34 protein-coding genes are annotated in these 48,284 nt (G+C 42.1%); 21 read left to right on the forward strand and 13 right to left on the reverse strand.

The genetic code is table 11. The features are described 5' to 3' along the window. Nucleotides 1-296: 296 nt before the first annotated feature. From ACYVBM_RS15230 to ACYVBM_RS15240, 3 genes are all read right to left on the reverse strand, one after another. Complete coding sequence (locus tag ACYVBM_RS15230) at nucleotides 297-3,947, reverse strand: DUF4450 domain-containing protein (RefSeq protein ID WP_460686543.1); 3,651 nt, start codon at nucleotides 3,945-3,947, stop codon at nucleotides 297-299. 175 nt (nucleotides 3,948-4,122) lie between these two features. Next, nucleotides 4,123-5,352, reverse strand: a complete 1,230-nt coding sequence (locus ACYVBM_RS15235; RefSeq protein ID WP_460686544.1) for an oligogalacturonate lyase family protein — start codon at nucleotides 5,350-5,352, stop codon at nucleotides 4,123-4,125. Nucleotides 5,353-5,738: 386 nt separating this feature from the next. Beyond that, nucleotides 5,739-7,880, reverse strand: a complete 2,142-nt coding sequence (locus ACYVBM_RS15240; protein WP_460686545.1) for a hypothetical protein — start codon at nucleotides 7,878-7,880, stop codon at nucleotides 5,739-5,741. 330 nt (nucleotides 7,881-8,210) lie between these two features. Here ACYVBM_RS15240 and ACYVBM_RS15245 point away from each other — a divergent pair, with 330 nt between their 5' ends. Together ACYVBM_RS15245 and ACYVBM_RS15250 are read left to right on the forward strand one after the other, a co-directional pair. Further along, on the forward strand, nucleotides 8,211-8,339 hold the full coding sequence (locus tag ACYVBM_RS15245; protein ID WP_460686546.1) for a hypothetical protein: 129 nt from the start codon (nucleotides 8,211-8,213) through the stop codon (nucleotides 8,337-8,339). A 123-nt stretch (nucleotides 8,340-8,462) separates the two neighbouring features. Then, the gene (locus tag ACYVBM_RS15250) at nucleotides 8,463-9,590 is read left to right on the forward strand and encodes a glycoside hydrolase family 88/105 protein (protein ID WP_460686547.1); all 1,128 of its coding nucleotides are present in this window, start codon (nucleotides 8,463-8,465) and stop codon (nucleotides 9,588-9,590) included. 242 nt (nucleotides 9,591-9,832) lie between these two features. Here the strand turns inward: ACYVBM_RS15250 and ACYVBM_RS15255 are convergent, their stop codons facing one another. After that, the gene (locus ACYVBM_RS15255) at nucleotides 9,833-10,288 is read right to left on the reverse strand and encodes a hemerythrin domain-containing protein (protein WP_460686548.1); all 456 of its coding nucleotides are present in this window, start codon (nucleotides 10,286-10,288) and stop codon (nucleotides 9,833-9,835) included. 152 nt (nucleotides 10,289-10,440) lie between these two features. Between ACYVBM_RS15255 and ACYVBM_RS15260 the strand changes: the two genes are divergently transcribed. The 5 genes from ACYVBM_RS15260 to ACYVBM_RS15280 all read left to right on the forward strand — a co-directional run bounded on the left by ACYVBM_RS15260 (nucleotide 10,441) and on the right by ACYVBM_RS15280 (nucleotide 18,675). Then, nucleotides 10,441-10,929 carry a c-type cytochrome gene (locus ACYVBM_RS15260; RefSeq protein ID WP_460686549.1) on the forward strand — a complete coding sequence of 163 codons (489 nt, stop codon included), beginning with the start codon at nucleotides 10,441-10,443 and terminating at the stop codon, nucleotides 10,927-10,929. Nucleotides 10,930-11,011: 82 nt separating this feature from the next. Then, nucleotides 11,012-12,997: a Sec-dependent nitrous-oxide reductase gene (gene nosZ, locus ACYVBM_RS15265; RefSeq protein WP_460686550.1), complete on the forward strand. Its 1,986-nt coding sequence runs from the start codon at nucleotides 11,012-11,014 to the stop codon at nucleotides 12,995-12,997. Nucleotides 12,998-13,186: 189 nt separating this feature from the next. Beyond that, nucleotides 13,187-14,002, forward strand: coding sequence for an alpha/beta hydrolase (locus tag ACYVBM_RS15270; protein ID WP_460686551.1), 816 nt, complete (start codon nucleotides 13,187-13,189; stop codon nucleotides 14,000-14,002). A 149-nt stretch (nucleotides 14,003-14,151) separates the two neighbouring features. Then, nucleotides 14,152-14,934, forward strand: coding sequence for a nucleoside triphosphate pyrophosphohydrolase (mazG, locus tag ACYVBM_RS15275; protein ID WP_460686552.1), 783 nt, complete (start codon nucleotides 14,152-14,154; stop codon nucleotides 14,932-14,934). Between the two features lie 3 nt (nucleotides 14,935-14,937). Next, on the forward strand, nucleotides 14,938-18,675 hold the full coding sequence (locus ACYVBM_RS15280; RefSeq protein WP_460686553.1) for a sensor histidine kinase: 3,738 nt from the start codon (nucleotides 14,938-14,940) through the stop codon (nucleotides 18,673-18,675). Nucleotides 18,676-18,733: 58 nt separating this feature from the next. Here the strand turns inward: ACYVBM_RS15280 and ACYVBM_RS15285 are convergent, their stop codons facing one another. Both ACYVBM_RS15285 and ACYVBM_RS15290 read right to left on the reverse strand, forming a co-directional pair. Continuing rightward, nucleotides 18,734-19,408, reverse strand: coding sequence for a dioxygenase family protein (locus ACYVBM_RS15285; RefSeq protein WP_460686554.1), 675 nt, complete (start codon nucleotides 19,406-19,408; stop codon nucleotides 18,734-18,736). A 67-nt stretch (nucleotides 19,409-19,475) separates the two neighbouring features. Next, the gene (locus tag ACYVBM_RS15290; RefSeq protein ID WP_460686555.1) at nucleotides 19,476-20,321 is read right to left on the reverse strand and encodes a LytTR family DNA-binding domain-containing protein; all 846 of its coding nucleotides are present in this window, start codon (nucleotides 20,319-20,321) and stop codon (nucleotides 19,476-19,478) included. 1,538 nt (nucleotides 20,322-21,859) lie between these two features. Between ACYVBM_RS15290 and ACYVBM_RS15295 the strand changes: the two genes are divergently transcribed. Genes ACYVBM_RS15295 through ACYVBM_RS15305 form a run of 3 tightly spaced genes read left to right on the forward strand, consistent with a single transcriptional unit; the run spans nucleotide 21,860 to nucleotide 27,037 of the window. Further along, nucleotides 21,860-22,405, forward strand: coding sequence for a TlpA family protein disulfide reductase (locus ACYVBM_RS15295; RefSeq protein WP_460686556.1), 546 nt, complete (start codon nucleotides 21,860-21,862; stop codon nucleotides 22,403-22,405). A gap of 23 nt (nucleotides 22,406-22,428) precedes the next feature. Continuing rightward, entirely contained in the window at nucleotides 22,429-25,635 is a 3,207-nt protein-coding gene (locus ACYVBM_RS15300) for a SusC/RagA family TonB-linked outer membrane protein (RefSeq protein WP_460686557.1), read from the forward strand. A gap of 10 nt (nucleotides 25,636-25,645) precedes the next feature. After that, on the forward strand, nucleotides 25,646-27,037 hold the full coding sequence (locus ACYVBM_RS15305) for a RagB/SusD family nutrient uptake outer membrane protein (protein ID WP_460686558.1): 1,392 nt from the start codon (nucleotides 25,646-25,648) through the stop codon (nucleotides 27,035-27,037). Between the two features lie 124 nt (nucleotides 27,038-27,161). On the opposite strand, the gene ACYVBM_RS15310 is transcribed toward ACYVBM_RS15305, so the two are convergent. Then, complete coding sequence (locus ACYVBM_RS15310; RefSeq protein ID WP_460686559.1) at nucleotides 27,162-27,581, reverse strand: hypothetical protein; 420 nt, start codon at nucleotides 27,579-27,581, stop codon at nucleotides 27,162-27,164. A gap of 424 nt (nucleotides 27,582-28,005) precedes the next feature. Here ACYVBM_RS15310 and ACYVBM_RS15315 point away from each other — a divergent pair, with 424 nt between their 5' ends. Continuing rightward, complete coding sequence (locus ACYVBM_RS15315; protein WP_460686560.1) at nucleotides 28,006-28,530, forward strand: RNA polymerase sigma factor; 525 nt, start codon at nucleotides 28,006-28,008, stop codon at nucleotides 28,528-28,530. A gap of 39 nt (nucleotides 28,531-28,569) precedes the next feature. Then, nucleotides 28,570-29,829 (forward strand): FecR family protein, encoded by a 1,260-nt coding sequence (locus ACYVBM_RS15320; RefSeq protein ID WP_460686561.1) that lies wholly within the window; start codon nucleotides 28,570-28,572, stop codon nucleotides 29,827-29,829. Between the two features lie 65 nt (nucleotides 29,830-29,894). Here ACYVBM_RS15320 and panB read toward each other — a convergent pair whose 3' ends face one another. The 3 genes from panB to ppk1 all read right to left on the reverse strand — a co-directional run bounded on the left by panB (nucleotide 29,895) and on the right by ppk1 (nucleotide 33,849). After that, on the reverse strand, nucleotides 29,895-30,710 hold the full coding sequence (panB, locus tag ACYVBM_RS15325) for a 3-methyl-2-oxobutanoate hydroxymethyltransferase (protein WP_460686562.1): 816 nt from the start codon (nucleotides 30,708-30,710) through the stop codon (nucleotides 29,895-29,897). A gap of 42 nt (nucleotides 30,711-30,752) precedes the next feature. Next, nucleotides 30,753-31,640, reverse strand: coding sequence for a Ppx/GppA phosphatase family protein (locus tag ACYVBM_RS15330; RefSeq protein ID WP_460686563.1), 888 nt, complete (start codon nucleotides 31,638-31,640; stop codon nucleotides 30,753-30,755). A 148-nt stretch (nucleotides 31,641-31,788) separates the two neighbouring features. Beyond that, nucleotides 31,789-33,849, reverse strand: a complete 2,061-nt coding sequence (gene ppk1, locus ACYVBM_RS15335) for a polyphosphate kinase 1 (protein WP_460686564.1) — start codon at nucleotides 33,847-33,849, stop codon at nucleotides 31,789-31,791. Between the two features lie 332 nt (nucleotides 33,850-34,181). Between ppk1 and pdhA the strand changes: the two genes are divergently transcribed. The 4 genes from pdhA (at nucleotide 34,182) to ACYVBM_RS15355 (ending at nucleotide 37,176) form a co-directional block, all read left to right on the forward strand. Next, nucleotides 34,182-35,177 (forward strand): pyruvate dehydrogenase (acetyl-transferring) E1 component subunit alpha, encoded by a 996-nt coding sequence (gene pdhA, locus ACYVBM_RS15340; RefSeq protein ID WP_460686565.1) that lies wholly within the window; start codon nucleotides 34,182-34,184, stop codon nucleotides 35,175-35,177. Nucleotides 35,178-35,205: 28 nt separating this feature from the next. Continuing rightward, the gene (locus ACYVBM_RS15345; protein ID WP_460686566.1) at nucleotides 35,206-35,904 is read left to right on the forward strand and encodes a tetratricopeptide repeat protein; all 699 of its coding nucleotides are present in this window, start codon (nucleotides 35,206-35,208) and stop codon (nucleotides 35,902-35,904) included. Between the two features lie 2 nt (nucleotides 35,905-35,906). Beyond that, nucleotides 35,907-36,383 carry a 6,7-dimethyl-8-ribityllumazine synthase gene (ribH, locus tag ACYVBM_RS15350; RefSeq protein WP_460686567.1) on the forward strand — a complete coding sequence of 159 codons (477 nt, stop codon included), beginning with the start codon at nucleotides 35,907-35,909 and terminating at the stop codon, nucleotides 36,381-36,383. Nucleotides 36,384-36,453: 70 nt separating this feature from the next. Further along, nucleotides 36,454-37,176 (forward strand): (Fe-S)-binding protein, encoded by a 723-nt coding sequence (locus ACYVBM_RS15355; RefSeq protein ID WP_460686568.1) that lies wholly within the window; start codon nucleotides 36,454-36,456, stop codon nucleotides 37,174-37,176. 21 nt (nucleotides 37,177-37,197) lie between these two features. Here ACYVBM_RS15355 and ACYVBM_RS15360 read toward each other — a convergent pair whose 3' ends face one another. From ACYVBM_RS15360 to panC, 3 genes are all read right to left on the reverse strand, one after another. Then, the gene (locus tag ACYVBM_RS15360) at nucleotides 37,198-38,382 is read right to left on the reverse strand and encodes a trans-sulfuration enzyme family protein (protein WP_460686569.1); all 1,185 of its coding nucleotides are present in this window, start codon (nucleotides 38,380-38,382) and stop codon (nucleotides 37,198-37,200) included. A gap of 127 nt (nucleotides 38,383-38,509) precedes the next feature. Continuing rightward, on the reverse strand, nucleotides 38,510-38,938 hold the full coding sequence (locus tag ACYVBM_RS15365; RefSeq protein WP_460686570.1) for an OsmC family protein: 429 nt from the start codon (nucleotides 38,936-38,938) through the stop codon (nucleotides 38,510-38,512). Between the two features lie 189 nt (nucleotides 38,939-39,127). Next, entirely contained in the window at nucleotides 39,128-39,976 is an 849-nt protein-coding gene (gene panC / locus ACYVBM_RS15370) for a pantoate--beta-alanine ligase (RefSeq protein ID WP_460686571.1), read from the reverse strand. 84 nt (nucleotides 39,977-40,060) lie between these two features. On the opposite strand from panC, the gene ACYVBM_RS15375 reads away from it, so the two are divergent. From ACYVBM_RS15375 to ACYVBM_RS15395, 5 genes are all read left to right on the forward strand, one after another. Then, the gene (locus tag ACYVBM_RS15375) at nucleotides 40,061-40,873 is read left to right on the forward strand and encodes a glycogen/starch synthase (protein WP_460686572.1); all 813 of its coding nucleotides are present in this window, start codon (nucleotides 40,061-40,063) and stop codon (nucleotides 40,871-40,873) included. Between the two features lie 36 nt (nucleotides 40,874-40,909). After that, a complete protein-coding gene (locus tag ACYVBM_RS15380) occupies nucleotides 40,910-42,430 on the forward strand; it encodes a DUF4270 family protein (protein WP_460686573.1) in 1,521 nt (506 codons plus the stop codon). 87 nt (nucleotides 42,431-42,517) lie between these two features. Further along, nucleotides 42,518-43,771, forward strand: coding sequence for a methionine adenosyltransferase (gene metK / locus ACYVBM_RS15385; protein ID WP_460686574.1), 1,254 nt, complete (start codon nucleotides 42,518-42,520; stop codon nucleotides 43,769-43,771). 327 nt (nucleotides 43,772-44,098) lie between these two features. Next, the gene (gene gyrA / locus ACYVBM_RS15390; RefSeq protein ID WP_460686575.1) at nucleotides 44,099-46,687 is read left to right on the forward strand and encodes a DNA gyrase subunit A; all 2,589 of its coding nucleotides are present in this window, start codon (nucleotides 44,099-44,101) and stop codon (nucleotides 46,685-46,687) included. 41 nt (nucleotides 46,688-46,728) lie between these two features. Then, on the forward strand, nucleotides 46,729-48,054 hold the full coding sequence (locus tag ACYVBM_RS15395; RefSeq protein WP_460686576.1) for a hypothetical protein: 1,326 nt from the start codon (nucleotides 46,729-46,731) through the stop codon (nucleotides 48,052-48,054). Nucleotides 48,055-48,284: the final 230 nt, after the last annotated feature.

Here is a 48,284-nt window from a genome sequence, read left to right on the forward strand (position 1 = left end):
ACAACTTAAAGCGAAAGAACTATCCTTACTTCAAAGACTTGCTAAAAAGCATGAATTGCAAGTCATTGGTATTTAGACAGTTGCTTCACTTGTCATTAACAGCCTGACGAAAGATGATTTTTCAATCGAATTATGGTTCGACAAGCTCACCATGATATCCGTTTTTTGTCATATCAGTGAACTTAAATGCAATACTTTTATGATCGCTCAATATGACAATCAAGGAGCCTTTTTGGTCAGCCCCGGACAATTTACAAACTTTAGCAATTTACTTTTTACCTCATGTACCGTATAGCTTACGGCCTTTCCAGCGTAAGGCTCATAATACCTGTTACTACTTCGTTGGCTAATGTTTTAAGCGTTAAAGATCTTAGTTCTTTATCAGCATCTAAGGGAATGTCTAACACCGTTCCTGCGCCGCCTTCTATAGCCATATTAGTAAATCCTTTGATGGTACTGTAATCGTTGAAATTTCTTGTAAAAGTACCTGTTTTAAAAATAAGGCGGTAAGGCTTAGGACTGCTTTTAAAAGCAAATCCGTCATTCATATAATCCTGCTCAATGGGCCACCAGTTTTCAGGATTGATCAATGGCAAAGAATCTTTGGTGTCGTCCCTGTATTCGATATAAATGATCCCGTTGGCCATCTGGCTTTGCTGGTGATTGGTAGTGCCGGCCATTAAAAGCCAGGCGTGGCGCGATCTGCCCGATAAAGGAATGCGGATGCTTTCAGGGAAGTTGTCCCATTGTGATGTATAGGCGATGTTCTTTACAGCACCTATTTTGAAAGGTATTTTATCCAGGTAGATAGCTTCTTTGCCTTTGATACCTTCATCACTGATCTCCGGTTGAATTAAAGGATAACACCAGTTGCCAATGCCCTGCCAGGGAATTTGTAAGGTAGTAGTTGCGGGTCTTGGTGAAAGGTATTGGTGCCGGAACGTATGGGTTACCTGGTCGTTCAATGCCTGCGAAATATCGATAGCCTCATAATTCCCTGTGGCTGCAGCCTCCCAGTTAGTGATGGCGCTGTAAGAGCTGGTTCCATCCTGCCATTGAATGGTTACTTTATTAGTGCCTTTTACCAGCTGTGCCGCAGGTATATCAATGGTTTGGGAGCTGGCGGGCGCTATGCTTACTGCTTTTTTAAAGCTGTTTACGATTATAGTTCCTTTTTTTACCGTGGAACTGTTATTGGTTACCGAAATCCCGGCTGCATTTTTAGTGCGCTCATCTGTTGTTTTTATTTCAACCGAAGGTTTAATATGAACCATAACAGGAGCTGTCCAGCTGGCATCACCCTGCCGGAGATTGATTAATAAAGGATGCCTGCCTTCTTTTGCTCCTGAAAATTTTATGGCGCCGGGCTGTACAGATACTTGTGTAAAAGCCTGCTGCGGATCCGTTACTGTTCCGGCTTTGGCTATAGGAAAGGATAGCTGTGCCGTTTCATGGATAACGGAGGTGATCAGGTCTCCTGTGCCTTCAATGGCATTGCCTGTCCAGGTGATCCGGATAGTATAGCTTTGCTGCGCCCCGGCATTGATCTCTATAACAGGTATGCGCAACGCCTCTTTCCAGTTACAGGCTGTTTTTTTGCCATTTACATGAACGGCTGCCACACGATCTTTAAGGGCATTGATACGTAATACCAGGTTCATTGGTTTATTGTACCGTGGTATGATCCTGTAGGTGGATGTGTTTTCCTCTTCTTTAAAATCAAAGGAAATATTGGGCGTGCCCAGCTTTGCAAACTTCCAGTGCTGAGGAAATCCCGGCTGAACCAATAATTGATTGTTCAAAGCATCCGGCTTGATACCGAATAAGCCTTCTGTTAATGTTCTTGCAGCTACGCCGATGGGATCCGCAAAATCGCGGTATAGTTCGCCTCTCACCGCATCATAAAAAGATAATTGCTGGAACCCCCCGGGGCAGGAACTGAGATACATGCTTTCCACGATCGCACTTTTCCAGAGATGAAAAGCTTTATTGCTTTCGCCGCTTTGCCAGTAAGCCAATGAAGTGTGCAGGTTTTCGGCCAGCGCTACATTGTTGATACTCCAGGTATAGGGCTGCCAGTTGGTAGTTGCCAGGAGGTACAGATCACGGAACGGTAAACCTTTTGCCGATACAGGTACGTGTGGAATATGATGATCTACATAACGTAACATTTGGTACTGCTGCTGCGGGGTGGCTGTTTCGCCGTCAATAGCATGATAAATGGTCCATAAGCCAGGTGAAGTATGCAGCAATTGAAGCCCGTCCAGGTCTTTGTATTCCGCAAATGTTCCAACCTCCCGGGACCACAGTTTTTGATTCATTGCCCTTAATATCTTATTGGCTTCTTTCTCATACCGGCTGCCATCTTCCCCGATTTGTTTTGCTATTTGCGCTGCCATTTTATTGGCGCGGTAATTATAGGCGGTGGAATGCGTAACCCCGCCACCGCTGTATTGCAGCGCATCGCTTGCCCAGATGCAGGCGTAGGCATCATACAGCCCGTCATCATCTGCATCGAAATTTCTTTTTTCCCATTGCAGGTGCAATTGAATAGAAGGCCATACTTTTTTGATGTATGCTATGTCCCCGGTGTATTTGAGATGTGTAAGCAGTTGATCTATAAATACCAGGTTCATATCGTAGTGATGGGGTTGCATCTTTCCATCGGGCTGGCGGCATATATAGCCATTGCTGAACATGGCATTTCCCATTCTTTCTTTTTGCCGCGCGAAATGTAGAGCGGTGTCCGGCTCTACCAATCCGGGTGTAATATGGTTTACCTGCGACTTTAAATAGCTGTCAAAGTGAAGACGCGCACGATCCTGCCAGCCCAGGGCATCGGCTGCATAAGCCCCGCGCCAGGCGGGCAGCCGCATGCGCCATGCTACGGCACCATGCAGGAACGAAGGTGTTTCCCATATAGCATCTGCTGCAATGGCCAGCGCACCACCTAAAGGGTTAATATATTCGTCCGGTGTTTCAAGTACAATTCTTTCAGCAATCACCTTCCTGGCTTTTTCAGCCTGGCTGAAAATAGTCGCAGCTTGGTTATAGAGCCTTATTTTGCTATTGCTTTCAACAAAAAAATAATGTTCACTGTTACCGTTTGTTGGTATCAGGGCTGTGATCACAGGTGTTTTGGATTTAGCAGAAGAAGCCCATAAACTTTTGGGCGTTGCCTGCTGCTCTGCATCTGCAAGCTTCACCGTAGCGGTAACAGGAAAGGTGCCTTTCAGCTCTTTGGGTTGCTCCTTTGCAGTAGTGTCCGGTTTTTTATGGCCGTACTGTATCTCATATCTTTCTTCTTCGCTTAATGGCCGGGTAAAACCATAGTTTAACCGGAACCGGTTTTTCGCCACCACGTAAATATTGTCTTTGCAATAGGCCGGCTGCATATAAAAGGATGATTCAGGGTCTGCACCAATATCTCCATCCCGGCTGAATTTTTTGCCGGTGGCTGCTCCGTAGGCTATTACTACCGATAGACCGGCAGGAACCTGCTTCGCTTCTATTTTAATGATCATGCCATCAGCATCGGCCATGGCTAAAGAGGTTAGCCTGATCACACCATTTTGAAGCAGTGGGTCTTTTATCTCGTACAGCATAGATCCCGGCCTGTACACGGTTTGAATGCTTCCTGCTTCAGTAAGCCATTTACTTTGATCTTTATACAGGATACCTATTTTACAGTTGCCGTCCATACCGGGCATATACAGGGCAAACTCGGGCAGATCGCCGGTCTCCACACGAAAAGCTGTATTGGTACCGTATAAAGCACGGTTAAATTTTTTTGTGCCTTTGTGTAAGAGGAAGTCATTGCCCGATGGTTGGTAGTGCAGGATCCTCTCTTTATTGTGCCAAAGCTGCGCCTGTACCGGACTGCATAGTATTCCTATCGAACTTAATGAAATCAGTGTATAAAAAATGAGATGGATTGAATACTTCATTAGCTGATTTTAAAAATAAAAGGAGAGGCCGTCATGTATCTGCCGCCCTGTGAGGTTCCAAACAAGTAAGCAGGCCTGCCGTTCTTTAGCAATAATTGTGGCGTTGCTGGCATTAACCTATTCATTATAACCATTTATCTGCCCTTTGATTCAATTTTTGCTATTTTGTATAATCTTATGATCGTTTTATTTCCACTGCATAAACGTTTTCCTTGCCCTCAAAGTTGGCGCGGAAAATAATCCATTTTTGGTCGGGAGAAAAATGAACATTGGGTTCCAGCCGGTATTGGTGGTGTTTCATGTTCACTAATTTTTCTGATTTTAATTTGTTGCCATCGGGTTGAAACAGGTATATCCACTGACCGTCCGGCGCTTTGGCTACTGATCCGGGGTGACCGCCGTCTCCGGCAAATACTTCATCGCTCTTAGAGCTCGTATAATGCACCGACCATTCGTTTCTTTGCAGCGCATATTTTTTTTCTTTCCCGGTAGCCAGCGCTACACCTGCAACAAAAAATGTTTCGCCCCGTGGCTGCTGCAGATCGAACCAAATGGTTTTGCCATCTTTGCTGATCCATTCATGGCCTGCAATTTCCATAGGCATGGTTCTTTTATGAACGAGCTTTATTGCTTTGCTGTTTACATCAATGGTCCATATCCTGTCTACTTTATGCCAGGGGCCTTCATGGCAGAACATTAATAATGCAGGATCAGCAGGAGAGAACTGTATATGGTTGAGCCAGGCGCTGTCTGTAAATATTTTATTCAGCTGTTTCGTATTAATATTGACCGTGAATAGTGTCCGGGGCAGTTTGGCTTCATAAATAATATTGAAATAACTGCTTTTGTTCGGGTTCTTCCTGAATAATTCTTTTTCTTCATCTGAAGATTTTGCACCGGCCAGCAATGTGCCGTCTGCATTAATAGTAGTGATGCTGGCTTTAAAATCGTCTGGGAATACGTATATAAGCCTTTTCTTTTTTGTAGAAAGGTTTACGGCAAATACACTATCCTTTACCTGGTAAAAAGCTTCATTAAGCTTTGCGGATACAATTTCCCCGGTCATAGGAGAAGCGCTATTGGTAAGTCGCTCTGTTTCTAATGTTTTCAGATCAAGCAGGTACAGTTGCCGGTCTGCAGCATTGCTGTTATAGGTTTCCTGCTTGGCTGCACGATCCTTGGTTTTTTGGGTGCTGTAGTAAACCATCTTATCTCCAACAAAAGGGCTGTTGTGAAAGTAGAAGCTAAGATTGCTCCTGTCATTGGATGTAAGCCGGACGATCTTATGCCTGGTGTCTTTGTCTATCCACTCTTTGGGCATATCAGGACCGGTTTCTAATACAGGCTGAGCGTTTAATGTTACCACTACAGTAAGGAAAACGAAAGGTATTAATATAATTTTCATGACAGCAATGTTATTTTAATGTGGTCAGGGAATAAACTTGGTATATAACATTTTTCAGGAATACCCTTCGACAAGCTTAGGGTGACATCGTTTATAGAATGTCAGGTTGAGCTTGCCGAAGCCTTTTTGGGGAAGATTAATAAAAAATGTTATACACCCATAAGATTTTGTAAGCTACAAAGCAAACTTTATATTACAATCCTGCTTCATCCTGCTATGGGACAACATTTTTGAATACCATATATCTCCCGCTGGCGGGAGTACCCGAAGGGGGAGAGTGGAAGATCCTCCCCCGGCCTACGGCCACCCCCTCTAAGAGGGGGATTAATATCCCTTGCATCGTTGTTATATATTTTAAACATTGAAATGTTATGCAATTCATCCTGCTATGGCATTTTCTGCAATCCCTCGAATTTTACTTTCCATTTACCATCTTTAGGGATACCGGGCAATACACCTTTAGCCTGATCGTAACCTGCGCACATCATGGCTATAGCTGAAAGCAATCCGCCGTTACCGGGCAAATAAATGGTAAGCCTGCCCTCCTGGTAGTTATGGCCGTTAGGAAGATAGGTGTTGGTTTGGATGGGCATTAGTAATGCATCAATCGCTTTATCCGGCATTCCCAAACGGGTGGCGGTCATTGCCGTCATGGGAAAATCCCAGCCCCAGGTATCGTGCCAGCTCCAGTTGTTCCATATCCAGTCAAATGTGTTTTGCATGATCTGTTTATCAAGCATGGGCGTTTGCGGCATCATCCCTAAAGCACCAAAAACAGACGGGTGGTCGGTTCTGTATTCCGGGTTCGTATAAGAATCGGTACCGCTTTCTGTAAATAAATACTTATTGCCCTGAACCGGTAAGGGTGACAGGTCTTTGATAACCGCATCCCATTTCTGATCTCTTGGCAATCCCAGGCGTTCACGCCATTGCTGTGCTACTTTTAAAGCCCAATGCCAGTACACCAGTTCATAAGTGGGATTGAAGGTTTCCTCTGCCTTAAAACGTTCCTGCGCGGGTATCAATCCTTTACCTAATACATATTTTTTTGTTGCCTCATCATAACGTGCAAAAGACGCTATGAAATCGGCGGTGCCAAAAACAAGATCTTTATACTTTTCAAGTATGGATCGATCCTGCCTGGCACGGTATAGTAATTCTGTAAAATAGATAAAGTGCGGCTGCTGCCATATTAAAAAGGCCCCGATGGAAGAAGGTACTTCACGCCCTTTATTATCAGTCATTTTTTGCCAGCGGATACCTTCGTATCCCTGCCTTTTGGCAATGCCTTTGGCTATATCCTGTACCTTGAAATACCAGTCCACACTTTTCTGTAAAAGTTCGGGCCTGCCCCATAATGCAAAGTGTATGCCGTGCCACCAGTGCATTTCAAGGTGCGGCTTGCCGTACCAGCTGTTGTAAGTTAGCCCTGTTTCCTGTGGCGGGAAATTACCGGAACACTGGATCTTGGTGAGATATTGGGAAAGAATGATCCTTCTTTCTAATTCATTTGCACGTGGGTCGGTGCTGCCCGCAAAGTCAATGGCCCCGCCACTTTTCCAGAAGGCTGCGAGGTATTGTTTGCTGTTTTGTCCGGTTGCTAAAAAGGAGGGTACAATAGCTTTGCTCTTTTCTTTATTGAACCTGACACTGAGCTCAAAACTGTTGCCGCTGGTTGGTTTTACTAAATAATAGTGCGGTTGCTTTTGAGTTACAGACGCTGTACCTTTCCATAATGTGGAAATATAATAACTGGTTGTATCCAGCGTGTGGTTGATGGTAGCCGCATTCGCGGTTTTGCTTATAATAGAAGAGCTGTGTTGGTTGTGGTTCTGCCAGTTATTGCCCCTGTCGCCCCAATCTCCGTTAGGGTACGGCAGCCTGATGCGGATCTGTAAACGTTTTTGGGCAATAAGGGGAGACGAGACTTTAGTAGCAATAGCATCCTGCTGCTGGTGCCCGTAAGTGGTTACCTGAACCGGAATGTTTTCAACAGTGAAAGACGATTTTATTTCGCCTGTCCACATATCCAGTTGCTGGCTGATATTTTTTATATCAGAAAGTTTTGCAATACTGCCATCTTTTTTAATAATCTCCAAACCGATGTTGGCCAGGTGCAGCCTGTGCTCGTTGATGCGGAAGTAATCGGCTGTTTTTTTTGACAGTTCGGGACCCTGGTTGTTTTGAACCATGTAGGTAACATCCCTGCCATTGAGATGATAGGTTTTTAATGCATCTTTAACCTTATAGTTATTTACATTAGGAAATGCGTGCCAGCCCCATTCACTTTGAGTTCCCAGCGGTACGCCTGATGCGTAGTCGTCCGGAAAAGATTGCAGCCCCGTAACATCAACGGTAAAAGCAAAAGAGCCGTTGCCTACTGAAAGAGAAGCCAGGGTGTCGGCTTTATGAAGTTGTACCGTATGACGCTGTACCACCTGCTGGCGATTTATTTTAGATGTAGTTTGTGCCAACAAAATATGGCTCAAAAAAAGGATAGTGATAAGGATCGTACTATTTAGTTTCATGTTCGTATGCATTTTGAAGCAGTCTTAACAGTAACCCCGTTTATGCTTTATAACGGAAGATAGCAATACTGCTACCAGTTTAAGCAAATCAGTACAATTTAATACTTATATATTTATATTGTTTTCAAGCCTGCAACCATTCTTTTATGTAAGCAACATTCAACTATTCTATCAATTGGTGCTGCGAATATATCTTTAACTCGTTCCTTCACTGTCCTGATCCGTCCTGCTTTTAGTAGGTTTTTTATGCAATCGTTTGCGAAATTGTATCGAAACTAAATTTCAATAAACAGATCTGATAGGCACCAAAGATTTAGTGATTATATAAAAATGAAACAAATCCATTTTATTGTAATTATTTTACCATACGTAAAACCTTTATTTATGAATTATAAAAAATACATGGAACCAGATGCTTTTGTAATGCTGGAAAAGCGTGTTATTAAAGGAACCAATTAACAGTGGAACTGATCCTTACAGAGATGGATGGGGCGGTATTCCGTAATTTCAGGATACTACAGGACGCCTGGAATGGATATTTGAAGTAATATTGATTTTTAAATAACGAAAAAATCTCTTGTCATGCGATGTAAGTTTTTTTTGCCGTTGGTCTTACTTTTTACCGTGCCTGTTATTCTAAGCGCCCAGAAACTTCCTTCTAAAAAAAATATTTTAAGCGTAATGCGGCTTACTAACCAGTATTTCATGAACAAATGGCCCGATACAGGGAAGCCTATTGTAACTAACAGGGAAAGGCCAAGTAATATATGGACACGGGGAGTGTACTATGAAGGGCTGATGGCTTTGTATAGTATTGACCCGCAAAAGAGATATTATGATTATGCAGTGGATTGGGGTGAAAAGCATAAGTGGGGCCTGCGCAACGGTATTACTACCAAGAATGCCGATGACCAGTGTTGTGGGCAAACTTATATAGATCTTTACCTGATAGATAAAAAGGAAGAGCGTATTAAAGATATTAAAGCCTGCATGGATAATGTAATTGCAAGTGACAAGGATGACGACTGGAGCTGGATCGATGCTATACAGATGGCTATGCCTGTATTTACAAAGCTGGGTAATTTATATAACGACACAAAGTATTTTGATAAGATGTATGCTATGTATGCTTATACTAAGAATAAGCATGGTAATAAGGGCTTATATAACCCCGAAGATCATTTATGGTGGCGGGATGCTGATTTTGATCCGCCTTATAAAGAGCCTAATGGTGAAGACTGCTACTGGAGCCGTGGGAATGGGTGGGTAATTGCTGCACTGGTGCGGGTATTGGATGAGCTGCCTGCGTCAGACCCTCATTATGCCGAGTATTTACAGGATTTTAAAGATATGTGCGCCGCGCTTGTTAAAATACAGCAACCGGATGGCTTGTGGACCGTAAGCCTGCACGACCCTAACCATTACGGCGGTAAAGAGATTACCGGAACCGCTTTGTTTACGTATGGTTTTGCATGGGGAGTAAGAAAGGGTATTCTTGACAAAAAAATTTATATGCCTGTACTTACAAAAGCGTGGAAGGCAATGGTAAAGGATGCAGTGCATAAAAATGGCTTTTTAGGATATGTACAGGGCACCGGTAAGGAGCCCAAAGACGGGCAGCCGGTTACCTATACCAGCATGCCTGACTTTGAGGATTATGGTTTAGGCTGCTTTCTGCTTGCCGGCACCGAAGTATATAAATTAAAATAGCGTAGCCGGAAAGTCTGTAAGTCCGAAAGCCAGGGACTGCGTCCAAAAGTGATTAGTAAATATTTAATCGTTTACATAAAGAGGTTGATGATAACGCCAACACAGGCGTTCACTGTTGCGCATGCCTGCCAGTCGCAGACAAGGTAGCCCCGCAATTACATTGGAAACATTAAGGAAACGATATTCGAGATGGAGTATCGAAGATTAATCACTTATTACTCATTAATACCTGCTGCTTATCGTTATACCCAAAACTCATCAGCAAAATCATCAGTAGCTGTGCCGCTATGTAGCTCCTCAAGCTGCTTCCCTATAGCCAACAGCTCGTTTGGAGGTATTACTGTCTCCAGGTAAGGGAATAAAATTCTTTCTTCAAAGCGGATATGCTTTTCCAGGAGATTGGCAAATACATTGAGGTTTTGAAAAGTGGCTGAGCCGGATATTTCATCAACCAAAAAGTGAAGCTGCCGATGTTCCATGATAGCCTGCTTATTAAGCGTTTCTTCTGCATTTTTGAATAAAAGCTTTTCTTCTTCGTCAAAATGGCCCGCAAGGTGTGTGTGCCAGAAATAGAGAATATAAGCTTTCATGCGCTCTGGCGGAATATTTTTTTTGATGCCCTGCCTGATCTTCCAGCAGCAAAGTAACCCAAGATGGTGGTCTCTTGAAAGAGGGATGATGCTTGTATGTCGTTTCACGATGTTTGATTATTAGAACAATTGTACCGGAATAGAGCCGGCTAAACAGTTTAAAATTAAAACAAAAACATTTTGATATGTATGATCCCAGTCATACAGCTGTACCATAGAGCGAAACTACTTTTGGCCTATTAAAAAAAAATATCAGACATATGAAGAAAAAAGCAATGGCCATATTAGGCTTACTGATTGTCATTTTTATCGGCGCCTGCGGTGGCGATGACAGCAAGGGCTCCACATCTCCGGCAGGAACGTCTGAAAGTGCTCAGCCGGTTCCTGAAACTTCAACTTACGACCCTAAAAGAGGGGAAGGGAAATTCGATGAAACCAATGTAACAGTTGGCGCTTTAGATGCTGCTATGGCAGCAAAGGGGAAAGCTATTGCAGAAACAAAATGTTTTTCCTGCCATAAGGTTACTGATGAAAAATTAGTGGGACCGGGCTGGAAAGGTGTAAGCACGAAACATACTCCTTACTGGATCATGAACTTTATTACCAATCCCGATCCTATGATCGATAAAGACCCGGAAGTACAGGCCCAGCTCGAATTGTGTTTGGTACGCATGCCCAATCAAAACCTGGCGGAGCAGGAAGCAAGAGAAATACTGGAATTTATGCGCCAGAATGATGGAACCAACTAAATCGTAAGAGCTATAGTTTTCTGTTAAAAAAGTTTCCTGTACCAGGAAAGAAAATAATTATTCAAACTCAATTAATAGTTTTATGTCGTACAAAAAAATATCAGTTACCTTGCTGGCAGTAGCTGCTTTATATATCAGTTCCTGTAAACCTAAAGGGTCGGGTAGTGCTGTAAGCGGAGATGCTGCTTCTAAAACTTACGTGGCTCCCGGAAAATACGATGAATTTTATAATTTCGTATCAGGTGGATTCAGCGGGCAACTGAGCGTATATGGTTTGCCCAGCGGACGTTTGCTGCGTGTAATACCAGTATTTTCTGTTGACCCGGAAAAAGGATGGGGTTATAGTGAAGAAACCAAACCCATGCTTAATACTTCTCACGGTTTTGTACCCTGGGACGATCTGCACCACGTAGAAATGTCGATGACAGATGGCGTTGCCGATGGTAAATGGGTTTTTGTGAATGGCAACAACACGCCCCGTTTGGCGCGCATAGATTTAAAAACTTTCCGTACTGCAGAAATTATTGAGCTGCCAAACAGTGCGGGAAACCATAGCTCTCCTTTTGGAACCGAAAATTCAGAATATATTGTGGCTGGCACACGGTTTAGCGTACCTGAAGATGGGGAAGCCGGTGATGTTCCTATTGATACATATAAAGACAACTTTAAAGGACATATCAGTTTTGTAAGTATTGATAAAACAAGCGGGGAAATGAACCTGGCGTTCCAGCTAAAAACACCGGGTGTGAACTTTGATCTGGCCCGTGCAGGCAAAGGTAAATCTCATGGTTGGTTTTTCTTTAGCTGCTATAACACCGAGCAGGCGAATACTTTACTGGAAGTGAACGCTTCACGGAACGATAAGGATTTTATTATGGCCGTTAACTGGAAAAAAGCGGAAGAATATGTAAAAGCCGGTAAAGGTAAAAAGCAGGCCCTAAAATACGCGCATAACAAGTATAATGAAGACACGCATACAGCAACTACTGAAATGAAAAACGAAGTTACAGTACTGGATGTGGCGGAGTTCCCCGATATCGTATATTTTATACCCTGTCCAAAATCTCCGCACGGTTGTGATGTTGATCCTACCGGAGAATATATTGTGGGCAGCGGTAAGTTAGCTGCTTTATTGCCTGTGTTCAGCTATGATAAGATTCAGAAAGCCATTGCAGATAAAAATTTTGAGCAGGAAAAATATTCCGGCTTACCCGTTATTAAATACGAAGCCGCTTTATATGGCGAAGTACAAAAGCCAGGCCTCGGGCCTTTGCATACGGAATTTGATGCGAATGGTAACGCCTATACTTCTTTCTTTGTTTCTTCAGAAGTGGTGAAATGGAATATTAAGGATCTGAAAGTACTGGATCGCCAGCCTACGTATTATTCTGTAGGACACTTAATGGTACCTGGTGGCAATACGAAAAAACCTTTCGGTAAATACCTGGTTGCGTATAATAAAATTACAAAGGACCGTTATTTGCCAACAGGTCCCGAACTGTCTCAAAGTGCACAGCTGTACGATATCAGCGGGGACAAGATGCAATTAATATTAGACTTTCCAACTATCGGCGAGCCTCACTATGCACAAGCTGTCCCTGCCGAATTGATAAAAGACAGGCAATTGAAGATTTTTGATATCAATGCGAATAAGCATCCTTATGTTGCTAAAGGTGAAAGTGAAACTAAAGTAGTTAGGCAAGGTAACCAGGTACACGTCTATATTACTGCTGTTCGTTCGCATTTTTCACCGGATAATATTGAGGGCGTGCAGATGGGAGATGAAGTTTATTTTCATGTAACCAATCTTGAGCAGGATTGGGATGTACCTCACGGCTTTGGTGTGAAAGGGGCTAATAATGCAGAACTGCTGGTTATGCCCGGGGAAACCGTTACATTGAAATGGTCTCCAGACCGTACCGGTATTTTCCCGATCTATTGCACAGACTTCTGCTCTGCATTACACCAGGAAATGTCGGGCTATGTGCGAGTATCCCCTAAAGGAAGTAATGTTCCCATCAGCTTTAGCCTGGGCGATAAAAATAAACCGGCGCCAGCAGCTAAATAGCGAAGATCGTATTTTAATACTTGCAGGCAGTACGTAAATTCGTACTGCCTGTTTTTTTTAGAGAAACTTCTGCCTAAGAAAAAAGCTCCTGTGATATGCTGCCATGCTTCCATCCCGCGGCATTTTTTGAATATAACAGCATGCATGAGTCTTCTAAAATGTTATATTCGTTTCTTAAATTTTTAAGCAATGAGATTTAAGTTCTTCTTTCTTGTTATTTGTATACTGTCAGCTATACATATTAATGCTTCCAGGGTAGATACAGTTGTCACTTACAGTGCAGTAATGAAAAAGGATATCAAAGCGGTAATTATAACACCCGATAATTATAGCAAGAGCAAGCAATACCCTGTAGTTTATCTTTTGCATGGCTACAGCGGGGATTATGCGGGCTGGTCTAAAGCGCTAGCTGTGAAGCAGGCTGCTGACCTGTATAACCAGATCCTGGTATGTGCAGATGGAGGTTTCGGGAGCTGGTACTGGGACAGTCCGGTAGATCCTTCTTATAAATACGAAACTTATATTTCAAAGGAGCTAACCTCCTGGGTAGATAAAAATTATTCAACCATTCAAAATGCCGGGGGCAGGGCAATAGCAGGTCTCAGCATGGGAGGGCACGGCGCTTTATACCTGGCTATAAAGCATCCTGATGTTTTTGGGGCCTGTGGCAGTATGAGCGGCGGTGTTGACTTCCGTCCTTTTCCTGATAACTGGGAGATTGCCAAACGGCTGGGCAAATATGCAGAAAACCCTGAGCTCTGGGAAAAAAACACGGTCATAAATATGCTGCATCTTATTCGTCCCAAGACTTTGAGCATTATTATTGATTGTGGTACCGAAGATTTTTTCTTTAAAGTAAATAACGAGCTGCATCAACAACTGTTGTACAGAAATATAGCACACGATTATATAACGCGGCCCGGCGGGCATACATGGCCTTACTGGGAAAATGCAGTGGCTTACCAGCTATTGTTTTTCCACAACTTTTTTACAAAAAAGGCCTGATTTTTTACTTTTTACTGAATATGAACAGCTTAATTACGGCCTGGTTATAAATTTCAGCATAATATTTGCTTATTTAATGCCTGATAACATCACGGCAGATCGTTTGTGTGTGCGTTTTTGAATACCATCTTATAAATTAATTTAGTGTAATGGCACAGAATGGGTTTGAGCGGCTCGTTGGAATAATGAATACCTTACGTGAAAAATGTCCCTGGGACAGGAAGCAAACCATACAATCGTTAAGGCAAATGACACTGGAAGAGAGCTATGAGCTCACAGATGCCATTTTAGACGAAGACTGGGATAACATAAAAGAGGAATTGGGCGATCTGCTCCTTCATATTGTTTTCTATGCAAAAATTGCTTCAGAAAAAAATAAATTTTCAATAGAAGATGTGGCTGATGATATTTGCGAAAAGCTGATCACAAGACACCCCCATGTATATCCACCTCCGCAACCGCAACAGGACTTATTAGAGGTTAAAAACGAGGAAGATGTTAAACAAAACTGGGAACGGTTAAAGCTGAAGGAAGGCAAAGAGTCGGTGCTGAGCGGTGTACCTGCTTCACTCCCCAGCATCATAAAAGCTATGCGGTTGCAGGAGAAAGCCAGGCAAGTAGGCTTTGAATGGGAAAATAAAGAGGATGTATGGACAAAAGTAGAGGAGGAGATCGGGGAGTTGCAGGAAGCCGTAAACCAACAATCGGCACACCGGCAGCAGGAAGAGCTGGGCGACCTTTTATTTTCCGTTATTAATTATGCACGGTTTTTGAACGTAGATGCTGATGCTGCCCTGGAAAGCACCAATAAAAAGTTCAAAAGAAGATTTACTGCAATGGAAGCCGTAGCTCGGAAAGAAGGGAAAAGACTGGATGATATGACACTTTCAGAGATGGATGCCATCTGGAACAGTATAAAAGCTGATAAATAAGAAATGAGCACAATCCGTCAAAATAAGAACTTCTGGGCTTATACCATATTCATTGCATCATTTATCTTATTTATCGGTTCATTTTTTTTTAAATCGTTTTCCTTTAACCAAACCAACCTGGATCAAAGGATAAAGGAGTTTGAACAAATCATTCATAAGCAGGAAGCGGATGCAGCAGCTGTGCTCAACGATACGGCCCTGGTAAAACGACTGGCGCAGGCAAGAGAAACAGTAAAAGACCTTGAATTTTTATATAATAAACCTTATTGTTTTTACGTATATAAAAAATCAAAAAGTGCAGAATATCTTACTTTCTGGAACACGGCTTTAATTATCATTCCCGACAGTACTTTAAAAGAAGTAAATAATGAAAAACTTCTAAAGCTGGATAATGGCTATTATTATGTAAAACGGATGCCTTATAAGTATGATACAGGCATTAACATATTCTGTGCTATCTTAATACAGTCGCACTTTTATAACGAAAATGCCTTTTTTCAGAATACTTTTCCCTTAAGCGCCCATCTTAACAGGCTTGCAGAGATCAGTAATACCCCAACAGATTACCAGGTAAAATCTTTGTCGGGACAAACCACTCTTTACCTTAAAGAGAAAGCAGGTGCCATAGTAAGCACTGACACACTGCCTGTAGTAGTAATAAGATTATTGAGCTGTTTTTTTATATTTCTTTCGATATATTTTATCCTGTTCAGGAACGTAGTAAGGCGCTATAAATCTGCAGATATTCCCCTGTTTGTGTTGATCATTCTTATATTCAGGATATTGCTCTATATTTTTCCGGGTACCTTTAATCTGGGCAGTCTCGACCTGTTTAAGCATGTTGCAGAGGCTAATCCTTTATTGCCCAGTCTTGGTGACTTGTTGATCAACAGCCTGCTTTTTTGCTGGATAGGAGTTTTTATCTGGAACAGGATGCGGCCTAACGGCATTGAAATACCTGTAAGGAAGCGAAAGATCCGGTGGTTGCCGGGCATATTTTATATCATGTTACTGTTGTTGCTTACTTTTTCCACGGTGAATGTAACAAGGAGTATCATTTCAGACTATAAAGTATCTTTTGATGTTACCAATTTCTTCAGCCTCAGTATATATACTGCTGTGGGCTTTATCATACTGGCATTTTTATCGCTTGGATTCCATTACTTTTCGCGCATTCTTTATCATTATATTTTCCCGGCTTTTAAAAACAACGGTTACTGGATTTATCTTTTAATTGCCACGGCGGGGCTGTCCTATACGGCTTTGATAACTTCTAAAGCCACGGAGATCTACCTGCTGTGTCTAGTATGGTTATTGTTGTATACTTTTTTATTCAACCATGAAGTAACGCTTAATAAACTTATAAGATTCAATATTTCAGGAACGGTGGTATGGATTTTTGTTTTCTCGGTCAGCATATCCATATTAATGCTTTCTGAAATCAACAGGGCCGAACTGGCCCAGCGGAAGACTTACCTGAAAAAGCTGGATACTACCAGTGACCCGGCTACCGAGCGATTGATGGGTATGGCAAATATTTACCTGGATAACGATTTTTTCCAGGATAATTTTAACCGGCTTTATAACCATGATGAAAATCAATACCTGCGCGACAGTATTTTATCTAATAATTACTTCAGGTATATTAAAGATTATAGAGGAACGTTATATTTTTACGATAGTACTAATGCGCCTTTATACAATGATGGAAATTTGTCTTATGAATCTTTAAACCACATCATCTCCCGTGATGCAGTAGCCACCAGCCTGCCCGATCTGTATGTATATGAGCCTTCTTACGATAATTTTGTTTATATCACGGTAAGAAGGGTTAAAAATGAAGAGGGCGCGTTAATAGGCTCTGTATTTATTTTGTCACAGCCAAAAAAATATACGCCGGTTACCATAACTCCCGAGCTTTTCCGGCAAAAAAAGGATTGGGAATTTTCCAATTCAGCGGTTTATAATTACGCAATTTATACCAATAAGCTTTTAACCTCTTCTTCTAAAAAATATCCCTTCACCTCAACCCTTGAAGGCGCTCAAATTCCCAAAACCGCATTCGAGCTAAGGGAAAATAACGGGTTTAGCGAGTTATGGTACCGGGCCAGCAATAAACGTATTATTGTAATGGTACGCAAAAATGAAAGGCTTCTTGAAACGATCACACTTTTCTCTTACCTGTTTTGTGCCTTTCTTTTTCTAGTAGCACTCATACAGATCATGTCGAACCTGATCAACCTGTTCCTTAACAGGGGACTGTTAAAAAAGCGGCTGCAATTTTCAACAAGCATCCGTGGGCAAATCCATAATACCTTTATCTTAATAACCCTCTTATCATTCGTAGTAATAGGTATAGCTACCATATCGTTTTTTACCCAACGTTTTGATGATGCCAATTCAGACAGGCTGGGCAGAACAATGAGTATTATGCTTAACGAAATGCAGTCGCATAAAGAACTTGGAACGCTCGTGTATGATAAAGATGATTCTATGCATACCCGGAAGCTGGATGAAATCATCAGGCGTGTGGCAGATATTCATGGTGTGGACGTGAATGTTTACAATATTAAGGGTATACTGATCGCAAGCAGCCAGCCCGATGTGTACCAGAGAGGTATTTTAAGTAAGCAGATAGATCCGCGTGCTTACTATTACCTGTTAAGGCTACGGCATATTGAGCATACACAGAAAGAAAAAGTAGCCGAACTGAAATATACCAGCATGTATGCGCCGTTGCGCAATGAGCAGGGCTCGCTTTATGGTTATTTAAGCATCCCCTATTTTATTTCAGAGCAGGTGCTTAACCAGGAAATATCAAGATTTTTAATCACACTGATTAATTTGAATGCCTTTATATTTTTAATTACCGGTCTGGTAGCATTGCTTATTACCAACCGTATTACTCATTCTTTTGCGCTTATAAGAGATAAATTGATGGAAGTAAACCTGTCCAGGAATAATGAAATGATCGTGTGGGAAAGAAATGATGAAATTGGCAGCCTGGTCTCAGAATACAACAAAATGGTAACCAAGCTCCAGGTGAGCGCCGATGCCTTGGCTAAATCTGAAAGACAGGAGGCCTGGCGGGAAATGGCAAGACAGGTGGCGCACGAAATTAAAAACCCGCTTACACCCATGAAGCTGAGCCTGCAGTATCTGCAAAAATCGATTGATAACAATAGCCCTAATGTACAGCAATTAACCGTGAGCGTATCTAAAACCATAGTGGAGCAAATCGACCACCTGTCAAAAATCGCTTCCGACTTTTCCCAGTTTGCCAATATCAACCAGGTAATAACAGAGATATTTGATCTGCATGAGGTCATTCAGCCATTAGTGGTTATTTACAGTAAGAATCCTGATGTTGAATTTATATGGAAGCCCCTCCCTCATCCTGTGAATATTTTTGCCGACAAAACACAGATGAATCGGGTATTTACCAATCTTTTGGGTAATGCTATAGAAGCAGCAAGGCCCGAAGGCAACTGCAGGATAGAAGTGTACGAGAGAATAGCCGACAAAAAGGTTTATGTAAGCATAAGTGATAACGGCGTAGGTATTGCTGATGCCATGAAAAACAAGATCTTTACGCCCAATTTTACTACCAAAAGCTCAGGCACAGGCCTTGGCCTGGCAATGTGCAAAACGATTGTTGAACAGGCGGGAGGAGATATCTCTTTTGAAACTTCTGTTGACAGCGGTACTACTTTTCATATAGAGCTTCCTTTAGTTGTTTGATAATGTGGCAGAAGAAAGTCATTCCAAACTGCTGAAGCTTTCTCATTACGGCACTAAGTTATATTATCACGGAAGCCATTTTCTTCGGATAATCAGGAATATTCAACCCCAAAATGATATCGTGCTCGGCAACCTGCAGGCCGTCTTTACGCCGCACGCTTACAACGCCGCTTCCACCACGCTTTTCCTGGGGGTATTTTTTAAAATGGGCGGTCAGTAACGGGTCATCGTCAAAATTGAGCTCATCGGTGTAATATTCGTTGGCAACATCCGGCTCTTTAACGGATAAATGAATGTGTGCGGGCAAAACAGCATCAGGGTAGGGGGCGGGGCGGATGGTGCGGATGGTATATTTCCCATCTTCACCGGTTTTAACCCAGCCACGGATATGCCCGTGGCGTTTTACCCGTGGATCCATTCCCGGTGCCGGTGCATAATACCCGTTGTTATTGGTTTGCCAGTAATAAATGATCACGTTTGCGGCGGGTGTTTTTCCGTCCAGCTGAAAAACCGTTCCGGTAACCACCAGCTTTTGTCCTTTTTCATTCCAGCCGGGACTGGTATCAACCGCATGCAAATTTTCCGGCATCCCGATGTACATCAGCTCACAACCGTCGCAGCCACCGCCAACGGTTGGATTATTTTCTTTACGTGAGTTTTCATTGACCTGCCCGTTGCAGCTTACAAATACCAGGGACAGCAGCATCAGTTTACCAATCATTCGTTTTTTCATTGTCCAGCTTTTTTACAAAATGACAATGAAAACTGCTGATTTGCAACTAAAGTAAGCCAGGGGGAGTTTATTTTGCTGTAAGCGGAGGGCGTTCTGAAAAAAGGAGCTTGAACTGCTTTGCATAATTACGGCTCACCCTCAAAACCGTATCGTCCCGGAGGGTGATATCGTAATCCCCGTTTTGCCGCGATTGCATGGAGACGATCTGATGGATATTCACGATATGGGATTTGTGAATGCGTACGAACCGGCGACCATCCAATTGGGCTTCCAAAGATTTCAACGTACCGGTATGCAGGTATTTCCTGGAACAATGAAAAATGTTTACATAAGGCGGATTGGCCGAAATATAAAGAATATCCTTTACGGCCAGTACGGACTTTGTATGGTTACCGTCAGCAATCAAAATGGAATCGATGCACTGGTTCGCTCCGGGTTTTTCTGCCACTGCCTCCGGTATTGATGCCGGTTGATTTTTTAGATCCCAAAGCCGGTAAGCCGCCAACAGGAATCCATAAATGAGCACCGTTTTTATAAAATAAGCCGATAAGCCGAAATGAAAGGTCTGCCCGTAATCAAACGTATGCGTAAAAAATGCTTTTGAAAGTACCCAGACCAGGGCCGGATATAGCAGCAAATGGAGGGCAATGGCCACACCGGCAAGCAGCAGCCGGGGAATTGCCTTCGCCGTTTTACCCGCCAGCTTTATCGCCACTGCCAGCAAAGGAGGGAACAACACCCAGTAAGAGCTGAAGAGCAGCGATTCTGAAAAATAGAAGGCACTGTTTTGAAAACGGGTAAATACATAATCCAGCACTACGTTGACCGCTATCAACAGCACCAGACAGGCTGTGAACATGTGCTTCAGCCTCGGCCTGCTTTGAAAAGGGGGATAGGATACCTGAAAAGTCAAATTCGTCTTTTTATCTAATACAAGATAGCTTAAAACGGGCAATTGGCAATTTTTTATAGGGTGTTTACCGCAGATCGGGGTCATATCCCGGTATGGGGTAGCGGGAGATACAGCTTTATACCCCTCCTGCAATCAAAAATTTTGTAATTAAATGGTTTGATTACAATCAAGTGGGATATGCTGAATAAGATGCTTATTGTTGCAAGAAAAGCATTCAAAGTAGGGCCACTTGTTATATTACCAGCAGATTGCTTCCGGGGGGTTCGAATCCCTCTCTCTCCGCAAACTGCATTGATTATCAATGCGGTTTTTTGTTTACAGCTCTCTATTATTGTGGTGTATATTTTCATTGTACTTTTTTGATTCCCATTTTACTCATTAAGGTACGCTTACACCGGCAATATTCTATTTTTTTTAAATTGACTATAATGTTACTGGTTTTCATCAAAATTTCTAGGAAAAAAAGAAAAAGTTAACATGAAACACTGCTGAAGCATATTGGTATTCCTGAGCCGGCAATAATTTCTTCCACAGGCTTTCCCCAATGCAGCCATGCGCGTTGCCAGCCAGGGGGCACCTTGCCATAATGTAACGGTAAAACTGCGCTGCCGGATCGCTTCATGAAATACTAAAAAAAATTAGTATTTTAAAGTTGATTGATAAAACTTATTATGAAGGGTAGGAATCTGGGAATTTGCGATGAAAAATTAAGCCCTAATCCCGCAAGGGCCTCAATCGATATCGTAAAAGATTCGTAATAGCAACAGGAGTGCAGATTTTTTTGAATTTCTGATTTTTCGAAGATTTTTACCAAAAGCCAGGTTTGGTTTCTTAATTTCTTCATTTATTATTTTGCCTTGTAATTTTCTAAAGACATGAGGATCCTAATTTAGAAAATTTCCACGGTCGTAAATAACCGTATTAAGATATTATGTTTATTTTCCATTTTCAAACGATTTAAGTAATGATGTAAATAGTATTTTCGCGACTACTTCATAAAAATATTTGAAGCATTCGCTTTGAGTCTCGCATTAGAAAACTGGTAATTTTTAAGATGAAACGAGATGATAAGTAGAATGCCCACGTTACGGCGTGGGCTCTCTTATACGTTTCAGGGTATACCAGTACCTCTAATGCGGTAAGTTGAGTACCACGCCATTTTTATTGCTTGTGGCGTGTACCCGACTTTCTAAAGAGACTCATCTAAATCAATGCAGGATGGGTAACGCTATGCCATATTACCAATCATTTTCGCCTGTGATTAGCTTTAGGGCGCTGGAGGCATTTCTGTATGCCTGCAAGCCAAAAAATCCTATATAAAAAGCTGTGTTGCTTCTTGCTATACGGGGATTTTTACGCTGAGTTTCAATATAGGAAACGATGGTTGTACATAACGATGGCCGGATAAGGAGCAACGGCCGCCGGGCGGTGGGCAAAGGCTGTTCTCATGGGCCTTATGCCTGCCCAACCCGGCTTATAATTACTCTTCTGCTTTGCAGAAGAACGGGAGGTTTTCTTTAAACTTAAACAAATACGCAATGAAAAAAACAACGCTGTTGGGCGTAATGGCAGGATTATGCCTATATGTGAATGTCGCTGCTCAATCCTATAGCAATTTTCATATAGGGCAAAGGCTTGAAGATATAAATCTGGGGAAATTTTTGCGCTATAAACAAAGTACAGCCAACCTATCTGAGTTTAGCAACAAGTTAATCATTCTTTCTTTTTGGTTCAGGCATTGTGGTAGTTGCATCAAAATGTTCCCTAAAGAAGATTCTTTACAGCAAGCGTATGGGGACAGGTTACAGATAATACCTGTAACACAGGAATACAAAAATGATGTTGAAGACTTTTTGAATTCCTGGGAAAAACGCAATGATCGTAAACTAATACTTCCTTATATAGTCGAAGACTCCATTCTCACAAACCGTTTTCCCAATGCCACCTACCCATATTATATATGGATTAATGGGGACGGCTATGTAATGGCATTCACTTCCAGTAGTATGCTTACAAAAGAGTTTATAAGTCTAGCGCTTGAAGCAATGCATAAAAGAGTAGCAAATCGAAAGAAAATACATTAATCAGTATACCCAAACTTATTTCAATGACAGCCAAAACAATAAGAAGAATTTTAGTAATGGTAATTTTAGGACTGCCATATTATGGTTGGACCCAAAAAATAATTACGGTTTCGGGGACTATTGCTGATAATGAAAGCAACGGCTTATTGAATGGGGTAACTATTACTTCACAGCTATCCGGGAAAAGCGTAAGCACTAATATTGCAGGGTACTTTATTTTTAATAATTTATCTGAAACTGATACGCTACTGGTTAGTCATAGCAATTATGTTACACAAAGGATTATTATATCTAAAGTTACCCATCCGGTTCAAATACTTCTTCAAAGAGATAGCAGGCAACTGGAGGAAGTATTTATAAATACAGGTTACCAGAAACTTAAACCTAACGAGCTGACCGGTTCTTACTCCCAAATTGAAAATAAATTATTATCAGAACGGGTAAGTTCAAATATTACAGACCGGTTAAACGGAATTGTCAGTGGACTGCTATTTGTTTCAGGGCAGTCAAAACCAACCGGGGAATTGGGAGGAATTGTTTTACGTGGTTTAAGCACGATAAATACTAATTACGAGGCCCAGGAGCCACTATTAGTTGTTGATAATTTTCCATACGAAGGCTCTTTGGCAAGCATCAATCCAAATGATGTTGAATCTATAACCGTACTAAAAGATGCTGCCGCAACGAGTATCTGGGGAGTTAAGGCAGGAAATGGGGTTGTTGTAATTACTACCAAAAAAGGTAAGCAAGGTAAAGCCAGATTATCGCTCTCAGGAAACCTTTCAGTTACACGCCAACCTGATTTATACTATATGCTGAAAATGCCTTCAAGTGAATATATAGATCTGGAAAAATACTTATTTGACCAGGGGTACTATAACGCCCTTATTTCCAGCACTAATATTAATGCAATCATCTCTCCTGTTGTAGAACTTCTTGCAAAAGAAAGAAACGGCTTACTTACTGCTGAACAAACAAAATCGGCTATAGATCAATATAGGAATAAAGATATACGAAAGGACCTGCATAAGTATTTGTATCAGCAGGGATTATTACGCCAGTATGCTTTTTCCTTGTCGGGAGGTAGTGAATCCATAAACTATTATCTCTCGGGGGGTATCGATCAATCAACATCATCCGTAATTGGCCAGCGGGGGCAGAGAGCTTCTTTTAGAAATACAGTTAATATACGGCCGGTTAAACGGGTTGAAGCGCAGATTGGAGTCGCTTATAGCAGGCAGGACAACGTTAGTAATACCTTACCTAACCCAACAGCGCTTGCAAGTTGGCCTTACGCCCAGCTTGCTGATGACAACGGTGTTCCGCTCTCGCTGCCTAAAGACTACAGGGAATCTTATACCGATACTGCCGGCAGGAATGTTTTGCTTGATTGGAAATATAGGCCGCTGAATGAGCTGAAACTTTCGGATAATACGACCAGGATTGAAGATCTTGTTATAGCTGCTACAACTTCTATAAAGTTAAGTAAATATTTTTCCGCAGATATCAAATATCAATACCAGAGCGCAGTTACAAGTGGCAGAATATACAATAACGTAAATACTTATTATACAAGAAACCTGATAAATTTATATACATCACCCGAAAAAACTTATAATGAAAGCAGTATTCCTTACGGAGGAATTTTAGTCACAAATAATAGTACATTGTTCAATCATTCCGGCCGGGGACAAATTAACTATGCAAAAAAATGGCGTGTAAACAGCCTGTTGGCATTTGCAGGGTGGGAATTACGTCAGACCCGTCAGGATACCAAAGGCTATACTACCTACGGTTACAATGACGATGTACTCACTTATAAAAATGTTGATTTGGTAAATGTTCAACCCTTGTTTACAGGAGGTTCGGGCTCCGTTCCATCAGGCACTTCATTTACATCAGGAATTAACCGCATCGTTTCCTTCTTTTCAAATGCGGCTTACTCTTACAATGAAAAGTATTTGATTTCACTTAGTATGAGGCGTGATGCCTCCAATCTTTTTGGCGTATCAACCAATAATAAATGGAAACCACTTTGGAGCGCCGGGTTAGCATGGGATATGGCCAAAGAAAAATTTATTGAAGCCGGTTGGTTGTCTGTATTAAAAATAAGAACCACCTATGGTTACCAGGGAAATGTTAATAATGCACGCGCCGGCGTGTTAACCATAAAGTATGGTAGGGTGCCAACAAGTGCTAATAACCTCATCGGTGCCATAATTGATAATGTACCTAACCCTGGCCTGAAATGGGAGGAGGTTAGGCAATTCAATCAGGGCATAGATTTTAGTTTCTTTAAAAGCAGGTTTTATGGAAGTGTTGATTTTTATTTTAAAGACTGTAGAGATTTAATAGCGGAAGTAGCTGTAGATCCAACCATAGGTGTAGGTTTAACTACTGTAAAAAATGCTGCGCGTTTACATACAAGAGGCACTGACTTTAACGCAACAGGTATAATTTTAAGGGGGCCGATACAATGGAAGGCCACTGTTGTGGCTGGGCATACTGTTGACAAGGTAGTTAAATATTATAGCGGATCTTCATTAGTATCCACGTACATCAATAATGGTTATTTTATTACACCGATTGAAGGGAAACAGGCCTATATGATTATCAGCTATCCGTATAAAGGTCTTAACGGGCAGGGAAATCCACAAGGCTTTTTGAATGGACAGGAAACTACCTCATATACAGATATAACCCAGAATAGCACTTTAGATGATTTAATATACTCGGGATCAGCGCGACCGTTATTTTATGGCGGATTAAGAAATGAGTTTAACTGGCGAAATCTTTCTTTATCCCTTAATGTAACTGCCAGCCTTGGACATTTCTATAAACGCAATAATTATATAAACTATACAGCGCTTTTTAAGGGAGATATAAGCGGCTATACCGATTATCTGAACCGGTGGCAGCAGTCAGGAGATGAATTGAAGACCAATGTCCCATCCCTGATTTATCCGGCCAATACCAATCGTGATAATTTTTATAGAAACTCTGCCGCGATAGTTGAAAAAGCCGGTACAATCAAACTGCAATACATAACATTTAGCTACACTGTAACGAAGCAAGAGTATCCCCAATTCCCGATAAATAGGTGCTATTTGTTTGTAAACGTCAACAATCTTGGTATTATCTGGAAGGCCAGCGAACAAAAAATTGATCCTGATACAGGAGGAGCACCATTACCTGTAAATTATGCAATTGGTTTAAAAATTGAATTATAAAATATAGAAAATGAGAAATTATTATTTTCCTCCTTTACTGCTGCTTATAGTTTTTATACTATCGTTATTATTTATGTCTGGCTGTCAAAAATTCTTAGATGTAAAACCTGATAAACAGCTGGTAGAACCCAGTATTGCAGAGGATTTACAAGCGATGCTGAACTATGAGGCAGGTATGAATAATGGTTATCCTGCGCAGGCCGAAATATGGTCGGACAACTACTGGTTATCAACAGACAACTATAATTCTTTGACGACAGATAATCAGCTAAGATATTTATGGAATACTGAAGCGACGTCTGTTATTAATGAGTCTAGCTGGTGGGAATGCTATGAGAAACTTTTCACCGCAAACCTTGTAATAGAATATGCCACAGACCTGTTAAAAAGAGATGCAATGGATCCAAAGCTAATCAGTGTGCTGGGCCAGGCATACTTCTTCAGGTCATGGATTTTATACAATATTGCCTTAATATGGACGCCTCCATATAATGCTGATTCAAACAATAATGATCCTGGAATCCCTTTAAGATTAGCATCGGATATAAACGCAAAGACTACTAGGTCAACATTAAAAGAAACATTTAACCAGATTCTAAGTGATGCCCGAAGAGCTTCTGAATTATTAGGCAATAAGATTGTATATAAAGTACGCCCGTCGAAGCCGGCAGCATTTGGCTTATTGGCAAAAGTATATTTGTACATGGGCGACTCTAAAAATGCTGGTATTTATGCAGATTCCTGCCTGGCTATTTATGACAGCCTGATGGACTACAACTCCCTGAATGCCTCCGCCAATGCTCCCATCCCGCTTCAAAACAAAGAAATATTATTTAATGCGCAAACAAACTCCGGAACAAATAACAGGCCTATTACTTATCAATTTGCAAAAGTTGATACTTTACTGTTTAAAGAATATGCAGCCGATGATTTAAGGAAGGTAATATACTTTGGGAGAAACAGCGATAATAGTTACTATTTTAAAGGCAATTATAATAATTTAAGAACCGCAGCAAATTTTAACGGGATTGTTGTTGATGAAATATACCTTATAAGCGCCGAAAGCGCAGCAAGACAAAAAAAATACACAGTTGCAAGAGAGCTCCTGCATAAATTATTAAAAACGAGATGGAGAACACAATCACTTTCTTCTTTCAACGATTTAACCGGTGATGAACTTCTGGATAAAATAATGCAGGAAAGAAGAAAAACGCTTTGCTTCAGATCCGGAATTCGCTGGTCGGATCTAAAAAGATTTCAGTTTGATGAAAGGTATTTTACCGAACCGCAAAGAAATGTAGCCGGTAAAACGGCAGTTTTGAAAAAAGGAGATGTAAGGTATGCTGGTCTGATCCCCCAAAGCGTAATACACGCTACCGGGATAGAACAAAATGCGAGGTAAAAAAGAGCGTGTATCAAAAGGTTTTTGAAGACTCTGAGAATCGCGTATTTGATAACACACTCCATTACCTTACCGAATAAAAAGAGGCTGTCTCGGACTTCTGAGACAGCCTCCTTTAAGAAAATTATTCATCCCTCAGGAAAATTACCTCTTTGTATTCATCTTTATTATTTGATAAAGCATATGCTATATCAGTTTGAAGTGCCGATAAATCAGGCTGGCTTGTAGAGGGGTTAAGCGGATCTTGTGCCGGAGCAATTATACTGCACATTACAGTATTGCCGCTTTCGCACGAAGGAGTGGTATGTGTTGAATAAGAGTAATTGGAGGCTGTTTGGGCTTCTGTAATATCTCCCGGATCAGCAGAAGGATTAGAGAAATACCAAACATATGTAGTAAGCATATTCCTCTCCGGTCTTTTTACGGGTATTTCTGATATTGATTGATTTACAGATTGGAAAGCAAAAAATCCAATAGCAGCAATTATCAAACCTATAACCGGCAATATCAGTTTTATAGTCCGCAGACTTTTATTTGTTGTCATTGTTTTAAATTTGAAATGGTAAAAAATGTTTACTGCGCTAAAACAGTGCGTGCATTTTACAGGGTATGCCATGCACTAACAGGGCATACCCTTTCTTCGTAAGCAGCCCGCACGGTTCCCCGTGATCAGGTGCCTGGCTTTATAGGGTGTACTTGGCTTCATATTTTAGTGTTTATTCTGCAGGGTCACAGCCCGTAAAAGCAAGCATTTCCCGCAACCCTTCAAATCTTTTTTTTGAGGATCTTATTTTACATCAATGGTAAAATACCGGGAGGGATTGCTTAACTTAGTACTGCTACAACTACTATTCTAACTGCCCTCTGCAATACATATCGTAAGAAAAACAGGAAAGGACTACAAAGCGTACGATTTTTTTAGCTTTTTACTGTTCACCCTGTTATGCATTAACCAAATCAAAACAACCATGTTTAAAAAATTATTACCGGCAGATGAAAGGGAATTTGCAGGTATTATCAAAAAATACGGCCCGTGGATCAAACGCCGGATCTTAAAATGGCTGCCCGATGCTGCCCTGGCGCAGGAACTCGTACAGGATGTGTTTGTGCAGCTCTGGAAAGACAGGGAACAGGTAGCCTTGCTGGCAAACCCCATTGGCTGGCTATATACCGTGGCCCGCTATAAAACCATTGATAAAGTGCGTGCAGAAATGAAATTCCGCACCCACCGGTTGCAGGAAGATGAAACCGCGTACGGGGTTCCGGCCGGTGATCCGGGGGCAGAAGAAGATACCGAGTTGCTGTTGAAGCTGTCTGAAGGATTACAACAGATCCCCGAACGGCAGCGCCAGGCGCTGCTGCTGTTTGCAAACCGGAACCGGACAATAGAAGAGATTGCCCGGGAAATGAACATAACCGTATTTACTGTAAAAACGCATCTCGCACGTGCACGCAGCCACCTGCGGCAATACCTGAAAAATACTGGATACTGATTGTTCTTTAACCGCATTATGGATATAAAATCATAAACAATGGAACCGGAAATTAAAATAAAGGCATTAATGAAAAAATACATGAACGGCAGTATTACACCCCGCGAACGGTGGGTACTAATGCAGTTGTGGGACCTGTACGACACTGCCGAGCTGGTACAACTGATGGAGGAAGCGGGTGCCGGCCTGCCGCTGCAGCCAATGGAACTTTTTTCCCAGGCATCAGCCGAAGCAATGGCGCACGCCATTGTGAAGCAATGCAGGGCAGAAGCTGCGGCCAAAGCCGCAAAGCGAAGGTCGTTGCGGCTGAAATGGCTGAAGGGTATAGCGGCCTGTGTGTTGCTGGCTGCAGTGGCCGTATGGGCCTTACAGTTGATCAGAGACCGGCAATACAAGGCGGCCTGTAACATTACCGGAACCAACGGAGATGTACCTACCAGCGGCTTTTACGCAGAGCTTAAAGCCGGTAATGAAAACTGGCGGCTGGACAGCAACCAAACGGGTTTGTTGCGCCGGTACAGGGGTATGGAGTTGCATAACAGTGCAGGCCGGGTTACTTACAGGCACAACGGTATCGATACAGGAGCAGGTACACTTTTGGGGGTGCAGGAAATATATACAGCTGCGCAACAGCAATACCGGGTACAGCTGCCCGGTGGCGTGCAATTGCGGCTGAACGCGCAAACCCGCATACGGCTGGAAAGCGAAAGTAACGGCAACAGGGTCCTTACCGTTACATTATTGCAGGGAGAGCTTTTTGTACAGCATAGCGGCAGCATACCTTTCTTACTGTATACGACAAACAGCGCTTTTCAAACAGGCAATAGTGACTTTGATGTACGGATACTGCCCAACGCAACCCGGGTTGTCGTAACACGCGGTAATCTGTGGGTAAGGGATATGCGTACCGGTAATAGTGAGCAACTGGCTGTAAACGATGCGGCCGCGGTGCTTACCCTGCGGTGGGGTAACCTGTTAAAAGATACCCTTATTACACACCGGGGTGTTAATACGGCGCCGCTGGTAACCTGGAAGCAAAGAAGCCGGGAATACAATAAAGTGCCCCTGCGGCAGTTTGTGTACGATATGGGACAATGGTACGGCATCCGGTTTGATAAAACAGAGTGCCTGCCCGAAAAAAATATCAGTGTACGGCTTTGCTATAAGGCCCCGCCTGAAGAATTTATTGCGGCGCTGGAGCAGAACGGCATAAAAGTGTACCGCACTTTAAAAGGTGGATATGCTTTTTGCGATCCCGGCCCGTTTATTAAGAACGGGCGGATATCCCTGCGGCAGTAATGGCTTAATGTAAATGTGCAATACCATAGGCCCTAAGTCGGCTTGCCTTGCAACCGGAGCTTTAGCTAATACTGCTCCGTATCGTTGGGGAAATCAGCGCTTTTTACATCATTAATATAGCTTTTTACTGCTTCGGATGCCTGCTCAAAAATGTTCAGGTACTGCCTTAAGAATTTTGGCTTAAATTCAGTATTAATGCCCAGCATATCATGCATTACCAACACCTGGCCATCGCAATATTGACCGGCGCCAATTCCAATTACAGGAATGTGCACACTTTCAGTAACTTCTTTTGCCAGCAGCGCAGGTATTTTTTCAAGCACCATTGCAAAGCACCCGGCCTCCTGCAAAAGCCGGGCATCTGCTTTCAGCCTGGCCGCTTCGGCCTCTTCCTTGGCGCGAACAGCATAAGTGCCGAATTTATAAATGGATTGAGGCGTTAAACCCAGATGTCCCATTACCGGGATACCTGCCGAAACAATTTTCCTGATAGATTCCACCACTTCTTCACCTCCCTCCAGCTTAATGGCATGCGCACCGGTTTCTTTCATAATGCGGATAGCCGATGCCAGCGCTATTTCGGAGTTAGACTGATAGGTGCCGAATGGGAGGTCTACTACTACCAGGCACCTGTGAATGGCTCGTATCACTGATGAGGCGTGATAGATCATATGGTCGAGCGTAATAGGCAGGGTTGTTTCATAGCCTGCCATTACATTAGAGGCCGAATCGCCCACCAGTATTACATCAATACCGGCGCCGTCAATTATTTTTGCAAAGGAATAATCGTAAGCGGTAAGCATAGCAATTTTTTCCCCTGCCTGCTTCATCATCATCAGCGTGTTGGTAGTTACGCGTTTTACTTCTTTATTTACTGACACTTTTTTATTTTGAAATTTGTTTTTTAGTCTGCAACTGTTTGTTTACAGTCCACTCACCAGCTCATCATATAAAGCATGGATCAGGCCATCTGCCAATCCTATTTTAGGAACTAATATTTCATCGGCTCCTGCCCATTTCAGTACATTCACATAAATCAAAAGGGCCGGAACAATCACATCCGCCCGGTCTTCGCGCATTTTATAAAGACTCATCCGTTCCTGCAAGCTAAGGCTGCTCATTTCTTTATAATAATCGCGCAGCAAATCTACGGGCAGGGGCTTGCCTTCTTTTCTTTTGGATAAAGAAAAAACTTTATTGATGTTACCGCCACTGCCAATGGTCATTACTTTTTTTGCCCCTTTAACCTGTGCTTTAATAACTTCCTTCATTTCTTCCCACTGCGCTTCTTTTACCTGCTGCTTTAAAAGCCTGATGGTGCCGATATTAAAAGATTGTTTAAAAACCACTTTGCTATTCAGAAAAAAAGTCAGCTCTGTGCTTCCTCCACCCACATCAATATATAAATACAGGATATCTTTTTCGAGGCCTTCAGCTATATGGGTTTCATATATCATAGAGGCTTCTCGATCGCCGGATATGATCTCTATTTCTATTCCTGTTTCTTTTTTTACACGTTTAAGAAGATCCTGGGAGTTCGTGGCATCGCGCATAGCAGAAGTGGCGCAGGCTTTGAGATGTTTTACATTATAAGCAGCAAGCAGGTTGCGGTATGCTTTCATGGTCTCTACCAGGCGGTCGGCCCTTTCTGCAGAAATTTCCCCCGTTTCAAATACATCAAAACCTAATCTCAGAGGTACCCTCACCAGGTTAGATTTAATAAATTCCGGTTGCTTTTTTTTATCCAGAAACACATCTGTAATTAATAATCTTGCTGCGTTGCTCCCTATATCAATGGCTGCGAGTTTCATGCTACAATTTTAGTATTTCTTTTGCTAACACAAAAAATTAAGGCGCATAACATTTCAATGATTTGTGTACTCACGAATAAGGGCGGCTAACACGTGGTGCGCATCAGCACGCATCAATACAGGAATAGAAACTGTTATGGTACCAAAATTAGTACGTTTTGCCAGCAAGATAATTATAAATCTCCTCCTGTGATCTTACTATTTTATTATTCTTTCTCTTTACATACTTATTATCCAGCTTATTATTTAATATCCTGGCTTTGGTATTGTCTTTAAGCTGTATGTTCAGTATATCGATCAATTCTTTTTTGAAAACCTCGTTTTTAACAGGGCAGGTAGCTTCCACCCTGTGCTCAATGTTCCGTATCATCCAATCAGCGGAAGATATAAATACTTTTTCATCGCCGCGATTGTGAAATACCCATACTCTTGCATGCTCCAGGTATTCGTCAATAATGCTGATCGCTTTAACCGGTTGCCTGAACTTTTTGTTTTCTGTATGCATACAAAAAATACCTCTTACTATTAACTTAATTATTACGCCGGCTTTTGCTGCATCCGTCAGCTTTTCAATTAGCTTGGCGTCTGCCAGCGAATTCATTTTCAGGGTAATTTCTGCATGATATGCTTTGCGTGCCGCATTTATCTCGTTATCGATCAGCCTATTCAATTCTGTTCTCAGGTAATGAGGACTGGGGATGAGTGTACGGCATTTCTCGAGATAATGCTGCCCGGTCTCGGGCTTCTCCAGGAAGTTGAAAATACGGTTCACATCGGCCATAATAAACCTGTTAGATGTAAGCAGGCTGTGATCGCCATAGATCCTGGCAGTTTTTTCGTTCACGTTTCCCGTACTTACAAAGCCGTAATGGATCACTTTACCTTTAACCCGTTTTTTGATAACACAGATCTTGGAATGGACCTTCATGTCCTGGATACCCGTTAATACCCTGGCGCCTCCATCTATCAGCACCTGCTGCCATTGCAGGTTAGCTTCCTCATCAAAGCGGGCTTTCAGCTCCATCATTACAGTAACAGTTTTACCATTTCGTACTGCATTTACCAAGGCATTGATGATTTTTGATTGCGATGCCAGGCGATAACAGGCAATTTTTATAGAAATAACATCCGGGTCAAATGCCGCTTCGCGGATCATATCAATAACCGGTGTAAAGCTGTGGTAAGGAAAATGAAGCATCACATCTTGCTTCATGAGCACATCGCTAATGCGTTGGTCTTTCAGCAGGGGATGCAGGAAAGGTTGCCGGCGTTTGGGCCTGCCCGTAAACACCTGCGAAGGAAAATCCATAAAATGCCTGAAATTGTGGATGCTGCCTCCGGGAGTAATATTATCTTTTTTCGACAATCCCAGGCGTGCCAGCAGGTATTCCAAAAAACCGGGATCTATATTTTCATCATAAGCCAGCCGTATAGGTTTTCCTTTCTTCCTGTTTTTTAAACCCTTTTCAAGCTTTTGTATAATAGTAGCAGTATCGGAGTTATCAATATCCAGTTCAGCATCTCTTGTAAACTTAAATACATTGGCCTGGAACTCATCATAGCCCATAAAGCTGAAAATATCCGGAAGGTTGAATTTAATGGCATCTTCCAGCAACATAATATCGTGCGTACCTTCTTTAGATGGCAATACAATAAAACGACTGCCCAGGGCAGTTACGGGTACTTCAATAATGGCATACTTGCGGGCTGACCTGTCGGTAGATTTTGACATAACAACACCCAGGAAAATGGATTTATCCCTCAGGTTGGGAAACTTTTTGATGTTCTCCACCATCAATGGTACAATATTGGCGCTTATTTCATTATCGAAAAAATCAAGTATAAACTTCTTTTGCTCTGCATTAAGCTGTTTATCTGTTTTAAGAAAGATATTGTTCTTATTCAGCTCGGCCAGCACCTCAGACCATATTCGTTCAAAAGCCACCTGGTGTTCGGCATTCAGCCGCTGCACTTCGTCCAGTATCTTTTGCGGATTTTTTTCGGAGTGCATTCTCATTTTGGTTTCTATTTGCAGCATTCTTTTCAGGGAAGCTACGCGAACCCTGAAAAACTCATCGCGGTTATTGGAAAAAATACCCAGGAACTTCACCCTTTCTCTCAAAGGCACGGTTTTATCTGCGGCTTCCTGTAACACGCGCTCGTTAAACGACAGCCAGCTTATATCTCTTGGAATTAATTTCAATATCATCAGATTTAACATTTGAATATAAAGAAAATATCCGATAAATATAGGTGTGCATTTTTAATCAACTCTCAGGAATCGTTTTAAGTAATTATTATCTTTTATCACACAATATAAGTGGTTCGGTCATTAGCATTTTAGGCGCAGCCTTCCGGTAGTTTTGGCAAGAATTTAAACGCTTTGCATACCAACTGTTATGCTTTCCGTTTTTAAACCTGGTTATCAGCCAACTTTTATGCGGTCTCTAAATTTTTCAACCCTCCGCGCGTGAATTTTTCTGCTTCAAATCCCTTACTTTTGTGCTCCCCGAAGGGGTCCTTCGGACAAAATGTTAGCAGGTGGCAACAAAATTTTCTAAAGAAACATATTTGTACTGGTATGAGTTAATGCAATTGATCCGCCAGTTTGAACTTATGGCAGAAGAAAAGTATAAAATGGAAGGTAAAATCCGCGGGTTCTTTCATGCGTATGTGGGACAGGAAGCTATTGCAGCTGGCTGTATGACGGCAACCAAAGCGGAAGATAAGTTCATTACTGCCTATCGTGATCATGGCTTGGCTATCGCAAAGGGAATGTCGGTAGACAGCTGTATGGCCGAGCTGTATGGTAAAGCTACAGGTTGTGCAAAAGGTAAGGGAGGAAGCATGCACTTCTTTGGTAAAAAAGAAAATTTCTATGGCGGACATGGTATTGTAGGCGCCCAGATTGGTACCGGCACAGGCCTGGCTTTTGCAGAAAACTATAACAATACAGATAACGTGGTGCTTTGCTTTTTTGGCGATGGCGCCGCAAGACAGGGCATTTTGCATGAAAGCTTTAACCTGGCCATGCTTTGGAAGCTGCCAGTAATTTATATTTGCGAAAATAATAATTACGCAATGGGCACCTCGGTAGAGCGTACTTCCAACGTTACAGACATTTATAAATTGGGATATGCTTATGATATGCCTTCTAAAGTAGTAGATGGTATGGATCCGGAGTCTGTTCACGATGCGGTTGCTGAAGCCGTTAAGCATGCCCGTGAAAAAGGCGGTCCAACTTTGCTGGAAATTAAAACTTATCGTTACAAAGGTCACTCAATCAGCGATCCTCAAAAATACCGAACCAAAGATGAGGTAGAAGAATACAAGTCGAAAGATCCGATCGTTGTGCTGAGAAATAAGATCCTTGACAATAAATTCGCAACAGAAGCGGTTTTAAAAGAAATAGAAGCACGCTGCGAAGAGGTGGTGGTGGCCTCTGTAAAATTTGCAGAAGAAAGTCCGTTCCCCGATGATGATGAAGTATTGAAGGATGTATATATGGATCAGAACTATCCATTTATCGTTGATTAAATAGTATAAATTTCCGATTTAAAATAAAATGGCAGAGAATATTAAAAAACAGGGTGCACATGAGCATCCTGAGTCTAGCGAAGCAGTAGATAAGATCCGGCACGTCTGGAATAAGAATGGCAAAAATATCGTTCTTTTTTTAGGGGTTCTAATAGTGGCTATAGGCGGCTATTTGGCATATAACCAATTTATAAAGGGGCCTAAAAAAGCAGAGGCTTTGGATAAAAGTTTTAAAGCTGAAGAATATTACCGCATGGATTCTATTCGTCTGGCTTTAAATGGCGATGGGGTTAATCCCGGCTTTATTAAGATAGCGGACAGCTATGGCAGTACACCTGCAGGCAACCTGGCAAAGTATTATGCAGGGATTTGCTACATCAAACTGAATCAGAATGATAAGGCAGTAGAGTACCTGGAAGATTTCAGCACCGACTCCAAGCAGATCCAGCAGCGCGCTTATCTGTTGCTGGGCGATGCCTATGGTGATTTAGGTAAAGGCGCTAAGGCCCTGGACTACTACAAAAAAGCGGCGCATCATTTTGAATCGGACCAGCAGGCCTCATCAGAAGCCCTGTTCCGTGGCGCTTTCCTGGCGCAGCATGTATTAAACAATAATGATGAAGCTATCGGGTTGTACAAAGAATTAAAAGAAAAATATCCCCGCACACAACAGGGCTTTGAAGCTGATAAATACCTGGCACAACTGGGGGTTTACAACGTAAATTAATAATGGCATCAACTGGTAACAGTAACTTATTGAATACCAATACAGGCATCTTTAAACAGGATGCCTTTATTGTTTTGATAAAAACAGAATGGAACGCAGGTGTCGTAGATGAATTGGAAGCAGGTTGCCTGCGCATATTACAGCAAAACAATGCCAGGGTAGAAACATTGATAGTGCCGGGTTGTGTGGAAATCCCTTTTGCGGTGAACAGGCACTGGAACCGGTCAAAACAATTGCTGGATGAGCCACACGCTTATATAACCCTGGGCTGTGTGATACAGGGTGATACGCCGCATTTCGATTATGTGTGCAAAATGGTGGCCGATGGTGTATTGCAGCTGAACCTCATGCTTCCTGTTCCTACTATTTTTGGTGTGCTGACTGTAAATACCGGGGAGCAGGCTATGGAAAGGATCGGTGGCCGGCATGGTCATAAAGGCGAAGAAGCTGCTATAACAGCATTAAAAATGATTGGCTGATTGGATTTAGATACAAATACCTGGTATAACAAGCCGATCAGCCGTTATCTATCATCTGTTAACATAAAGAATGTACAACGTTCATATTTTCATACCTTGTTTTGTAGACCAGTTATATCCCGAGACAGGATTTAACATGGTTAAGATACTGGAAAAATTTGGCTGTCACGTTGCCTACAACCCGGAGCAAACCTGTTGCGGGCAGCCGGCATTTAATGCAGGCTTTTGGGAGGAGTCTAAATCGGTATGCAACAAATTTGTCAGCGATTTCAAAGGAGCTGAATATATTGTAGCTCCCAGCGCCAGCTGTGTGGGCTTTGTAAGAAACTATTATCAAAAGCTGTTTGATAATTCTTCTCTCCATAACGAAGTGAAAGCTCTTGGAGCTAAAACCTACGAGTTCTCCGAATTTTTACTGAATGTGTTAAAGGTAGAAGATTGCGGAGCCGAGCTGAACGCAATAGCTACTTACCATGACAGCTGTGCCGCTTTAAGAGAGTGTAAAATAAAGCAGGGGCCCAGGCAATTGCTGGCTCATGTAAAAGGGCTGCATATGGTAGAAATGAATGATGTAGAAACCTGCTGTGGTTTTGGCGGTACGTTTGCTGTAAAATTCCCGGGTATCTCGGCAGGAATGGGTGAGCAAAAGGTAGAACACGCTATTGAGACTGATGCGGATTATATTATTGCCACAGATCTTTCCTGTTTGATGCACCTGCAAGGATATATTGACGGAAAGGGCTATAAAATAAAAACCCTGCACCTTGCTGATGTACTGGCAAGCGGATGGTAAAACAGGAATTACAGGAAATCTTTACCCCGCTTTATTAAGCGCCTGCTCAATATCATAAATCACATCATCCGGGTGTTCCAAACCAACAGAAATACGAATGAGCCCCGGCGTGATACCTACTTTGGCACGTTCTTCCTCACTTAGCTTCGAATGCGTAGTGCTTGCCGGGTGCGATGCGATACTGCGGGAATCGCCCAGGTTAGGCGTTAGCGACAGCAGTTCCAGGGCATCCATAAACTTTCGGCCAGCTTCAACCCCTCCCTTGATCTCAAAACATACAATACCACCGCCGGCACTCATTTGCTTTTTGGCAATCCCGTGCTGAGGGTGGGAAGGAAGAAAAGGATATTTTACCCACTCAATAGTTCTATTTTTTTCGAGTGATGAGGCTACTTTCATTGCATTTTCTGAATGGCGGAGTATTCTTACCTCCAGCGTTTCTAGGCTTTTAGTCAGCACCCAGGCATTAAACGCTGAAAGCGTAGGGCCAGAGTTGCGGCAAAACAAATAAATCTGGTCAATCAGGTCTTTCCTGCCTGTTACAACACCACCCAGCACACGCCCCTGCCCATCGATCCACTTGGTAGCAGAGTGAATTACCAGGTCGGCACCAAAATCAGCCGGAGTTTGTAAAAAAGGAGTAGCGAAGCAATTATCAACATTAAAAATGAGTCGATGCTTTTTAGCGATGGCACCTGCTTTTTCAAGGTCGATCAGTTCTAACTGCGGGTTGGTAGGCGTTTCAAGATAAAGCATCTTTGTATTGGGCTTTACAAAATTGCTCCAGTTGTCAATATCGGCAGCATCAACCAAAGAATATTCAATACCAAACCTTCCCAGGAATTTTGTTACCACGGTGTTGGTGCCCCCAAACATAGAGCGGCAGCACAATAAATGATCACCGGTTTTTAACAATGCCATGAACGAGTTAAACACGGCAGCCATACCGCTTGCCACAGCAAAACCGGCCTCGCATTTTTCGAGCAGGGCCATTTTATGGGCAAATTCATCAACGGTAGGGTTACTGTACCGGCTGTAAATATTATCATCTGTTTCATCTGCAAAAGCGGCCCGCATGGTTTCTGCCGTTTCAAATGCAAAGCTGCTGGTTAAAAACAAAGGAGTGGAATGCTCCATTTGGGTGGTGCGTTGCGTTTGTGTACGTATAGCTATAGTAGAGGGGTGTAATTTTCTTTCTGTACTCAATGTGTAATGTTTGATGCGTGATTTAGGATTGCTGGTTCATCGGTGTAGTTTATAGAAATATGCTTACCGATGCCTGATGGTTACCGGTTAATTTTAAGGGGTCATGCATTTAAAATATCGTATTTTTTTAACCTTCCTTATGTACTATTACCCGGGTTTTAATATTAGCTCCGGCTTTTACCAAAGTAATGGCTACCGAGCAGTATTTGTTCAGTGAAATTTCTATAGCACGCTTTGCTTTATCCTCATCCACATTCCCGGTTATTTCAAAAATCATTTCTATATCTTTCCAGAGTGAGGGCTCTACACCCGGCTCCCGTTCCCCATTCACCGTAACTTCATAGTCTTTAATATCCTGCCGCTGTTTTTTCAAAATGCTGATCACATCAATGCTGGAGCAGGCTGCAAGGGCGTTCAGTAAAAGCTGCATCGGGCGCGCACCGTATTCTTGTCCGCCCATTTGCGTATTCGTGTCCGTTTTAACCACAGTCCCGTTTTCGTTTATTGTATCAAAGCCATAGTCGCCGTTTACCCTTTTTAATTTTACTGTGCTCATATTGTACATTATTTTAGGATTGCAAAAGTATTTTAAATAAAGCAGCTTTCCAACTACGCTACCGAGGCAAATCGCAGAATTTCAAAATTAAAGAGACCTATCCAGACTATATTTCCAGGTCCCGGCATAATTCAGAACGGTATTATTGTACATCCTGCTATATGGTATGCGATAAGAGCTGAGCCCGGGTTAAGCTATTATGAGGTTATCTATCAGCCTTACATTGCCTGTAAAAGCTGCAATTAAGGCCACAAGCGGCTTTTTACCATCCCATTCCTCAACGGGCTGCAGGGTATGGGCATCTGCTATACCTACATAATCAGTTTTAAGACCCTTTAGTTCCAGGAGCCTTACTGCTTCTTCAGCTAACAGGTTTACAGGTCCTGGCCGAAGCTTTTCTTTTATAGTTAATAACGAGCGGTAAATGATTGCAGCGTTTTCCTTTTCTGCATCGGGCAAAAGCATATTGCGGCTGCTCATTGCCAGCCCGTTTTCAGCACGAACAGTAGGTACGATGTTTATATGGATAGAAGCGAAAGCCGGCGTCAGGTCTGCCAGTTTTTTTATAACCATACATTGCTGGTAATCTTTCTGCCCAAAAAAGGCCTCGTGCGGCTTTATAACAGTAAAAAGTTTATCCACCACCTGGCAAACTCCCTGAAAATGTCCCGGCCGCGAAACGCCTTCAAATACTTTTTCAAGCATGCCCAAATCATAAAATCTTGTTATTTCTTCGGAAGGGTACATTTCGCTTACTTCCGGGTGAAAAAGCACATCACAACCACGGTCTGTTAATACCTGGATATCTGTGGCAATGGTACGCGGATATTTTTCAAGATCTTTTTTATTATTGAACTGTGTAGGATTTACGAAAATGCTTACTACTGCTAGGTCACACTCCCTTTTACATTCCGACAGCAGCGTTAAATGTCCCTCATGTAACGCGCCCATGGTAGGTACAAAACCTATTGACAGCCCTTCCTCTTTTTTCCGGCCGATAAAAGCCTGCACATCTGCAATTTTTTGAAATATTTTCATTAAATTATTTTATAATATATCTTGTTTTATAAGGCCGTTTGGCTATAAATGATTAACTTTGCAAACTTTAAAAATTGCTAAAGCATGTCAACAAAGAAAAGAATTTTATTTATTGCCAATGAAATGTCCCCGTATTTAGAGTTGACTGAATTTTCTGAGATTGTTAATAAACTCGCTATAAAAGCTAATGACAACGGATTTGAGGTGCGTTGTATTATGCCGCGTTTCGGGGTGATTAATGAGCGCAGACACAGGCTTCACGAAGTAGTAAGGCTTTCTGGTATTAATGTAGCCGTTGATAATGACGACATGCCGCTGCAGATTAAAGTGGCATCTTTACCCAGTGCACGCCTGCAGGTGTATTTCCTGGAAAATGAAGAGCTGTTTAAAAGAAAAACCCTTTTTCACGACGAAGAGGAGAAATGGTTTGCAGATAATGATCTGAGAACGGTATTCTATTGCAAAGGGGCTTTGGAGACAGTCAAAAAATTTGGGTGGAGCCCTGATGTGATCCACTGTAGTGGCTGGATGACTGGTTTAATACCTGCTTACCTGAAAACAGTTTATAAAAAGGAGCCTGTTTTTGCACATAGCAAGATCGTATTTACTATAGGAGAAACCACGTTTAAGGAAAAGCTGGGCAAGGGCTTTATATCCAAGGCGCTGATACATCCTTCTATCAAAGAAAAAGATCTGGAACCTTTCAAAGAAGGCTCTAATGTGGCCCTCATGAGAGGAGGTGCGGCTTATGCTGATGCGATCACTTTTGGCGCATCGAATGTGGATAAAAAACTGCTGGCCGAGTTTACCAAGGTTCGGGGTAAAAAAACGCTTCAGTTTAAAGAAGATTCTGATTTAACAGAGTATTTACAACTGTATAACGATCTTGCAGAATAATTCAATAGACCCTGATTTAGTTTCAAATATTTGCGAGTGAAAAAATTTTTTCTTCCGGCATTAGTAATATGCTTTGCTGTTACCGCGGTTCTTATCTCCTGTAACAAAATAAATCTTCCAACAGAATTAGGACAGGATCTGATCCCGCCTGTGGATAACATCCATACGTTCGACACCACGCTGGAGGTAGAAACGTATAACGGGTTATTTGACCCCGTAACCGATTCCTTTAAAATGCGTTATAATTACATGCATATTTTAGGACTTATTAATAGCGATCCCATTTTTGGGAAAACCGATGCGCGGATATTTTTTCAGCTGTCTTCGGGAGGATATCGTTTTAAGAATGTTCCCGGTTCTCTGTACCTCGATTCTGTAGTATTGGTATTAGATCGTGGCACCTATCGCTCGGTCAATTACGGCGATACTTTAGCTCCTCAGACGATCAGGGTATCTGAAATTGATCCCTCAGCCGAATTTAAAGCAGATTCTGTTACTGCCTACCAGCTCAACAAATTATTTCCCACTACAGGCGTACTCGGCACTGCCACAATCGTACCGGCTTCTCTTAAAGATTCTTCCGTGCTCATTAACTATCCTAATTATGGCGACACTACACCTGTTGCTAACCAGATACGGATAAAATTAAGTAATAGTTTCGGACAACGGTTGTTAAGCTACGACTCAACAGGTATCCGCAATTACGATTCGGTATTTGCAACAAAGTTCAAAGGTTTCGCGATTGAGTCTGTAGGTGGAGGAAACGCTTTGATGGGCATAGATCTTACTTCCTCTAACACTCGACTGGAACTGTATTATCGCTACGATAATGCTACCACACCTACTGATATGGATACTTCTGTAGTAACCTATTCTTTTTTAGGGTCCAGCAGCTACGCAAATGCAAATGCAAATTATATTAAAAGAGATTATAGCGGTACCCAAGTATTAACCGGTTCGGGCGATCAGGTACCAGATCCTGTGGTATACATCCAGAACAACCCGGGAACCTATACCCATATCAAAATTCCCAAATTGGGTGCTTTACCCAACTGTGTGGTGCACCTGGCCGAGCTTCAGATGGAAAGCATATACGATGTTTCCGATTCCATATTCTATCCCTGGCCCAATATATTTCTTGATGTTTACGATTCATCGGCGGCTAAGTATAAACTGGTACCAAATCTTTTTAGCCTGTCTTCAACTTCCGGGGGCTATGCATTGAACGGGCTGGAGGCTTTTTATTCAACTAAAACGCTGTTGCAACCTTTTTACTACAAAAAGGACGCGTCGGATAACCGGGTAAGGCAGCTAAGGTTTAATTTGACAAGGTATGCCCAGCAAATCGTTTCGCACCATCAAACGGCTTACCTCATGCGGCTATATGCCCCAACTGCAGTAAGACTTCCTTTGGGAGATCCGGCTGCCACCGATGATATTAAAGTAACGATACCAACAAGTACCGGTGGCGTACCGGGAATCGGACGCATTCGCTTTGGTGGTGGTAACCATCCTACACAAAAAATGAAATTGCGGATAGTTTACTCTAAGCTGTAATCACGAGCATTATAAATTTTATTTAAACGGGTGCAGTTGCTATATTTGCACCCGATTATTTTTATAGACTTATAAACATATACTTAAATGCCTTACTTATTTACTTCTGAAAGTGTTTCTGAAGGGCACCCTGATAAAGTGGCTGACCAGATATCTGATGCGTTAATTGATCATTTCCTGGCTTTTGATCCTCAGTCGAAAGTGGCCTGCGAAACACTGGTTACAACCGGTCAGGTAGTCCTGGCCGGAGAGGTAAAATCCAGGGCCTATTTAGACGTGCAGGATATTGCCCGGAAAGTGATCAGCAGGATAGGCTATACCAAAAGTGAGTATATGTTCGAAGCCAACTCCTGCGGCGTATTGTCTGCCATTCATGAACAATCATCGGATATTAACCAGGGGGTTGACAGAAAAAAGAAAGAAGAACAGGGTGCCGGCGACCAGGGTATGATGTTTGGTTACGCGACTAATGAAACGGCTAACTATATGCCGCTGGCCTTAGACCTTGCCCATACTTTATTAATAGAACTGGCTGAATTAAGAAGAGAAAATAAACAGATAAAATACCTGCGTCCCGACTCTAAAAGCCAGGTAACCTTAGAGTATAATGACAATAACAAGCCGGTAAGGATAGATGCGATCGTTATTTCTACCCAGCATGATGAGTTTGATACGGAAGCAAAAATGCTGGCGAAGATCAGTGAGGATATGAAAAAGATACTGATCCCGCGTGTAATCAAAAAATACCCGCAGTATAAACACCTGTTCAACGACAAGATCAAATATCACATTAACCCCACCGGTAAATTTGTAATTGGCGGGCCTCATGGAGATACCGGCTTAACAGGCCGTAAAATTATTGTTGACAGTTATGGAGGCAAAGGTGCGCATGGTGGTGGCGCTTTTAGCGGCAAAGATCCCAGCAAGGTAGACAGAAGCGCAGCATATGCTACAAGGCATATTGCCAAAAATCTGGTAGCTGCAGGATTGTGCGACGAGGTACTGGTGCAGGTTTCTTATGCTATTGGTGTGGCTAAACCTACGAGCATCAATGTTAATACTTACGGCACCGCCAAGGTAAGTCTTACTGATGGTGAGATCAGCAAAGTGATAGAAAGTATCTTCGATATGCGCCCGTATTTTATTGAACAGCGGTTAAAACTGCGCAATCCTATTTATAGCGAAACAGCTGCCTACGGCCACATGGGCCGCGAGAACCGAACCATTGAAAAAACTTTTATTTCTCCTGATGGAAAAAAGGTCAGCAAAAAAGTAGAATTGTTTACATGGGAAAAGCTAGACCATGTAGCTAAGGTAAAAAAAGCATTTAAGTTAAAATAATTAGCCCAACTTATCATTGTAAAAGCCGTTTCCTGTCCGGAAGCGGCTTTTTATATGGTCCGGCTTGTAAAGCAGCAGTAACCATAGGATATATAAAGGTTTTTCATGGATATTCTTCTTAATTGAGAACACTTTCAGAAAGAAAATATATCCAGGTCAAAAGCGTTTACGGCCTGCCTTTGTTGTTTTATGTCAAATAAAGGCAGAAGTGTATAATCTGGTGAAAAATCAGTGATTTATATCAGTTTTTTAAGCAACAAAAAGATTAAATTTGCGGACATTGTAAGAGCCATATTTTACTTTAAAATTTTAAGAATATATAGTTAGATGGAAGATAAGCAGGAGCCACAGGAAACGCAGGATAATAACAGGATTATTCCCGTTAACATAGAAGAGCAAATGAAAACGGCCTACATTGATTATTCAATGAGTGTGATTGTAGGACGTGCCTTACCCGATGTACGGGATGGTTTGAAACCTGTTCACCGCAGGATATTATATGCCATGAATGAGCTGGGCTTAAATGCCAACAAGCCCTATAAAAAATCTGCACGTGTGGTAGGAGAAGTATTAGGTAAGTACCATCCCCATGGCGATAGCTCGGTATATGATGCCATGGTGCGTATGGCACAGGAGTGGAGTATGCGTTACAGGATGGTAGATGGCCAGGGTAATTTTGGTAACCAGGATGGTGACGGACCGGCTGCTATGCGTTATACCGAGGTAAGGCTGCAAAAGCTTGCCGAGCATATGCTGGACGATATTGAAAAAGATACAGTAGATTTTCAACTCAATTTTGATGATTCTGAAAAAGAGCCTACCATACTGCCCACACGTATTCCCCAATTGCTGGTGAATGGCTCAAGCGGAATTGCTGTAGGTATGGCTACCAGCATCATGCCTCATAACCTGAGCGAGGCAATTGATGGCTGCGTTGCATATATCGAGAACAACGAAATAAGCGTGGATGAGTTGATGCAGCATGTGAAAGCGCCCGATTTCCCTACAGGCGGTATCATTTACGGTATGGAAGGAATTAAAGCGGGAATGCACACAGGACGCGGAAGGGTGGTAATAAGAGGACGGGTACAGGTAGATACCAAACCCAGTGGGCGAGAACAGGTGGTAATTACCGAAGTGCCTTACCAGGTGAACCGCGATACCTTAACCAACCGTATAGGCGAACTGGTGAACAATAAGGTTATTGATGGTATTGTTCACGTGAATAACGAATCCAATAAAGATGGCACCCGCATTGTACTCGATCTGAAGCGTGATGCCATTGCCAATGTTGTAATCAATATGCTGTATAAGCATACAGATTTGCAAACATCCTTTGGCATCAATAATGTGGCCATTGTAAAGGGAAGACCCCGAGTGCTGAACCTGAAGGATATGATCGCCGAATTTGTTGAGTTCAGACATGAAGTAGTGGTAAGGCGTACTCAATTTGAGCTGAAGGAAGCTGAAAAAAGAGCTCATATTTTGCAGGGCTACCTGATCGCTTTGGATCACCTTGACGAAGTGATACGGTTGATCCGTAGTTCTGCCACTCCTGAAATTGCAAAAGATAATCTGATCAATGCCGGCTGGGGGCTTGATGAAATTCAGGCAAAAGCCATACTGGAGCTGCGCCTGCAGCGGTTAACCGGAATGGAGCGCGAGAAGATCAAAGAAGAATATGACCAGTTAATGAAGCTTATCGCACACCTTAAAGAAATTCTTGCTAATGCCGGCATTCGCTTCGATATCATTAAAACGGAGCTTTTAGAGATCAAACAAAAATTTGGCGATGAACGCAGAACGGAGATCACTTACCTGAATGATGAGGTAAGCATTAAAGATTTAATTAAGGAAGAAGACGTTGTCATTACCATTTCTCATTTAGGATATATTAAAAGAACCTCCGCTGATGAATACCGTGCACAACGCAGAGGAGGCCGGGGCGTAAGAGGAGGCAAAACGCGGGAAGAAGATTATATCGAGCACCTGTTTGTAGCTTCTACGCACCATACCCTGTTGTTTTTTACAGAAAAAGGAAGATGCTACTGGCTAAATGTTTATGAAATTCCGGAAGGCGAAAAAACAGGCAAGGGACGTGCTATTCAAAACCTGATGCAGCTACCGCCGGATGATAAAATCCGTGCGATCATTGATATTAAGGACCTGAAAGATGAGGATTTTGTAAAATCGCACAATATTTTACTTTGTACGAAAAAAGGGATTATTAAGAAAACAAGCCTGAGCGATTTCAGCAGGCCAAGACAGACAGGCGTAAATGCTATTACTATTATTGAAGGAGATCAGTTGCTGGAAGCTAAACTCACAAACGGTGATTCGGAAATAATGATGGCCATTGCCAGCGGCCGTGCTATCCGCTTTTCTGAAGATAAGGTAAGGGCTACCGGGAGGGGTGCAATTGGTGTTACCGGCATTGAGGTGGATGATGAGAACGATGAAGTCATAGGCATGATTTGTGTAAACAAAAATGCTGAAACAGCTTCAACGGTTTTAGTAGTTAGCGAAAAAGGGTACGGTAAACGTACGGCTGTTGATGAATATCGTTTCACGAACAGGGGAGGTAAAGGTGTAAAAACCATAAGCGTAACCGATAAAACCGGCAAATTGGTAGGTTTACTGGATGTTACAGAAAAACATGACCTTATGATAACCTGTAAAAGCGGTATTACCATCAGAATGTCGGTTAGCGGTATCAGTGAATTAGGCCGTGCTACACAGGGGGTTAAGCTGATCAGGGTAGATGAAGGAGATGAAATTGCGGCTATTACAAAAATGGATGAGCAGGAAGCGGTTGAAGATAACATTGAAATACAAAACGAGGCAGATGCAACTTCAGGAGATGCTTCAGAATCTGATATATCAGAAAACGGGGCTCAGGAAACTCCTGAAGCATAGTTTACAATTCGGAGATTAAAAAACAAGTAAAAAAAATACACATGAAAAAGGTTATTTTACTCGCAGGCATTGCAGTTTTTTCTACTGCAGCAGCATTTGCGCAAAAATACGATGACATTAAAACAGCATTGACCATTGGGCAGATTGCAAAAGCAAAAGAAATGTATGATAAAAACTCTGCCAATGAAAAATTTTTCAATAAGCCTGAAGGCTACCTCTTAAAAGCAGCAGTTTTTTCTAACCTGGCTGTGGATAGCAGCAAGGCTGCAGAAGCTAAGCAGAACAGAACTGAAGCCGATGCCGCCTTGAAAAAGTATAAGGAAATGGATGCCGAAATGAAATTATTGGACGATCCGCTATATCGAAATACACCCTTTAACCTGTATGCCGCTTATTTTAATGCGGGTATTGCTGATATCAACGATAAAAGTTATGACGCCGCTTATGAAAACTTCAAGCAAACAGTGGATTATTCGGAGCTATTGATAGCTAAAAAGATCATGAATAAGCAGATGGATACTGCCGCAGTTTATTATGCAGGGTTGCTTGCGGAAAATACGAAGCACCCGGAAGAAGCATTAAAATATTATACCCGTTTGTCAGATGCTAAGATCAAAACATACAATGAATCGTCTTACGAAAATGTTTACCAGGGCCTGGTAAGATATTATGCTACCAAGAGCGATAATGCCAATTTTGAAAAGTATAAAGCTTTGGGAAAAGAATTATTCCCTCAAAGCGAGTTTTTTACTTACTCAATGCTTGATTTTGCTGTAGGTGGAAGCTCTGATTTTAATGAAAGAATTGCCAGCCTCGAAAAACTTATTGCTTCAAACCCTGATGATTATAAAAGTAACATCACATTAGCTGAGATTATTTACGATACTTTAGATTCAAGGAAAGAAGGAGCAGTACTTCCGGCCAATGCTGAAGAGCTGGAAGCAAAAATGTTAGCATCTTTAAATAAGGCATCAAGTCTGAAGCCTGAAGAAATGCAGCCCTATCTGCTGTTGGGCGATCACTATCTTTTGAAATCAGGAAAACTGAGAGATGCTATGGTAGAGGCTGAAACAGGCGTCACCAAAAAGGGAGCAAAAGCAACTGCAGAAGATAAAAGTAAGTTTACAGAAGCCAAAAAAGCATATGGATCTGCTTATGAACAAGCCCGTATAAATTACGAAAAAGCAGCTGAGTTGTTTGCCAAAATCCCAAATCTTAATGCTAACCAAAAACGCAGCTATCGTGCTATTGCAGGTAATCTTGCAGAATATTACTCTTACAAGATTGAAGACGCTAAAGGTGCGGACAGGGATAAATTTGTTGCGCTTGAGAAAAAATGGGACGACCTTTTTAGCAAGCTGAGGTAATTATATAATTAATTGTAAACATATAAAAACAGCCATGGACCAGCCCATGGCTGTTTTTGTACGACTTATGGACCGTGGCAGAAATAAGTGTATAATTAGCAAAATACAGGGCATATAAGTAGCTCATAAGGGTGTTCCCGAAAATTAAAAGATAGTCGTTGTACGATTATTTTCGTACATTAAGAGAGGGTGTCAAATTCATCATTTGTTTGTTGGGTGAGTATTTTTAC

This window comes from Niabella aquatica, from assembly GCF_054779315.1.

What these genes read in the sequence shown, in the direction of transcription:
- ACYVBM_RS15300 (WP_460686557.1), top strand. Translation starts at nt 22,429, where the DNA reads ATGACAGCCAAAACAATAAGAAGAATTTTAGTAATGGTAATTTTAGGA.
- ACYVBM_RS15230 (WP_460686543.1), bottom strand. Translation starts at nt 3,947, where the DNA reads ATGAAGTATTCAATCCATCTCATTTTTTATACACTGATTTCATTAAGT.
- ACYVBM_RS15365 (WP_460686570.1), bottom strand. Translation starts at nt 38,938, where the DNA reads ATGAGCACAGTAAAATTAAAAAGGGTAAACGGCGACTATGGCTTTGAT.
- ACYVBM_RS15260 (WP_460686549.1), top strand. Translation starts at nt 10,441, where the DNA reads ATGAAGAAAAAAGCAATGGCCATATTAGGCTTACTGATTGTCATTTTT.
- ACYVBM_RS15285 (WP_460686554.1), bottom strand. Translation starts at nt 19,408, where the DNA reads ATGAAAAAACGAATGATTGGTAAACTGATGCTGCTGTCCCTGGTATTT.
- ACYVBM_RS15395 (WP_460686576.1), top strand. Translation starts at nt 46,729, where the DNA reads ATGAAAAAGGTTATTTTACTCGCAGGCATTGCAGTTTTTTCTACTGCA.
- nosZ (WP_460686550.1), top strand. Translation starts at nt 11,012, where the DNA reads ATGTCGTACAAAAAAATATCAGTTACCTTGCTGGCAGTAGCTGCTTTA.
- ACYVBM_RS15310 (WP_460686559.1), bottom strand. Translation starts at nt 27,581, where the DNA reads ATGACAACAAATAAAAGTCTGCGGACTATAAAACTGATATTGCCGGTT.
- ACYVBM_RS15295 (WP_460686556.1), top strand. Translation starts at nt 21,860, where the DNA reads ATGAAAAAAACAACGCTGTTGGGCGTAATGGCAGGATTATGCCTATAT.
- mazG (WP_460686552.1), top strand. Translation starts at nt 14,152, where the DNA reads ATGGCACAGAATGGGTTTGAGCGGCTCGTTGGAATAATGAATACCTTA.
- ppk1 (WP_460686564.1), bottom strand. Translation starts at nt 33,849, where the DNA reads ATGATATTGAAATTAATTCCAAGAGATATAAGCTGGCTGTCGTTTAAC.
- ACYVBM_RS15345 (WP_460686566.1), top strand. Translation starts at nt 35,206, where the DNA reads ATGGCAGAGAATATTAAAAAACAGGGTGCACATGAGCATCCTGAGTCT.
- ACYVBM_RS15270 (WP_460686551.1), top strand. Translation starts at nt 13,187, where the DNA reads ATGAGATTTAAGTTCTTCTTTCTTGTTATTTGTATACTGTCAGCTATA.
- metK (WP_460686574.1), top strand. Translation starts at nt 42,518, where the DNA reads ATGCCTTACTTATTTACTTCTGAAAGTGTTTCTGAAGGGCACCCTGAT.
- ACYVBM_RS15320 (WP_460686561.1), top strand. Translation starts at nt 28,570, where the DNA reads ATGGAACCGGAAATTAAAATAAAGGCATTAATGAAAAAATACATGAAC.
- ACYVBM_RS15330 (WP_460686563.1), bottom strand. Translation starts at nt 31,640, where the DNA reads ATGAAACTCGCAGCCATTGATATAGGGAGCAACGCAGCAAGATTATTA.
- ACYVBM_RS15315 (WP_460686560.1), top strand. Translation starts at nt 28,006, where the DNA reads ATGTTTAAAAAATTATTACCGGCAGATGAAAGGGAATTTGCAGGTATT.
- ACYVBM_RS15355 (WP_460686568.1), top strand. Translation starts at nt 36,454, where the DNA reads ATGTACAACGTTCATATTTTCATACCTTGTTTTGTAGACCAGTTATAT.
- ACYVBM_RS15250 (WP_460686547.1), top strand. Translation starts at nt 8,463, where the DNA reads ATGCGATGTAAGTTTTTTTTGCCGTTGGTCTTACTTTTTACCGTGCCT.
- ACYVBM_RS15245 (WP_460686546.1), top strand. Translation starts at nt 8,211, where the DNA reads ATGAAACAAATCCATTTTATTGTAATTATTTTACCATACGTAAAACCT.
- ACYVBM_RS15305 (WP_460686558.1), top strand. Translation starts at nt 25,646, where the DNA reads ATGAGAAATTATTATTTTCCTCCTTTACTGCTGCTTATAGTTTTTATA.
- ACYVBM_RS15280 (WP_460686553.1), top strand. Translation starts at nt 14,938, where the DNA reads ATGAGCACAATCCGTCAAAATAAGAACTTCTGGGCTTATACCATATTC.
- ribH (WP_460686567.1), top strand. Translation starts at nt 35,907, where the DNA reads ATGGCATCAACTGGTAACAGTAACTTATTGAATACCAATACAGGCATC.
- panC (WP_460686571.1), bottom strand. Translation starts at nt 39,976, where the DNA reads ATGAAAATATTTCAAAAAATTGCAGATGTGCAGGCTTTTATCGGCCGG.
- ACYVBM_RS15240 (WP_460686545.1), bottom strand. Translation starts at nt 7,880, where the DNA reads ATGAAACTAAATAGTACGATCCTTATCACTATCCTTTTTTTGAGCCAT.
- ACYVBM_RS15235 (WP_460686544.1), bottom strand. Translation starts at nt 5,352, where the DNA reads ATGAAAATTATATTAATACCTTTCGTTTTCCTTACTGTAGTGGTAACA.
- ACYVBM_RS15375 (WP_460686572.1), top strand. Translation starts at nt 40,061, where the DNA reads ATGTCAACAAAGAAAAGAATTTTATTTATTGCCAATGAAATGTCCCCG.
- gyrA (WP_460686575.1), top strand. Translation starts at nt 44,099, where the DNA reads ATGGAAGATAAGCAGGAGCCACAGGAAACGCAGGATAATAACAGGATT.